This is a genomic window from uncultured Parabacteroides sp., from assembly GCF_947855115.1.
Lineage (GTDB): Bacteria > Bacteroidota > Bacteroidia > Bacteroidales > Tannerellaceae > Parabacteroides.
The window spans coordinates 1-57,671 of record NZ_CANTZW010000015.1; the positions used below are offsets into that span (position 1 = coordinate 1).

At 46.3% G+C, this 57,671-nt stretch carries 46 protein-coding genes and 1 pseudogene (1 of these 47 running past the window's edge); 16 read left to right on the top strand and 31 right to left on the bottom strand.

Annotated elements, in window-relative coordinates:
• Nucleotides 1-1,112, top strand: a 1,112-nt coding sequence (locus Q0110_RS10435) for an alpha-amylase family glycosyl hydrolase (RefSeq protein ID WP_297906089.1), incomplete at its 5' end; no start/stop codon positions are given.
• Between the two features lie 97 nt (nucleotides 1,113-1,209).
• Nucleotides 1,210-1,461 (top strand): GlsB/YeaQ/YmgE family stress response membrane protein, encoded by a 252-nt coding sequence (locus Q0110_RS10440; protein ID WP_297906090.1) that lies wholly within the window; start codon nucleotides 1,210-1,212, stop codon nucleotides 1,459-1,461.
• Nucleotides 1,462-1,609: 148 nt separating this feature from the next.
• On the opposite strand, the gene nhaA is transcribed toward Q0110_RS10440, so the two are convergent.
• From nhaA to Q0110_RS10495, 11 genes are all read right to left on the bottom strand, one after another.
• On the bottom strand, nucleotides 1,610-2,974 hold the full coding sequence (nhaA, locus tag Q0110_RS10445) for a Na+/H+ antiporter NhaA (protein WP_297906091.1): 1,365 nt from the start codon (nucleotides 2,972-2,974) through the stop codon (nucleotides 1,610-1,612).
• A gap of 16 nt (nucleotides 2,975-2,990) precedes the next feature.
• Nucleotides 2,991-4,202: a cation:proton antiporter gene (locus Q0110_RS10450; protein WP_297906092.1), complete on the bottom strand. Its 1,212-nt coding sequence runs from the start codon at nucleotides 4,200-4,202 to the stop codon at nucleotides 2,991-2,993.
• A 105-nt stretch (nucleotides 4,203-4,307) separates the two neighbouring features.
• A complete protein-coding gene (locus tag Q0110_RS10455) occupies nucleotides 4,308-4,907 on the bottom strand; it encodes a YigZ family protein (RefSeq protein ID WP_297906093.1) in 600 nt (199 codons plus the stop codon).
• 3 nt (nucleotides 4,908-4,910) lie between these two features.
• Nucleotides 4,911-5,132 carry a hypothetical protein gene (locus Q0110_RS10460; RefSeq protein ID WP_297906094.1) on the bottom strand — a complete coding sequence of 74 codons (222 nt, stop codon included), beginning with the start codon at nucleotides 5,130-5,132 and terminating at the stop codon, nucleotides 4,911-4,913.
• A 7-nt stretch (nucleotides 5,133-5,139) separates the two neighbouring features.
• Entirely contained in the window at nucleotides 5,140-5,265 is a 126-nt protein-coding gene (locus tag Q0110_RS10465) for a hypothetical protein (protein WP_297906095.1), read from the bottom strand.
• A gap of 62 nt (nucleotides 5,266-5,327) precedes the next feature.
• Entirely contained in the window at nucleotides 5,328-8,171 is a 2,844-nt protein-coding gene (uvrA, locus tag Q0110_RS10470; RefSeq protein WP_297906096.1) for an excinuclease ABC subunit UvrA, read from the bottom strand.
• Between the two features lie 367 nt (nucleotides 8,172-8,538).
• The gene (locus tag Q0110_RS10475) at nucleotides 8,539-9,711 is read right to left on the bottom strand and encodes a fimbrillin family protein (protein ID WP_297906097.1); all 1,173 of its coding nucleotides are present in this window, start codon (nucleotides 9,709-9,711) and stop codon (nucleotides 8,539-8,541) included.
• A 55-nt stretch (nucleotides 9,712-9,766) separates the two neighbouring features.
• On the bottom strand, nucleotides 9,767-10,699 hold the full coding sequence (locus Q0110_RS10480; RefSeq protein ID WP_297906098.1) for a DUF5119 domain-containing protein: 933 nt from the start codon (nucleotides 10,697-10,699) through the stop codon (nucleotides 9,767-9,769).
• Entirely contained in the window at nucleotides 10,696-11,985 is a 1,290-nt protein-coding gene (locus Q0110_RS10485; RefSeq protein ID WP_297906099.1) for a DUF3575 domain-containing protein, read from the bottom strand. The genes Q0110_RS10480 and Q0110_RS10485 overlap by 4 nt, the downstream gene beginning before the upstream one ends.
• A 186-nt stretch (nucleotides 11,986-12,171) precedes the next feature.
• The gene (locus Q0110_RS10490) at nucleotides 12,172-13,053 is read right to left on the bottom strand and encodes an AraC family transcriptional regulator (protein ID WP_297906100.1); all 882 of its coding nucleotides are present in this window, start codon (nucleotides 13,051-13,053) and stop codon (nucleotides 12,172-12,174) included.
• A 371-nt stretch (nucleotides 13,054-13,424) separates the two neighbouring features.
• Nucleotides 13,425-14,171 carry a potassium channel family protein gene (locus tag Q0110_RS10495; protein ID WP_297906101.1) on the bottom strand — a complete coding sequence of 249 codons (747 nt, stop codon included), beginning with the start codon at nucleotides 14,169-14,171 and terminating at the stop codon, nucleotides 13,425-13,427.
• A gap of 198 nt (nucleotides 14,172-14,369) precedes the next feature.
• Here Q0110_RS10495 and gadC point away from each other — a divergent pair, with 198 nt between their 5' ends.
• The 6 genes from gadC to Q0110_RS10525 all read left to right on the top strand — a co-directional run bounded on the left by gadC (nucleotide 14,370) and on the right by Q0110_RS10525 (nucleotide 22,372).
• Entirely contained in the window at nucleotides 14,370-15,857 is a 1,488-nt protein-coding gene (gene gadC, locus Q0110_RS10500; RefSeq protein ID WP_297906102.1) for a putative glutamine/gamma-aminobutyrate antiporter GadC, read from the top strand.
• Between the two features lie 161 nt (nucleotides 15,858-16,018).
• Nucleotides 16,019-16,231 carry a hypothetical protein gene (locus tag Q0110_RS10505; RefSeq protein WP_297906103.1) on the top strand — a complete coding sequence of 71 codons (213 nt, stop codon included), beginning with the start codon at nucleotides 16,019-16,021 and terminating at the stop codon, nucleotides 16,229-16,231.
• 133 nt (nucleotides 16,232-16,364) lie between these two features.
• A complete protein-coding gene (locus Q0110_RS10510) occupies nucleotides 16,365-17,921 on the top strand; it encodes a DUF4435 domain-containing protein (protein WP_297906104.1) in 1,557 nt (518 codons plus the stop codon).
• Nucleotides 17,922-18,019: 98 nt separating this feature from the next.
• Nucleotides 18,020-19,786 carry a dolichyl-phosphate-mannose--protein mannosyltransferase gene (locus tag Q0110_RS10515; protein WP_366139663.1) on the top strand — a complete coding sequence of 589 codons (1,767 nt, stop codon included), beginning with the start codon at nucleotides 18,020-18,022 and terminating at the stop codon, nucleotides 19,784-19,786.
• A gap of 114 nt (nucleotides 19,787-19,900) precedes the next feature.
• Nucleotides 19,901-20,587 carry a response regulator transcription factor gene (locus tag Q0110_RS10520; protein ID WP_297906106.1) on the top strand — a complete coding sequence of 229 codons (687 nt, stop codon included), beginning with the start codon at nucleotides 19,901-19,903 and terminating at the stop codon, nucleotides 20,585-20,587.
• Nucleotides 20,588-20,602: 15 nt separating this feature from the next.
• Entirely contained in the window at nucleotides 20,603-22,372 is a 1,770-nt protein-coding gene (locus tag Q0110_RS10525; protein WP_297906107.1) for an ATP-binding protein, read from the top strand.
• Between the two features lie 150 nt (nucleotides 22,373-22,522).
• Here Q0110_RS10525 and dapA read toward each other — a convergent pair whose 3' ends face one another.
• The 10 genes from dapA to cysQ form a co-directional block, all read right to left on the bottom strand.
• Nucleotides 22,523-23,416, bottom strand: a complete 894-nt coding sequence (dapA, locus tag Q0110_RS10530) for a 4-hydroxy-tetrahydrodipicolinate synthase (protein WP_297906108.1) — start codon at nucleotides 23,414-23,416, stop codon at nucleotides 22,523-22,525.
• 52 nt (nucleotides 23,417-23,468) lie between these two features.
• Nucleotides 23,469-23,990 (bottom strand): hypothetical protein, encoded by a 522-nt coding sequence (locus Q0110_RS10535; protein ID WP_297906109.1) that lies wholly within the window; start codon nucleotides 23,988-23,990, stop codon nucleotides 23,469-23,471.
• Nucleotides 23,991-25,985, bottom strand: coding sequence for an NAD-dependent DNA ligase LigA (gene ligA, locus Q0110_RS10540; protein WP_297906110.1), 1,995 nt, complete (start codon nucleotides 25,983-25,985; stop codon nucleotides 23,991-23,993).
• Nucleotides 25,986-26,085: 100 nt separating this feature from the next.
• Nucleotides 26,086-27,024 (bottom strand): PCMD domain-containing protein, encoded by a 939-nt coding sequence (locus Q0110_RS10545; protein ID WP_297906171.1) that lies wholly within the window; start codon nucleotides 27,022-27,024, stop codon nucleotides 26,086-26,088.
• Between the two features lie 143 nt (nucleotides 27,025-27,167).
• Nucleotides 27,168-28,271: a sulfotransferase gene (locus Q0110_RS10550; RefSeq protein ID WP_297906111.1), complete on the bottom strand. Its 1,104-nt coding sequence runs from the start codon at nucleotides 28,269-28,271 to the stop codon at nucleotides 27,168-27,170.
• Nucleotides 28,272-28,274: 3 nt separating this feature from the next.
• The gene (gene cysN / locus Q0110_RS10555; protein WP_297906112.1) at nucleotides 28,275-29,717 is read right to left on the bottom strand and encodes a sulfate adenylyltransferase subunit CysN; all 1,443 of its coding nucleotides are present in this window, start codon (nucleotides 29,715-29,717) and stop codon (nucleotides 28,275-28,277) included.
• 12 nt (nucleotides 29,718-29,729) lie between these two features.
• Nucleotides 29,730-30,638 (bottom strand): sulfate adenylyltransferase subunit CysD, encoded by a 909-nt coding sequence (gene cysD / locus Q0110_RS10560; protein ID WP_297906113.1) that lies wholly within the window; start codon nucleotides 30,636-30,638, stop codon nucleotides 29,730-29,732.
• A gap of 8 nt (nucleotides 30,639-30,646) precedes the next feature.
• The gene (gene cysC / locus Q0110_RS10565) at nucleotides 30,647-31,258 is read right to left on the bottom strand and encodes an adenylyl-sulfate kinase (protein ID WP_297906114.1); all 612 of its coding nucleotides are present in this window, start codon (nucleotides 31,256-31,258) and stop codon (nucleotides 30,647-30,649) included.
• Entirely contained in the window at nucleotides 31,246-32,799 is a 1,554-nt protein-coding gene (locus tag Q0110_RS10570; protein ID WP_297906115.1) for an SLC13 family permease, read from the bottom strand. The genes cysC and Q0110_RS10570 overlap by 13 nt, the downstream gene beginning before the upstream one ends.
• 1,039 nt (nucleotides 32,800-33,838) lie before the next feature.
• The gene (gene cysQ / locus Q0110_RS10575; RefSeq protein WP_297906116.1) at nucleotides 33,839-34,648 is read right to left on the bottom strand and encodes a 3'(2'),5'-bisphosphate nucleotidase CysQ; all 810 of its coding nucleotides are present in this window, start codon (nucleotides 34,646-34,648) and stop codon (nucleotides 33,839-33,841) included.
• A 220-nt stretch (nucleotides 34,649-34,868) separates the two neighbouring features.
• Here cysQ and Q0110_RS10580 point away from each other — a divergent pair, with 220 nt between their 5' ends.
• Together Q0110_RS10580 and Q0110_RS10585 are read left to right on the top strand one after the other, a co-directional pair.
• The gene (locus Q0110_RS10580; protein WP_297906117.1) at nucleotides 34,869-35,747 is read left to right on the top strand and encodes a helix-turn-helix domain-containing protein; all 879 of its coding nucleotides are present in this window, start codon (nucleotides 34,869-34,871) and stop codon (nucleotides 35,745-35,747) included.
• A 46-nt stretch (nucleotides 35,748-35,793) separates the two neighbouring features.
• Nucleotides 35,794-35,961, top strand: a pseudogene (locus Q0110_RS10585) (nucleotidyltransferase domain-containing protein); the annotation flags it as partial.
• A 270-nt stretch (nucleotides 35,962-36,231) separates the two neighbouring features.
• On the opposite strand, the gene Q0110_RS10590 reads toward Q0110_RS10585, so the two are convergent.
• From Q0110_RS10590 to Q0110_RS10615, 6 genes are all read right to left on the bottom strand, one after another.
• Nucleotides 36,232-37,137, bottom strand: a complete 906-nt coding sequence (locus tag Q0110_RS10590; RefSeq protein ID WP_297906118.1) for a glycyl-radical enzyme activating protein — start codon at nucleotides 37,135-37,137, stop codon at nucleotides 36,232-36,234.
• Between the two features lie 3 nt (nucleotides 37,138-37,140).
• Nucleotides 37,141-39,570, bottom strand: a complete 2,430-nt coding sequence (gene hypD / locus Q0110_RS10595; RefSeq protein WP_297906119.1) for a trans-4-hydroxy-L-proline dehydratase — start codon at nucleotides 39,568-39,570, stop codon at nucleotides 37,141-37,143.
• 528 nt (nucleotides 39,571-40,098) lie between these two features.
• The gene (gene xylE, locus Q0110_RS10600) at nucleotides 40,099-41,646 is read right to left on the bottom strand and encodes a D-xylose transporter XylE (protein ID WP_297906120.1); all 1,548 of its coding nucleotides are present in this window, start codon (nucleotides 41,644-41,646) and stop codon (nucleotides 40,099-40,101) included.
• A 96-nt stretch (nucleotides 41,647-41,742) separates the two neighbouring features.
• On the bottom strand, nucleotides 41,743-43,071 hold the full coding sequence (xylA, locus tag Q0110_RS10605; protein WP_297906121.1) for a xylose isomerase: 1,329 nt from the start codon (nucleotides 43,069-43,071) through the stop codon (nucleotides 41,743-41,745).
• Between the two features lie 29 nt (nucleotides 43,072-43,100).
• Nucleotides 43,101-44,588: an FGGY family carbohydrate kinase gene (locus Q0110_RS10610; protein ID WP_297906122.1), complete on the bottom strand. Its 1,488-nt coding sequence runs from the start codon at nucleotides 44,586-44,588 to the stop codon at nucleotides 43,101-43,103.
• A gap of 12 nt (nucleotides 44,589-44,600) precedes the next feature.
• A complete protein-coding gene (locus Q0110_RS10615; RefSeq protein ID WP_297906123.1) occupies nucleotides 44,601-45,341 on the bottom strand; it encodes an NUDIX domain-containing protein in 741 nt (246 codons plus the stop codon).
• A gap of 240 nt (nucleotides 45,342-45,581) precedes the next feature.
• Between Q0110_RS10615 and Q0110_RS10620 the strand changes: the two genes are divergently transcribed.
• Together Q0110_RS10620 and Q0110_RS10625 are read left to right on the top strand one after the other, a co-directional pair.
• Nucleotides 45,582-47,402 (top strand): potassium transporter TrkG, encoded by a 1,821-nt coding sequence (locus Q0110_RS10620; protein WP_297906124.1) that lies wholly within the window; start codon nucleotides 45,582-45,584, stop codon nucleotides 47,400-47,402.
• A 12-nt stretch (nucleotides 47,403-47,414) separates the two neighbouring features.
• Nucleotides 47,415-48,101 carry a TrkA family potassium uptake protein gene (locus Q0110_RS10625; protein WP_297906125.1) on the top strand — a complete coding sequence of 229 codons (687 nt, stop codon included), beginning with the start codon at nucleotides 47,415-47,417 and terminating at the stop codon, nucleotides 48,099-48,101.
• Nucleotides 48,102-48,238: 137 nt separating this feature from the next.
• On the opposite strand, the gene Q0110_RS10630 is transcribed toward Q0110_RS10625, so the two are convergent.
• Both Q0110_RS10630 and Q0110_RS10635 read right to left on the bottom strand, forming a co-directional pair.
• Entirely contained in the window at nucleotides 48,239-49,120 is an 882-nt protein-coding gene (locus tag Q0110_RS10630; RefSeq protein WP_297906126.1) for an aldose 1-epimerase family protein, read from the bottom strand.
• Between the two features lie 3 nt (nucleotides 49,121-49,123).
• A complete protein-coding gene (locus tag Q0110_RS10635; RefSeq protein ID WP_297906127.1) occupies nucleotides 49,124-49,903 on the bottom strand; it encodes a hypothetical protein in 780 nt (259 codons plus the stop codon).
• A gap of 470 nt (nucleotides 49,904-50,373) precedes the next feature.
• On the opposite strand from Q0110_RS10635, the gene Q0110_RS10640 reads away from it, so the two are divergent.
• Genes Q0110_RS10640 through Q0110_RS10655 form a run of 4 tightly spaced genes read left to right on the top strand, consistent with a single transcriptional unit; the run spans nucleotide 50,374 to nucleotide 55,176 of the window.
• Nucleotides 50,374-51,306: a DUF362 domain-containing protein gene (locus Q0110_RS10640; protein ID WP_297906128.1), complete on the top strand. Its 933-nt coding sequence runs from the start codon at nucleotides 50,374-50,376 to the stop codon at nucleotides 51,304-51,306.
• Nucleotides 51,307-51,312: 6 nt separating this feature from the next.
• Nucleotides 51,313-52,911: a 4Fe-4S dicluster domain-containing protein gene (locus Q0110_RS10645; RefSeq protein WP_297906129.1), complete on the top strand. Its 1,599-nt coding sequence runs from the start codon at nucleotides 51,313-51,315 to the stop codon at nucleotides 52,909-52,911.
• Nucleotides 52,912-52,947: 36 nt separating this feature from the next.
• On the top strand, nucleotides 52,948-54,078 hold the full coding sequence (gene tgt / locus Q0110_RS10650; protein ID WP_297906130.1) for a tRNA guanosine(34) transglycosylase Tgt: 1,131 nt from the start codon (nucleotides 52,948-52,950) through the stop codon (nucleotides 54,076-54,078).
• A gap of 12 nt (nucleotides 54,079-54,090) precedes the next feature.
• Nucleotides 54,091-55,176: an LptF/LptG family permease gene (locus Q0110_RS10655; RefSeq protein WP_297906131.1), complete on the top strand. Its 1,086-nt coding sequence runs from the start codon at nucleotides 54,091-54,093 to the stop codon at nucleotides 55,174-55,176.
• A gap of 157 nt (nucleotides 55,177-55,333) precedes the next feature.
• On the opposite strand, the gene Q0110_RS10660 is transcribed toward Q0110_RS10655, so the two are convergent.
• Together Q0110_RS10660 and Q0110_RS10665 are read right to left on the bottom strand one after the other, a co-directional pair.
• A complete protein-coding gene (locus tag Q0110_RS10660; protein ID WP_297906132.1) occupies nucleotides 55,334-56,329 on the bottom strand; it encodes a DUF4925 domain-containing protein in 996 nt (331 codons plus the stop codon).
• A gap of 786 nt (nucleotides 56,330-57,115) precedes the next feature.
• Nucleotides 57,116-57,671 carry the final stretch of a PhoH family protein gene (locus Q0110_RS10665; RefSeq protein WP_297906133.1) on the bottom strand. 770 nt of this gene lie beyond the right edge of the window, so 556 of the gene's 1,326 nt are visible here — the last part of the coding sequence; the start codon falls outside the window, past its right edge; its stop codon occupies nucleotides 57,116-57,118.

The window sequence follows — 57,671 nt, forward strand, 5'->3', positions numbered from 1 at the left end:
TTATCGCCAAAGATCCCTCATTCCCTCTCATAGATTCCAAGAAATATCCGGATATCTTTTCTTTCTATGCCAAAGAGCCTCGCCTGCACCTCTATCTTCACGAGATGAATCGGCAGGTATTAAGCAAATACGATTGTATGAGTGTCGGAGAAGGTTCGGCCGTGATGGTAGACGATGTCGCTAAATTTGTCGATCCGGCCCGGGAAGAGTTGAATATGCTTTATCATTTCGACGCCGCCCGTATCCGGAACACAACCTTGCCGGACAATCCGGAATCCGGTATAGACTATAGCTTGATCGCCTTAAAGAAGATGTTCACGGAATGGGACAAGGCGGTGGACAAGGGTTGGCCCTCGATCTACTTGGGTAATCATGACCAGCCCCGTATGGTCAGTCGCTTTGGTAGCGATAAGGATGAGTTCAGGGCCTTGTCCGCCAAGATGCTTATTACTTTTCTGCTTACGATGAGAGGTACGCCTTATTGGTTCGCCGGAGACGAGATCGGCATGCGTAACATTCGGTTCGACCGTATCGAGGATTATAACGATATCGATACGATCAACCGCTATAAGAAAGCGAAAGCAGAGGATAAAGATCCGCAGGAGGTATTGGACGAACAGAAAGAGACCGGACGAGACAACGCCCGCACTCCTTTCCAATGGGATCGCTCGCCGGAAGCGGGATTTACGGCAGGAATCCCTTGGTTAAAGGTAAATCCGGATTATACGTGGATAAACGTAGCGGACGAAGAAAAAGATCCGACCTCCATACTTAACTATTTCAAGAAAGTAGTCGGCTTCCGCAAGGAGAACCCGAGTTTGATCTATAGCAGTTATCATTTGCTGGACGCGGAGAATCCCCAATCCTACACCTTCTTGCGCAAGACCGGGGCCGACATCTATCTGGTCATGCTCAATTTCTCCCCCAAGGCGGCGATCTCCACCCCGGGGATAGATATGAGCAACGCACATGTCCTATTGGATAATTATGGGGACCGAAGTCATATGGCTCCTCAAAAAGATATCACGCTCCGTCCTTTCGAAGCGATTGTCTTTCAATTGAACCATCCCGTCTATGAATCTTTCATCGATTCGCTGGATCTTCTGGAATGATTCGTTAAAAAGAGGTATAAAGCGCAACCAAAGACTTTCAGGATGTGTTTGAATACAAAGCATCAGAACTTTTAAATAAAATATAAAACTATTCGTTATGGGATTTATTTGGTCTATTATCATCGGTATCGTAGCCGGCTACTTGGCTGGTAAGATCATGCGTGGAGGAGGTTTCGGGGTCATTGTTAATTTGATCCTAGGCATTATCGGAGGTGTACTGGGTGGCTGGGTATTCAGCTTACTGGGCCTATCGGCCGGCGGTATCCTAGGGAGCCTGATTACCTCTACGGTCGGAGCTATTTTGTTATTATGGATCGGCTCGCTATTCAACAAGTCCAAAGAGGTTTAAGAAGGCTTGTCCTTTTATTAAGATATCCGTATGAATATACCAACAAGAGGTTGAATCAACATAATGATACATCCTCTTGTTGGCTTTCTTTCATCGACAAGGCGAAACGGGCGCAAAACGTTCCGGTTATCACCTCCTTCCCAAAGGCCTATACAGCCGTTTCCACCTTCTCTTTAGGTAAGACCCATTTCAATACCAGATAACCGCAAAGGCCGGATATAAAAGATCCCGTGAATACCCCTAGTTTAGCCTGATTCAAGAAATCCGCACCTTCCACCGAATTGGCATCAAAGGAAAGATTCGCGATAAACAATGCTACCGTAAAACCGATTCCTCCCAACATGGATACTCCCAATAAATTACGTTTGCTCATACCTGTAGGCATGGACGCAAATGGTGTACACGCAAACAAATAAGAGAAAGAGAATATACCCAATGTCTTTCCGGCAAATAAGCCGGCGAACACCGCTAACGGGACATTAACCAATGTCTGGGGCTGGATATCTCCGAACGTCACCCCCGCATTCACGAAAGCGAACAAAGGTAGTATCACATAATTTACCATAGGATGCAATTTATCCGCGATGGTTTGTAACGGACTGATTGTCTTATCGGCCAATGTATGGATATTATTCAATACCTGGATTTGCGTAGGAGTAAGTACCTCCGCTTTCCGGGACTGCCGGACCTCGGTATAATCCAACATACTCAAATATCCGGTCATGTCACACGTGAAATCATCCAGTTTGACAACCGGGCGGGCAGGAACCGTAAAGGCGATCAACACGCCGGCGATTGTCGGATGGATACCGGATTCCAAAAATAGCAACCAGACAATAAAACCTCCAATATAGAAGAAAAACCGATTATGTATCCGGAACTTTCCTCCCACATACAACAAAGCCAAGATTACCAGCGATATCAGCAATGGCTCGAATGCGATATGGCCGCTATAAAACAAGGCGATAATTATAATACCTCCAATATCATCTACCACAGCCAGAGCAGTCAGGAAAATACGCATACTCAACGGTACCCGTTTCCCTAACAGACCTAATACGGCCAAGGCAAAAGCGATATCGGTAGCCATCGGGATCGCGGCTCCGTTTACCTCGGGAGGCATATTACAGACTAACATATAAAATAAGACCGGAACGATCATACCGCCACAAGCGGCTATAATAGGCAACAACGCCTTACGTACCGAACTTAGCTCACCGATCAAGACCTCTTGTTTGATTTCCAAACCGATCACGAAAAAGAAAACCGCCATAAGAGCATCGTTCACGAACGCCAGCATAGGCATAGTCTCCCCGTGATGAGAGAAAAAACTAAACTGCCCGGCTTGCAAATCAACCGGGAAGGCTAATAACAAATGATACCTATCTGCCCAAGGAGAATTGGCCAAGACCATAGCGATGATAGTGGCGGCAAATAGTAAAAGACTGGCGTTCGGCTTTTGTATAGCGAAACGCCGCAACGGTTTAAGGATAACATGAATCGTACGGTCCATAAATAAAGTGTTTTTTCTATGAATTCACAGCCTTGGCTTTTCCTGCCTTTTCCAGGTTATAAGCACTGCGTGTGAGTTTTTTTACCCAAATGACAAATATACCAGTTAAAATTAAATTAAACACAATAGTTAACACGGAAATTACCAACATCGGACCTCCCAATCCATATCCTAAGGCGATGAAAATAACGCCGGCTCCTACTTCTCCACGGGTAAACATTCCGATAGACAACGCTAAACGTTCCCGTTTCATCCGGTCACGATAGAAAAACAAAGGGAATAGTTTGCCGATATTGGATAAGAATGAGACGATTACGACATGTAACGCGATCATCGGCCATGACATCATCGGCTGGGAACCTGTCACCGTAGCTACTTCTGCCGCTTGCTGAGCGAAATCCACGCCCATAAACACCGGCATGCTCACTCCGACAAGGAACATAAAGAGATAAGAGATAAAGTCGGACACTTGACGCTCGATCTTGGTATCGATATGTTTATGGCGCATGATCATACCTACGACAAATGCGGGTAAAAGTACCTCGATATGGATGCTAGCCTCTTCCCCATACATATGTTTCGATACCAGATAAATCATTTGCGTGATACCAAACGTCACGATAGCATAAAACAAGATGGCTTTCCAATCCTGACGTACATTATAATATCCCATTCTCTTCCAACCCAAAATCAAGAGCAATACCACAACCAGGATAATGACTCCCAACTGCCAACGTAAGCCGATCATCATGATTTGCAACGGGATCATCAACAAGATCGTATCCAAATCGTCGAAGATCGCCAACACCTGTACCTTCTTATATACCCAAGAAGCTTTCAACCCGGCAGCGGCCAACATCGTAAACAAGATACCTGCCGAGGTAGGGGCAGCGAACCGGCTCAGCAACAGATTCTCTTTCCAAGCGTCCCAACTTCCCCATAAATCGCCCGGAAGCAGAACAAACATATAATACAAAGCCACGAATATCCACGGAAACGCCGCTGTAGCCATCGCTATGAAATAATCCTCTGTGTAAGACTTCCACCGGGTCTTATCTATCTCAAATTCACGCCCTACATTTATCATGATAAACGCGAGGCAAATAAACAAAAACGTATTAGAGATCGTCTTTACCAGCGAATACTGTTCCCCCACCATAGCGGGAAGCATTTGCGACACGACCAGACCCAACACTAGAAAAAGAGAGAATAAAAGAACTTTTTTCATTCAGATAAAACTATATTAATTTACACAATAAAATGCAGGGGCAGGGTTCCTCATGAGCCTTGTCTCTACAAAAAACAATTAAAAATTGAATTAGTTGATCGCTTGCTAGTCTTTTAGATAAGCGGTCTCAACCTTTAGCAAACGATTTTTAAGGCGCTCGGCCTCTCCTTTACGAATGCGGAGCGTCATCTCGCAATCCATATCAAACTTCTGCGAGATGATAGTGGGGTTATCCTCTTTTACGATACGCATGACCCCGTTCAGATATGGATATTCGAAAACAACCGTGATATCCTCGTCTACCGTACGTTCCTCGATCTCGGCGGCGGCGATAGCCTCGGCAGCAGCCGTGCGGTAAGCGACGATCAGCCCGCTGGTCCCTAACTCGATCCCGCCAAAGTAACGCACTACGACAATCAGCAGATCGGTCAGCTCATTCGAGTTGATCTGTCCGAGGATCGGTTTTCCGGCAGTGGAAGAAGGCTCCCCGTCATCGTTGGCCCTGAACGTCTGCCGCTCGGGACCTAACATATACGCCCAGCATACATGGCGGGCATCATAATATCGCTTACGGTATTTCTCCAGTTGCTCCTTCACCTCTTCCACCGTACGCACAGGGATCGCATACGAGATAAAGCGGCTGCGCTTCTCGGTATAATATCCCTCGGCTACTTGCTTGATGGTCTTATAACTGTCGTCTGCCATATATCAATCCGGTATTTTAGTCTTAGCCACTTCCTCCCGGTACGCCCGGAAATCTTTCATGATCTCCTCGATCTCCTCGATGAAATAAGGATCTTTCACCTTATTCCTCACCTCCTCATAATAAGTCTCTATAGCAGCCAACGCACATACGTCCTGCCCTCTCAGCACGAAGTAAGGTTCCTCCTTCTCCACGCACTGCTTAATCATTTGTATAGGATTCTTCATTTTTTCATTATACTTGATATTTCCTCAAGAAAGCACTCATATCTTCATGACTTACCACATCGCCGTTGGCTATAGGCTCCGATACTTTAAACTCTTCCTTCGAAGAAGGTCCATAAGGCCTTATTTTAGTCATGGTCGTATGATATAATAATTCCAAAGATACTTAAAATAAATCATATACATGATACGAACTCCTTATTTTCCTCCTAACTCTTCTTTCAAGAACGGAGCCGTAAACCCGACACCACTCTCCACCAAAGCCTCCGGGGTACCGGTGAAAAGGACATTACCTCCACGGCGACCGCCCTCAGGGCCCATATCGATCAAGTAATCGGCGCTTTTGATAACATCGAGGTTATGTTCGATAACGATGATCGTGTTACCTTTATCCACCAGCTTGTTCAATACTCCCAACAAGACCCGGATATCCTCAAAGTGCAGGCCGGTGGTAGGCTCATCCAATACATAAAGCGTCTTTCCCGTATCCCGCTTCGCCAACTCGGTTGCCAACTTGACACGTTGACTCTCGCCACCGGATAAGGTCGTAGAAGGTTGCCCTAACTTGATATACCCCAGACCTACATCCTGCAAGACTTTGATCTTAGACAAGATAGTCGGGATATTCTCGAAGAACTCCACGGCCATATTAATCGTCATATCCAAGATATCCGCGATAGACTTCCCACGGAAACGAACCTCTAGGGTTTCCCGGTTATATCGCTTGCCGTGGCAATCCTCGCAAGGCACCAGCACATCCGGAAGGAAATTCATCTCGATCGTCTTATAGCCATTTCCCTTACAGGTCTCGCAGCGTCCACCCGATACGTTGAAAGAGAAACGTCCCGGTTTATAGCCCCTCACCTTCGATTCCGGCAGTTCCACAAACAGGTTCCGGATATCCGAGAATACCCCCGTATAGGTAGCCGGGTTACTCCGGGGCGAACGACCGATCGGAGATTGATCCACGTTCACGATCTTATCAATATGTTCGATGCCCTCGATAACATCATATGCCAAAGGATCTTCCAACGAGCGATAGAAATGCTGGCTCAAGATCGGTTGCAACGTACGGTTTATCAAAGTAGACTTCCCGCTACCTGATACTCCCGTGACACAGATGAGCGTACCCAAGGGGAAAGACACATCCACATGCTTCAAATTATTGCCACTGGCTCCCTTGATCGTAATGAACTGCCCATTACCTTTCCGGCGCTCGGCAGGAACAGCAATCTCGGTGTTACCGTTCAGATAGGAAGAGGTCAAGGTATCCACACGCAGCATCTCCTTTGGGGTTCCCTCAAAAACAACCTCGCCCCCCAAACGACCCGCCTTAGGCCCCATATCCACCACGTAATCGGCACTCAGCATCATATCCTTATCATGCTCCACGACAATTACGGAGTTTCCCGTATCACGCAATTGCTTCAACGAATTAATCAAACGGACGTTGTCCCGCTGGTGCAAGCCGATACTCGGCTCATCCAATATATAAAGTACGTTCACCAATTGACTTCCGATCTGGGTAGCCAGACGGATACGCTGGCTCTCGCCACCGGACAAGGTAGCCGAACCCCGGTTCATGGAAAGATAATCCAACCCCACATCCAACAAGAAACGCAGGCGGGAGCGTATCTCCTTCAATATCTCCGTAGCGATCCGAAGCTGTTTCGGGTCTAGCTTCTCCTCGATCCCCTCCAGCCACTCGTATAATTCCGAGATATCCATGGCCGACAACTCGGCGATATTCTTTCCCGCTATCCGGTAGCTCAGCGCCTCCTTGTTCAACCGCCAGCCGTTACACTCCGGGCAAGTGGCCATCTTGATGAATTGTCCCGCCCATTTCTGTGCCGAGGCAGATGCCTCGCTCTCCTGTTGCATCAGGATATACTTGGCGACTCCCTCATACGACAAGAAATAGTTAGACGATCCCAACGAGTCGTTCTTGATCTGTAACCGCTCGTCCGTACCGTTCATGATCTCGTCCATCGCCTCCTCGGGAATATCCCGTATGGGCGTCTTGATCGTCACGCCATACTTTTGGCAAAGCGCATCAATCTGCCAGAATATCAACGAATTCTTATATTTACCCAAAGCGACGATACCACCGCTATAGATACTTAAGGAAGGATCGGGAACGATCTTGTCCATATCCAACAAATTGACCTGTCCCAGACCTTTACATTTCGGACACGCTCCTTGGGGGGAGTTGAATGAGAAATTATGTGGAGCCGGCTCACTGTAAGACAACCCGGTGACCGGATCCATCAAGCGACGGCTATAATGGCGCACCTCGTTCGTCTCGGCATCCAATATCAGCACAAGGCCATCACCTTGTTTCATCGCGACTTTCAAGCTCTCTTTCAAACGACGCTCGTCCGTCTCGGAGACGATCATCTTATCGATCACCACCTCAATACTGTGCATCTTATAACGATCCAGTTTCATCCCATGGAAGATCTCTTTCAACTCGCCATCCACACGGACGTTCAGATATCCTTTTTTACGTATCTGTTCGAAAAGTTCTTTGTAATGTCCCTTACGATTACGGACCAGTGGAGCTAAGAGATATGTTTTTTTCCCGTTGTATTCATCTAAAATCAACCGTAAGACTTGATCCTCGGTATATTTCACCATTTTCTCCCCACTCAAATAGGAATAGGCCTCTCCCGCCCTGGCGTAAAGCAAACGGAAAAAGTCATAGATCTCGGTAGTCGTACCAACGGTGGAACGAGGATTCTTATTGGTTGTCTTTTGCTCGATGGAGATAACCGGACTCAAACCCGTTATCTTGTCTACATCGGGCCGCTCCATATTCCCCAAGAAATTCCGGGCATAGGCCGAGAATGTCTCCACGTACCGCCTTTGTCCCTCGGCGAAAATCGTATCGAACGCCAATGAGGACTTGCCGCTACCACTCATGCCGGTAATTACCGTCAATTTATTCCTCGGAATCTCTACATCTATATTCTTCAGATTATGAACACGTGCGCCAAGTACGGATATGCGCCCGCCTTCTAATGCCTGCTTATCTTTTACCATCTTTTACCTATCTGATTTTAGGGGCGGTAAAGATACGAAAAAAACAGAAGCCCATCAAATTTTCCGGCAAATCATAGCGTAAATCACAGCCTGTTTCGTTATCATTTCGGAAGTATTATTGTCGCTGTTGCCCAACGTTATATTTGTTGGCATTCTAGATTCTAGCAAGCAGAATTTTCTTATTTGTAACCCTATATTATCTAAAACTTAACAGAGATACAACTTATGATTATTAACGAATGAGAGTACTAAAAAACAGACAGGGAGAGACTCTTCTCCCCCTGCCCTAGACATGAGATAGCGCCCGTCCAATTCTTTCAGACGGGAATAGTTTATATTAATTGACAATGAAACAAAATGACCTAAATTACATGGTAATATCATTTCCTTCTCCATCCGGTTCTCCCCACTTATCAACTGTTACAGTAAATGTGATAGGATTACCCATGATCGAACCTCCACCATTACCTCCTGGAATAGGATCCGGATCAATGCTTGGATCAGTGGGATTAGTAGGATCGGTAGGATTCGGATCAAGCTTGCCTGCTCCACCTCCATTATCACAGAAATTCAACGTATAAGTATATTTTTTACCCGGTTCCCAATTCGTTCCGATACCAACAGCGGAAAATGCATATCGACCCTTCTTGTCGTTATCCGCAGTCGGCTGGGGATACACTAAGATCTCCTTATTAGAGTCATTCAAGCTGGAAATACGACAAAGAACCGACAAATAAGCACCTTTTTGAGCATCAATAGAATCGTTCCATTTCGTCAGTCGCTGAGGGATAAGCATAAAATTATTCTCACCGAACATGATAGATTGGGCCGTTGCATTCAAGGTTACGGGGTTAGTTCCCCTAATCATATAAGCATTTAAGTGACTGTTTTCCCCACTTCTATTAGACCATCGATCTTGGCTTAGGATATAAGAAGCATTCGTTTCCACACTCGGGAATGTAAAATCAGCCTTTGTTGCCATATTCACTAATTTAACTCCTAAGATTTCGATCTTTACCTTGCTATTAGAACATTTAGCCTTCACTTCTATTTGGGAAAGGGCATGCTTAAAGTTCATGGCAACGCCAGTTTTTTCATTATCAGCCTTGGTTCCCTCGTTGTAAGAGATAACAAGGTCTTTTTGCTTTGAGACTTTCTGTGCGGGAGAAAAACCGGAGATTTTCTTTTCTGGACTAGTCATATCCACAATACCAGCAAGAGTTTGAGGAGAGTAAGCAAAAAAAGCTAACTTACAACTGGGCCAAAAATAAACAGAATCGGTTGTCCATGTACTATTACCAGTGAGAATAGTGCTCACATTGGTAAAAAAATTCTCATTATTGCTATCTACTGCCGTTACATTAAAAGATTTCAGGTTTTCCTGTTTTATCACGTTACCAGTACGAGTAATAGCCTTATCCAAAGAAACACGGAAAGAGATACCTGTACTATTATTATTGTTCACATCAACGACATCATCGTTGGAACAAGAAGTTAAGGCTGCTACAGCCATAACCACCAATAAAAGCTTCTTTTTCATAATAAATTAATTAAAAAACATTGTTTATCTATATCACAAACGCACTCTTTTCAAATTACATGGGAATATTCACTTCAATGTTCTGCCATTCATCAACCGAAGGATGAAAACCACTACCATTGACTAGGGGTTTAGGTAAGGAAAGACCATCTAGTATGATATGAACATCATAGGGATTAGCCGCTTCATGCACTTGCCTACTTACGTCAAATATGTAGTAATTTTTACTACCGTCAAACATAATTGCGTAAATCACCAATTTATGAGGAAACTGACCGGAGTTAACTTGACCAAAAGTCAGAAAATCGGCTGTTAGAACAGAACCTCCAACAGAAACAACCTCGAATGGTACGGTCACAAGGTCGGTCGTAAGCTTATTTCGGCCTACCAACAGGCCACCGGACATACCAGAAAGAGAACCGGAGATACCATCGGAAGATACATATTTGAGATTAGACACGTTTTTGATCTCAACCCGATAACGGCATACCGATAGTTTCGGGAAAAAAGTCACCACCTGGTTCTCCTTTGAAAACTCAATCGTAACATCATCAAGACTGGCGCTGTAAAGACAGTCCGGAGACTTGGCGATACGTTCATCCGCAGTACCCTCTGCACGAGGAACAAAAAATGACTTGACATTCAGAATACCATCAGGAGCATAGGCTTCAAAAGTATCGAACGCATCTATATTACGGTAAAGGACAGACTCCGTGTCTGAGTTGACACACAAGGCTTTATAATGACCGGCAGGTATACTGATATCTCCTCCATGACCATTATTAAATTCATATAGCAATGCTTTGCCTCCATCTAGAGGAAACAAGTATAAGCGCATCGTTTCAGGAGAAGCCTCGGGAACATTTTTCCAATCGAAAACAACTCGAACGTCAGATGTGTAAGAATGATCGTAGTACAGTTCTTTATGCTCACACGAAATGAGAAACAGGACACTAACCATGATCAAAACATATGATAACTTGTTCATTTTATACCTCCTTTCCTATCGCAGTTATTACCACGTCCTAAAAACCATACCAGCGAGATCTCCGCTTTCGTGGGACCAAACCAATGACGCTGCCTGGTCTCTTTCCACACATAATGTTCACCTACAGGAAGGTATTCGTAATAGGTCCCTCCCAAATAACCAAGGCCAAGAGAAAAATCCAGATTCAACCTTTTACCCACAGGTAAGGAATAGCCATATTCAATACCTACACCGTAATTCGCCTTTTCCCAGAGCGAACCGCCAGGACGTCCCCCGATATAGCCATGCCCTCCCATCTCAAAGTCATAAGTCAATACTTGCCCATAAAAACCGATATGATGACCCGTCAGAGGTTTGCAAGCCACACTCCGACCGAGATACTTACGAATGTCAACCTCACCTCCATACACACGCCAGTAACGATGCCGCCTATCATTATCCCACCAAGCGTACATCCAGTTACCACCGACAGACCAACCTTTGCCGAGATAAAATTCAAGGCCGATGTTCGGTACGAGGATAACATCATAGAGCAAGTTTGTTTTAAGGGCCATACAGAAAGGCCTGGAAGTATTGGAAGCAGAAACGGATGGTACCGACACTGTATCACGCAAGATGATTACCATCCCGATCGTATCACGCACGATAACCGTATCTGCCTTTTGTCTCTCTACTGATTCTCCTGTGGAAATATCTTTCATGATAATGGGAGCGAACTTACATTCGATCACAGAACTGTTACGCAGTTCGGGAAAGAAAAGTTCCTGCATATAATGCCATGCCCGTCCACCACAAAGATCCATTAGTTGCCGTTTGTAAAAATCGCTATCCGTTCTTTCGTATATGATCCTGCGCAGGATATGGAGAACCTCTTCACGGTACGGCATGTCAGATTTCTCGACAAGCGAGTAAAGTCCTTCCCAATTCTGCCCCAAGGAAGAGAGAACAAACATCGAGTCCGGCAAAAAAAGGTGTTCTTGGATATAAAAACGCAGGGCAGCTCCCCGCTGGTCGGACAAGATTCGGTTCAAACTTGTATTTCCCTCGGGAGACGAGCTAGAACACAAACTAATACGACGAAGTTCCGCATTTTCTCGCAAGGAACGAATCACACACAACAAGGAATCCAGACGTGGGCCATTATTCCGATAAGAAAGATCCAGAGTAGAACGGTTCACAGGGAAATAAATCCGGCAACAGAGAGTGTCATTCCCTTGAAATCCGTAACAAACTCCCCAAAAAGAACAAAGGAGAAACAGAGAAATAAAATACTTTTTCGCATTCATACTATTAACCATTTGCATAAATACTTTATCACGGGCCAAGAACAGTAAAACAAAAATAATTGGTCACTTATCTTGAATATAATACCCGAATTATCATTAGCATGCGACAAAGCTACATGGTTATCAATTACCGTCAATTACCATTTCGTATCTATTATTTATCGTTTTCGTTCACTTGCGATTGTTTTAGTTATCATTCGGCTTTTTGTTATTTCTTTTTAATAAGTTTCTCCACTCTCCAGGGGAATATCCACAAATCTTTTTACAATATCTGCAAAATTGCGGTAGAGAAGAAAAATTCAATTCATCCGCAATCTCTCCTATCGGTTTGTCTCCGTCAGCTAGTTGGAACTTGATTATACTATTTGTTTGTTTTTGTAACCATTGTCCAGCCGGTTCTCCAAATTCTTTAATAAAATGTCTTTTAAAAGAAGAGAGAGAAAATCCACATATTCCGGCCAATTCCTTTATCGTTCTAGTTTTCCTGTAATTTTCCAGTACCAATCTTTTAAATTCATAATCATGTCCTAACAGGGCATGGAAAAAAGTAGCCTGTTCCTTTTTCGTGTAATAAAACCGTAGAATCCAGAATAATTCTTTTAGTTTTATTTCATGAAAATGGACACAATTAGCCCCATCCTCCAAATAAATAACTAAAAGTTCAAGGAATAACCGTAAACTATACTTGATCTCCAGCGTATATATGTTATTTATACCACAGACATCCACACAGCTATATAATTGGGCTAAAGCCATTTTCTCACAACTCTGTATTGTATTCTCAAATAGAGCAACGACAATACTACTTTTTTCCGGCGAATGTATTTTGTACATACTGCCTTTTTGAAAGAAAATCATATTTCCGGCAGAAAGTGGCAAACTATCTCCGTTACAAAAAACCTCTAGGTTTCCTTCCATCACGAACAAGATTGAGTTTTTCTCAGCCTCTCCTTCCGCAACTTCCCCTACCTGAAATTTATGGTATAAAAAACCTTCCAGAATACATTTCGAATAATGATAACAAGAAGTGTGTTCTTTCAAATATAATAATCCTCCTGTTTCTGTCATATAATTAAAAATTCAAGTTAATCACCTATATATTAATTCTCTCTCATTTCTAAATATATTCTTTGCTTTGTTCTATTCATCCACTCTTCATCCTATCGACCATTCTCCACCACTGCTTTATTCTATAAGCAAGACAAGTATGTCTTGCTCCTTTATGAGATACAAAGATGCAAACAAATTATTTATATATTAAATATATTTATTAAAAATACAATACAAATTCTTTTAGAATTCGTACTGCGAAGTTATATAATAGTTAATCAAAGTTAATTATCTTTCCGGCTCTATTATTTATCTTTTCTATCCACACATGACTTGTCTCGATACACCACACACATACATATCATCTTCAGAGACGAACAATCTCAACTCTATTTATCCTTTACCTCTGGCCGAGAAGAAGGGTGCTGCATATCCTCGTAAAACTTCTTTTTCTCCTCATTACTTTTTTGGACAAGACTTGTCACATATACCGTAAATATAGGAAACATCATCATACCCAGAGCTGCCAATACAACCGAAAGGACTCGTCCCGTAACCGTAACGGCAGATATATCAGAACCAACCGTTGTCACATCCATAAACGCCCACCATAGAGCGTCTCCGTAATCAGTCACCAACGGATTCACCTTACGCTCCAAGACAAAAAAGATGAGACTCGAGAAATACACCGTGGCCAACAACATCGTCAAATAAGAGACCAACAAACCAGAAGCCTTATTATAGGACAACCATCCTACCACGATCGCCAACGCATATCCACCCCGTACCAAAGGCACAAACCGTAAGAAATAATTGAGTTCGGGTGAGGTAATAATATGATAATATTCTATTATATTTTGGTAAGGAATCGCTACAAGCAAAAAAATGAAATGCGTTCGTAAATAACGAAACTTATCTTTCGACAGGAAAAATTCCAAAATAAAATCGAAAAGAAAGAACAAACAAATCCATAACTGAATTTTTTTATAAGATGTTTGCGTGTAAAAAGGAATATTCTTAAACGTATCAATGGAAATACTGATGACCAAGAACAATGACAACAATAGTATAATGATATGTAACACACCATATACCCCCTTTTTTCTTAATGCAAAATCAAATACGGCCATTTTCATAAGCGTTACTATATTATTTAATAGAATCCTTATTATTTCGATTTATGAAAACAAGTCTTACATAGCGTTTGTTTAAACGGGAAAAATGTGTTAATTAACCAAGTTTTACGTAGTGAAAATAAAACATCTTCTTTGATTCGCTGTTATAAACACAAACTTAAACGAGAGAGATAATTCTCATTTTTAAAACATAAATCTATGGCAAATATCAACAAGACAGTGAAGCTAGGAGTATTTACCCTGGCAATCATGAATGTAACGGCAGTAGTATCTTTACGCGGACTGCCAGCAGAAGCCGTATACGGATTAAGTTCGGCTTTCTATTACTTATTCGCGGCAATCGTATTTTTAATCCCGACCTCTTTAGTGGCAGCCGAACTAGCGGCAATGTTTCAAGACAAGCAAGGTGGTGTATTCCGCTGGGTAGGTGAAGCTTATGGAAAACGACTAGGTTTCTTGGCTATTTGGGTCCAATGGGTCGAGAGCACGATATGGTATCCAACGGTACTGACTTTCGGAGCGGTATCCATTGCTTTCATCGGTATGGATCATCCCGAGGATATGTTATTGGCAAATAACAAATATTACACGCTAGCGATCGTACTAGTTATTTATTGGCTAGCTACATTTATATCGTTAAAAGGCTTAAGCTGGGTTGGGAAAGTAGCAAAAATCGGAGGTATGGTTGGGACGATCATCCCGGCTGCGCTACTGATTATTTTAGGTATCGTATACCTCGCTACCGGTGGACACTCCAATATGGATTTCCACAGTAACTTTTTCCCCGACTTCAGTAAATTCGATAACTTGGTTTTAGCGGCAAGTATCTTCCTTTTTTATGCAGGTATGGAAATGGGCGGTATTCACGTGAAAGATGTTGAAAACCCTTCCAAAAACTATCCGAAAGCCGTATTTATCGGTGCATTAATCACTGTCGTAATTTTTGTGTTAGGAACATTCTCTCTGGGTATTATTATCCCGGGAAAAGACATCAGCCTTACACAAAGTTTGTTAGTAGGATTCGACAATTACTTCAAGTACATTCATGCGTCGTGGTTATCTCCGATTATCGCTATCGCTTTAGCGTTTGGCGTATTAGCGGGAGTATTGACGTGGGTCGCAGGTCCGTCCAAAGGTATATTCGCCGTGGGTAAAGCAGGTTATCTACCTCCCTTCTTCCAGAAAACTAACAAAATCGGCGTACAAAAAAATATCCTTTATATCCAAGGAGCAGCCGTCACACTTCTTAGCCTATTATTCGTGGTAATGCCATCCGTACAAAGTTTCTATCAAATCCTATCACAACTCACAGTGATCTTGTATTTAATAATGTATATGTTAATGTTCTCCGGAGCAATCGCATTACGTTATAAAATGAAAAAGGCAGGTCGTCCGTTCCGTATCGGAAAAAGAGGAAACGGTTTGATGTGGCTCATCGGAGGTTTAGGCTTCTGTGGTTCCTTATTAGCGTTCGTATTAAGCTTTATTCCTCCCAGCCAAATTTCCACAGGAAATAACACGGTTTGGTTCGCTGTTCTTTTCATTGGCGTAATAGTTGTCGTAGCGGCACCATTCATTATCTATGCGTCTAAAAAAGCATCTTGGGTAGATCCGAATACTGAATTTGAACCGTTCCATTGGGAAGTAAAAAATGACGTATCCGATACGAATACACCCAAAGCATAACACACATTCATCTCAATAATTATCAAGTCCGGGCCAAAGATATATTATGGCTCGGACTTTTTTAGTAAAAATAGCACAGAATATTTACGTTTTATTATGTGTATTATAAAATTGTACTTATCTTTGCGATAGTATTCATAAAATAAAACATCAAAAAAACTATGGCACGTACAGTAGATTATTCAAAAAAGGCTGAGAAAATCAAAGAACAAGTAGATGAATTAGTACAAGAATTAATGGCAGTTAAATCAACCCCGGTAGTATCCAAAAGAAGTTTAAAAATAGCAGACATCAATTTCGAGAATGAAGATGTTAATACGTTAATGCAAATACAAGCACGCCTTGCTCGCGTTATCTTAGACAAGAGCAAATAAGAAAAATCCCACGAAATTTAAAAAGCGCCTTTCCCATCTTTTAAAGACATTTTGGGAAAGGCGTTTTATTTTTCATCCCTCCTTCAACTTTCAAAGAAAAAGCTTATCTTTGAGAACCTAATCAATAACATGTATGGAACTAACACTCCCAACGAAAGTTAACGTGGCATATCCCATCACGCTAGACACGAAAATATTAGTCGTGATCGGAGCGAACGGTGCGGGAAAAAGCTCTTTTGGCAGAGATTTATTGGAGAGATACTCAGGTCTAGCGAAAAGGATATCCGGCATACATGCCTTATTCATCAGTGATGACGAATCTAAATCTCCTGCCTCCAACGAATTCACACGTTTACAGTCGATGATCAAAGAACGATTGTTCATGCCGCGTATTTCCGAGTACGAGAAACTGATCCTACAGCTCCAAAGCGAGGAGTTCGAGGCAGCGGTTAATTTCAAGGAAGCATGCAAAACCGATAATGAAGTAAATCCCCCTGTCACTAAAATCGATACCATACAAGCTATCTGGGAAAAAATGTTCCCGCATAATCGCTTGATACGAAAATCAGGTTTTATCGAACTTGTATCCACTGGGCGTGACTCAAACTCCTATACGGCTGGACGCATGAGTGATAGCGAGAAATTGGTATTCTATTTGATCGGTGCGGCATTGTGCGCATGCCCGGGTGCCTTGCTCGTAATAGAAGAACCAGAGACCCTTCTCCACAACTCCATAAAAAACCAACTTTGGGATGAGATTGAGGCGATACGTCCAGACTGCACGTTCGTGTACCTCACGCACGATATTGATTTTGCCACCTCCAGATCCGATAGCAAACGACTTTGGATCCGCTCCTATGATGCAGACCATTCCGTATGGGATTACGAGCTGATCGAGAGCAATGAAAGCCTCCCGGAAGAAGTGTATATGGAAATACTCGGCAGTCGAAAACCGATCTTATTCATCGAGGGGACCGACACGAACAGTATTGACAGCAAGCTTTATCCCTTCATATTCCCCGATTATTTGGTAAAGCCAATGGGAGGATGCCAAAAAGTAATCGAGACCACCAAGGCATTCGGCCAACTAAAAGATTTCCATACGTTAGATAGCAAGGGTATCGTAGATCGCGACAGGCGGACACAAGGAGAAATCGACTATCTGCGAGAACAACACATCTATGTACCCGACGTAGCGGAAGTAGAGAACCTGTTGATGATAGAAGATGTGATCAAGACAGTAGCCAAACGGTTGATGAAAGACCCGGACGATGTTTTCAAACAAGTAAAAGAAAACGTGATGCGTCTTTTCCGGAAGGAGCTGGACTCGCAAGTGATTCTCCACGCTAAACACCAAGTCCGTAAAAAGCTGGAGACAACAGTCGACCGTAAAATAACAACGGTAGAACAATTAACCGAGCATGTAGAGAATATCCGTTTAAACATCCATGTAGAAGAAATTTACAAGAATATAAAGAACGAGTTCGAGTCTTATATAGAAACGGAGAACTACAAGAGTATCCTTCGTGTCTATAACCAAAAAGGCATGTTACCTCAGAGCCGCCTGTGCGCAATTTGCGGTATCAGTAACAAAGAGAGTTATTTAAACCTGATCCTTTCCATATTAAAGGAAAATAAGGAGGATGCGGAAGCGATACGAAAAGCGATTAAACATTCATTGGGCACATAAAAAATTCCCGAAAACGCGGAAAAAGTCCATAAAAAATTGTTCTTTTGCAAACTGTTTTATAACATCAATGGGGCAAAGCCCTCTATATTAATTATCATATGCGTACACCTACACTTCAATATCTTTACTTGCAAAAGCCAGTTACTATGATGGTAGTAATCTGTATTATATCCGTGCTACCTTGGATTGGCTTAGGAGATTTCTCCACGAAAGGAGAACCGCGGGAAGCGGCAGTAGCAATCTCCATGCTTGAGACTGGAAATTGGGTCTTGCCACAATCATATGCAAACGAGTTCGCATTCAAGCCCCCAATGGCACATTGGCTAATGGCGGTTTTCTCTTATCCGCAAGGATACGTTTCCGAGTTTACCTCTCGCCTGCCTTCCGCATTAGCTTTCATTACTTTGATCGGGTTCGTATTGGTCTTTTTCGGTAAACGGATCGTAAAGTTCCAGGAGGCGTTTATAGCGACCCTCTTACTAGTCACTTGTGTAGAAATACACCGGGCAGCCATGACGACCCGGGTAGACATGTTGCTCACGACTTTTATTGTCATAGGGCTTTTCCAGTTATACCGATGGGAAGAAAAACTGGAGTTGAAAGGCCTTCCCATATTCATTCCTTTATTATTAGGATGCGCCGTACTTACAAAAGGCCCGGTGGGTATCGTGTTGCCATTGTTCGTATTCGGCATTTATTTACTAATGCTAGGCCAATATAATTACCTTACAATATTCAAGGCTTTATTATATGCGGGAGTTTCTTCTTTATTCTTACCAATGTTATGGTATATCGCCGCATGGAAACAGGGAGGAGACGCATTCCTCAATGTCGTATTAGCGGAAAATTTCGCCCGTTTTTTACACCTAAGTACTCCAGAGATTTCCTATGACCTAGGACACGAGAACGGTGTCTGGTATAATTTCATGACATTGGCGGCAGGCTTTATCCCTTGGACGATTTTCTTTTTCTTCTCTTTATTCGGGCTAAAGCTTAGCCAGCCGAGGCAACCTCTTAAAGAGACTTTAAAGAATACGTGGAAACGCATTCGTTCCATGGAAAAAGTTCGTTTATTTAGCTTGGTTGCCTTGGTAGGTATCCTCTTCTTTTATTCAATCCCTTCGAGTAAACGAAGTGTATATTTAATGCCGGCCTATCCGTTCATCGCCTTATTCTTGGCCCAGTATGCCTTATATATCACGGAATATCGGATGAAAGTGACACGAGTATTCGCTGCCTTTCTAGTCTCGGTGGTAAGCGTTGTCATGATAGCGATCTTACTCACAATGTTCGGAGCCATTAACCCCGTATCTATTGTCTGCCAATATACGCAAGACACATTAACCATAGATACGGTACAAATGGTATCAAAAGTATTGGTTCGCCCCAATACGCTCACGATCTGTATTATCGGCATAAATCTGTTGATGCTGGGAACAGTCTATTACCAGATGTTTAAGAAAATAAACATCAAGATTCTCTATGCCACGATCGCCTTGACATTTACGGTCAATTTATTAATCGACGGTGTCATTATGAGGGGTATTCGTGAAGGAGACTCTTGCCGTAATTTCGCAGAGCGTATCCTAAAAGAGTATCCGCTAAATAAGGAGAACGTATATGTCGTAAATAACCTTCGGATTTATAGAAATCTTTATGGCTTAAATTTCTATATGGGAAATATATTCCATGACTTCGACAAGGAAATACCCGCTAAAGGTTATTTCCTGATCGGAGAAAAAGAGATGGAAAAAGTGCTTTCTACCTATGGGGATAAATATACATTCCGTATATTGACCAAATCCGTTCAAACGTTCAGCGAGTTAAAACAGAAAATTGTACTTAGCGAGTTTGAGCTGAAATAGAAATGTAACACATATTTCATTTCGCCGAAATAAGAATATCCGTTCTTTGCCCTCAAATAAATATATTTGCGCATGGAGAGTCTAAGAATTCTCCTCAAAAAAACAGAACATATTATGGCAACAACTCGTATTCTTGTAGTGGATGACGAAGAGGATTTGTGTGAGATCCTTAAGTTTAATCTGGAAATAGAAGGTTATGAAGTAGATACCGCTTATAGTGCGGAAGAGGCATTGAAAAAGGATCTGGCTGTTTACAATTTATTATTGCTAGATGTCATGATGGGAGAAATCTCCGGTTTCAAGATGGCACGTATCTTGAGACAAGATGAGAAAACAGCCAATATCCCTATCATCTTCCTGACGGCCAAAGATACGGAGAACGACATGCTCACGGGCTTTAATCTCGGGGCAGACGACTATATCTCCAAGCCGTTTTCCATTCGCCAAGTAATGGCACGTGTCAAGGCTGTACTAAGAAGGACTTCCGAGAAATCAAAGGAAAAAGAGGTCGAGAAGCTCGAATACGAGACATTGGCCTTAGACACGAAGCGCATCAAAGCCACAGTAGACGGAGCGGAAGTCCCATTAACAAAAAAAGAGTTTGAGATACTAAAGCTTCTATTAGAAAATAAAGGAAACGTATTCTCCAGAGAAGAAATACTATCACGTATCTGGAAAGATGAGGTATATGTCCTAGACCGTACGATCGATGTCAACATCACCCGGTTACGTAAGAAAATAGGTCCTTATGGAAAGAACATCGTAACTCGTTTAGGTTTCGGTTATTGTTTCGAATGCTAATATTGTCATTGAATCATGGTAAAAATAGAGGGTGAAAAAAGACATCGGATACCGTTTAGCCAACGGCTTTTCTGGTCGATCTTCTTCATGTTTTTGGGCTTTACGGTCTGTTTCCTGCTCTTCCAATATCAGCGGGAAAGAGAGTTCGCACAAGAGAAGTTGAATCATGTGTTGAGTAACTATAATTACCAATTATTCCGTAAATGCCAACAAAACACTGACATCTATAAGACTGTAACAAGCTTTATGGATGACATCCCTCAAAAAGATTTGCGGGTAACCATTATAGATCCATCCGGCGACGTATTGTTCGACAATAGCGGAACGGACGGATTCGATAATCATAATGACCGAAGTGAAGTCCGCAAAGCACGGCTATATAACGAAGGATTCGCCATCCGTTCCTCTGAATCCACGGGAAAAAGATATTTTTACTCCGCGTCAAATATAGGAGGCTATATCTATCGCTCGGCTCTACCCTATGACCCGTATGTAAAAGGGATATTGACCGTAAACAAGGATTTCATCTATTTCATGGCGCTGATGACTTTGATCTTTTTCTTCGTCCTCTCCCGTTTTACTTTCAGTATAGGAAAAACGATATCTAAATTAAGGGATTTCGCCTTAAATGTTGAGAAGGATCAAATGCCTGTGGTCGACTATGTATTCCCGAACGATGAGTTAGGAGATATCTCACAAAATATCGTAACCTTGTACCACCGGCAACAAAAAGCGAAAAATGAACTATCCATGGAACGGGAAAAATTAATCAAACATTTCCAGTATTCCAAGGAAGGTTTTGCTATGTTCACAAACGAGGGACGGGAGATTCTATCCAATATCTTATTTATTCAATTCATAAATGTCATATCTGATACACAAATCCACCAAATAGAAGATGTCATCAATATAGCCGAGCTAGACCCTATCCGTACTTTCTTAAATAAAAACATACGAAACCTAAACAGGAAAAAGAAAGTAATGAGAGAGTCCGTGACCATCGATAAGAACGGTAAGATATTTTTGATCGAATGTATTTTATTCCTCGATAATAGTTACGAGATCTCCATTAACGATATATCCCGCCAAGAACAAGAAAGCCGGATGAAACGCCAACTTACACAAAATGTCTCTCATGAGCTAAAAACGCCTGTCAGCAGTATCCAAGGATATCTGGAGACAATCTTATCCAACCCAGACCTAAGTCCGGACAAACGCCAGTTTTTCTTAGAGCGTTGCTACTCGCAAAGCACCCGCCTTACGGGATTATTACGGGACATTTCCGTATTAAACAGACTAGACGAGGCATCCGAGATGTTCGATCTCACGGAAGTTAATATCACGAGACTCATCGCCGAGATACAAAAGGAATGTTCTAAGGATATGGAAGAAAAACATATCACATCAGAAATTATCCTTCCCGGAGACCCGACCGTGATCGGAAATAGCTCCCTGCTCTATTCCATATTCCGGAACCTATATGACAATGCTATCGCTTATGCGGGAGAAAATATAAGGATCACTGTCAACTGTTACAAAGAGGATCCTAAATATTATTATTTCAGTTTCTCCGACAATGGGATTGGTATCCCGGAAGAACATATCAATCGTATATTCGAACGTTTCTATCGAGTAGATAAAGGCCGCAGTCGTAAGATCGGGGGAACCGGGTTGGGATTATCCATCGTTAAAAACGGGGTCAATTTCCATAAAGGACAAATATCGGTGAAAAGCAGTCCGGGAAAAGGGGTTACTTTCTTCTTTACCTTGAAAAAGAAGTTATAAAGGAATCCTCTCCTTCGTTATTCTAAATATTCAATCAAGGGTCTGATCGCATTATAAATAAAATAAGGACTTCACTTCTCATAGAGATATATGAAGTCCTTATTTTATTTACCGAATAAGGGAATGTGTATGATTCTTGTTAGAAAAACTTCAACATTTAATGCTCAACTGTCTCAATACCTCGCGAATCTTCTCATATGTAACAATACGCGTAGGAACCAAAGGCAAACGAAGCTTGTTCTCGATAAAGCCCATCATATTCAACATACTCTTCACCCCGGCAGGATTTCCATCCACGAACAGCAAACTGAACAACTCCGTGAAGCTATGATGAATCGTACGTGCGCTATCATAATCACCGGCTAAGGCCAGACGTACCATACGGCTGAACTCACGAGGGAAAGCATTACCAATCACGGAAATCACTCCCACCGCTCCTAGTGTCATCAACGGGAAAGTAATACCATCGTCACCGGAGATCACGTTGAAACGGGCCGGTTTATTCTTGATGATATCATCCATCTGGGTAATATTGCCGGAAGCCTCTTTCACGGCGATCACGTTATCGAACTCACGAGCGATACGAAGCGTAGTCTCGGCTGTCATATTCACGCCTGTACGTCCCGGAACATTATAGAGTACGATCGGTAAGTGAGTGGCGTTGGCGATCGCCTTATAATGCTGGTAAATTCCTTCTTGGGAAGGTTTATTATAATAAGGTACGACCGAAAGGATAGCGTCGATACCCTCGAAATTATCGGTCTTCAATTTCTCGACAACAGAACGTGTACAATTTCCTCCCACACCTAATACGATAGGGATACGACCACGTACCCGAGTCACCACCAAGTTTATAATGTTTTTCTTTTCTTCTTCCGTAAGTGTAGGAGTTTCCGCTGTAGTTCCCAGCACTACCAAATAATCCGTACCGTTCTGCACCTGATAATCCACCAACTTGCCTAACGCCTCGTAGTCTACACTCTCATCTTCCTTGAATGGCGTGATCAGCGCCACGCCCATTCCTTTTAAATTTATGTCTGCCATGGGGAAAATATTCCTTTTTGTTATTTAGCACTGCAAAAATAAGGAAATTATATCATTTAGCACGGATGGAACGCAAATAAAATAATATCTGTCCGAATAAATACTGAATATCGTCCTTATCTGTTACAGTCAAGCCTAAGTCATACCATTCCTGGCCCGGATACTTAATCCCGACCTTGAAGGTGGATGGATGCCGGAGAGCGACATATTGCAAGGCATAACAACCCGGCCTAGTGATATCGATCAAGATATCTGCCCTGAGAGCGTTCACCTTCTCCAAGACACTATCGGAAGGGAATCCCCATGCGTTGAGATCGTTCTTTGAGTGTACAGGAATATTGGAATCGTCAAAAGGGATATTTACCCCGCCGGACGGTACGTATACACAAGTCTTGACATCCTTCCTCGCCTTACGCAAAGGTTCCAAGGCACTCATGACATCCTCGTGATCCTCCATATTATACAATACCAAAACCGAACGTGCCTCATCCAATGAGAGAGAACGATGCGGACGATTGGTAGCATCCGACGCTAAAGCTTGTATCTTCTTCTTTATAAAATAATTCGTAAACATTTATTCCAGCATATTTAAGAACTCATCCTCATTGATAATCTTCACACCCAGCTTCGCCGCCTTCTCCAGCTTCGCCGGTCCCATATTCTCGCCGGCAAGGATATAATCGGTCTTCCCAGAAACGGAACCGCTATTCTTGCCACCATGTTGCTCAATCATCGCTTTATACTCGTCACGCGAGTGCTTGGAAAATGTCCCGCTGATCACGATCGTCAATCCTTTCAACTTCTCGGAACGGTTTGCCAATTGTTCCTCGGAAACCGCCATCCGCAAACCGTGTTCCTTTAATCGGTTCACCAGCATACGATTCTTCTCGTCCGAGAAATAACTCAATACACTTTGGGCGATCCGCTCACCGATCTCATCCACGGCAACCAAATCCTCTAAAGATGCCTGCTCCAATGCCTCAATCGAGTGGAAAGCCGAGGCCAAACGCTTAGCTACCGTCTCTCCCACGAAACGAATCCCCAGCCCGAACAAGACTCTCTCAAAGGGAACTTGCTTGGATTCTTCCAGACTTAACATCAGATTCTGGGCGCTTTTCTCTGCCCAGCGTTCCAAACGTAATAAATCCGCTACCGTCAACGTATATAAGTCTGCCGAGTTCTTCACATAACCGGCGTTGTACAAATCCTCCACCGTCTCCGGGCCTATATTGATATTCATCGCCTTCCGGGTCACGAAATGTTCTATACGTCCCTTGATCTGAGGGGGACAGCCCGACTCATTCGGACAGTAATGCGCCGCCTCTCCTTCCGGACGTACCAAAGGAGTACCACACTCCGGACAAACACGGATAAAACGAACTTTATCCCCCATCAGCATCGAACGAGCCTCCACATTCACTCCCACGATCTTTGGGATGATCTCCCCGCCTTTCTCCACATACACTTGGTCTCCGATATGCAAGTCAAGCCCCTCGATAATATCGGCGTTATGTAGGGAAGCCCGTTTCACCACCGTCCCGGCCAATAATACAGGCTCAAGGTTCGCCACAGGAGTAACCGTCCCCGTCCGTCCCACTTGAAAAGAGACCGAGTTCAAACGGGTCTCGGCACGCTCTGCCTGAAACTTATAAGCGATCGCCCAGCGAGGGCTTTTCGACGTAAAACCTAAATTCCTCTGCTGACGGAGCGAGTTTACCTTCAATACGATTCCATCCGTCGCCACGGGCAAGTTCTTACGTTCCACATCCCAATAAGCGATATAATCGAATATATCCTGCAAACTCTGGCATTTACGGATCACATCCGGAATCTTAAAGCCCCATGTACGGGCCGCTTGCAAATTCTCATAATGTCCTTCGGCCGGCAGGTTCTCTCCTAATAAATAATAGAAATAAGCATCCAGCTTACGGGAGGCCACGATAGCCGGATTCTGCTGTTTCAACGTACCGGAAGCGGCGTTGCGAGGATTGGCGAACAAGGATTCCTCCTGTTCCTCCCGCTCCTTATTCAAGCGATCGAACTCTGCCCAAGGCAGCAATACCTCGCCACGAATCTCGAACTCCTCGGGGAAATCAGTGCCCCGGAGTCTTAATGGAACCGAACGGATGGTCTTGATATTCGCCGTCACATCATCACCGCGAGTACCATCACCACGGGTCACGGCACGTACCAAACGTCCTTTCTCATAGGTCAAAGAAATAGAAGTACCATCATATTTAAGCTCTGCCACAATCTCGAAAGGCTCATTCAAGGAGCGGGTCGTACGATCGTAAAAATCACGGATCTCATCCTCGGAATACGTATTACCCAATGAAAGCATCGGATATTTATGTACCACTTGCTCAAACTCTTTCGATAGGTCGCTCCCCACTCGCCGTGTCGGGGAATCCGGATCGGCGAACTCGGGATGCGCCTCCTCCAATTCCTGCAACTCTTTCATCATCTTATCAAACTCAAAGTCTGATATCGTCGGTGCCGAAAGCACATAATAATTATAATTATGTTGTTCCAGCTCATCACGCAGGGCTTTTATCTTTGCCTTTAACATATTTGTTGACAGTTGATAGTAGGCAGTTGGCAAATGACAGTCTACTATTTATTTACCGCTACGCAAACTATCAACTATCACTTGCCAACCGCCTACTAAGTTAGTATATTAATTCCACGTTGTCTATCCAAAACGTATTTCCCGGAGAGCCGATATAGGCCCCTCCATGGCTGGAAGTGAACTGCAACACCATATGTGTAGGTGTCTCGTCCGGATCTGCCCAGCCCACCTCTTGGATAGGAACACTTTTACCTTTACTATTTAACGTATAACGTTCCTCCACCTGTATACGCATATACGATTTATACTCGGGCCTGGATGTTATATTCCCATAAAGGATCGGATAAGTAGCTTTATTCACCCAATCAGAGGTAGATTCCGTATAACGTTGCACCATCGTGCCGACCCGCTTGGAATAAACATTTCCTTCCTTATCTTCCCATCGCTTCTGCAGCAACAAGATCACCGCCAAGGAATCCTGCCCCGGCACCATCGTCTTACGGCTGAACCCCGTACTACGTATCCGATTCTTCTCGGGAGCGGCTTTCACCTTATAATCAAACCGCAACGCTTTCGGCTTCTTGGTGAAAGGTACCCCAGATTGTAACATCGCTTGGGGGTTTCTTGTTCCAGAGATAGGCTCGTGTACCATCCCCAAAAAGATAGAACCGGCAGCGATCACCTCTATATCTAATGCCAAGAACCTCACTTTCACGCTCTCGAAACGAGTCTCTAAGCGGGCACACATTCCATCTCCCCGTTTCTCCGGGAAAACCGACGTATTGGTTTTCACCACTCCCAGCACCTTCGCCATCACATTTGAAGTAGCCCAAGGAGAACCACCCATATTGTGAAACGCCGTATTACCGACAATCGTATCCGAAGGGCCCAGCTCATAAAGTAATTTCGTATTGCCCCCGATAATGCCAGACTCATGGATCTCACGAACAACCCAATTATCCATGTCTCCATAAGCGAAGGGCACCACATTCTCCGATACCACTCCTTCCCCGTCCGCGAAAACCACGGATAAAGGCATACAAGCGATTGCCAAAAATAACACTTTCTTTCTTAAACTCAAACCCATACCTATTTAGTTGACAGTTGATAGTTGACAATTGACAGTGAACTGTTATTTACCGCTCGCGGCGACTGCGTCCACTGTCAACTGCCCACCGTCAACTATAATTCATAATTCCATTCCTTCAAGGCCATGCCCCAATTTTCCTCCACAAGCCGAACCGTACGATCCTCGTACTTATATTGGTTCTTCTTGTAGCCCTTCTTTTTGCCCAGATACTTCTCTATATCTGCCTTAGACTCCTCAAAACCGGATAAGTTTAACGACTTGTAGATATTTTCCGTCATAGCGAAAGCGTCTTTCTCGAAATCCTCGAACTTCACTTCCACCAGATTGCCTTCCGGTATCAGGTGCTTCTCCTCCTCGTACTTATAGAAAAGACGGCGATATACCTCGATGAAGTTCGCCTCGATCTGCTCATTCGTGATATCCTGCAAACGCAATGGCTGGATCGTATTCGTGAAGAAACTACGGGTACTCTCGAATACCGTATACGGGTTTCGCTTCAAGTAGATAAACTTCGCGTTCGGGAACATCTCCAACAATGTCTTCACACGTCCCGTATGCGGTGGGTTCTTGCTCAAGTACTGCGTACCGTTCGTATTCCAGAGAGAGACCTTTACCAGACGCATGAAAGTATCCATGAAAACCTTTCGCTCCTCCTCCGTGATATCATTGAATAATAAGTAACGATCGCAATACTCCATCCAGCGTTTCGGGAAGAACCAGAAATTATAATACGTATAAGGCATCATGTTCGACAAGGCGAACTCCTCCTCTTGCGGAAGATCCACTTTCAATTCCATATTATCGGTCGGACGTTTATCCGGCATCAAGAAAGCCATATTTTTCTTGAAGAAAGGCTGTCCCCAAAGCATCAAGTGCGGGAATACCGTCTGGTACGTCGTGGTATAACCGAAATGCTTGTCGCAGGCGAAGATATTATGCACAAAGGTCGTACCGCTCCGCCAATGCCCCAAGATAAACAAGGGATCCATCTCCAGCGGCTTATCGGCCAATTTCTTGAATCGGCTATCCTCAATCGGCTTCAAGGCGCTCAACAGGCGGCAAACACCGGTCGTAAGGCGATATTTACCCTTAAAGCCCTTATCTATCTGCTGCCGGGCCGTCACCTTCTTGAACGTATCCCAATCCGCCCCGACCAACGTATTGATCGGTAACTTATCAAATTCCAACAATCCCATATCTTATCGTTTTTCCGTTATACATTTCACGGGCACGCCCTGCCGACTCAACTCCTCACAAACCTTACGGATCGCCTCGTAGTGCTCCTCTCCGATTCCCATCTCCGGGAGGTTCAAGGTAGCCAAGGCATCCTCCGTCACCATATCTTTAACATCTACACGGTCGATGATCATACCTACGGCAGACGTATTATTCGTAATCGGATCGATCAAGATAAACGAGCCGGTTTGCTTATTCTTCCTATACGGATCGAAGAACAACTCCTTGCCGGTAGTAAATACCACACGGCCGATCTCGTTCAGTTCCAGATGATCCACGGAAGATCGCTCCATCGTGTTCACGTTCACCTTATAGCGGATACTATCCACACGGGCACGTGTCGTATGAGTGGTCTGCTTGATGTAGAACTGCTTGTTCACGTCCATCGCCTCCTCATCCATCCACACCAGCATGGCCTCGAAATTACGGTCGCGGATCGGCAAGTTATCCGGGTGCACCAGCATCTCCCCACGGGAGATATCGATCTCGTCCTCCAAGGTGATCGTGATACATTGAGGCGGGAAAGCCTGCTCCAACTCACCCTCGTAGGTAACGATGCTCTTTATCTTCGAGGTCTTCCCTGAAGGCAACGCCATCACCGTATCTCCCTTACGCACGATACCGCTGGCCACCTTGCCGCTAAACCCGCGGAAATCCAGATTCGGGCGCAACACGTATTGCACCGGATAACGGAAGTCCTCGTAGTTACGATCCAAGTCGATAGGCACGTTCTCCAGATAATCCAATAAAGACGTACCCTCGTACCAAGGCGTGCGATCACTCTTCTCCACCACGTTATCGCCATCCAAGGCCGACAAGGGGATATACGTGATATCCGGGATATCCAGCGGCTCCACGAAACGTTTATAATCCGCCACGATCCGGTCGAACGTATCCTTGTCGAAGTTCACCAAGTCCATCTTATTCACGGCCAGTACCACATGCTTGATACCCAGCAAAGATACCAGATAGGTATGACGGCGGGTCTGCGTGATCACGCCCGTGCGGGCATCCACCAAGATGATCGCCAGATTCGCCGTGGAACCACCCGTGATCATATTCCGGGTGTACTGCTCGTGTCCCGGAGTATCGGCGATGATGAACTTACGGTTGTTCGTGCTGAAATAACGGTAAGCCACATCGATCGTGATACCTTGCTCACGCTCGGCCTTCAAGCCGTCCAGCAACAAGGCGTAGTCGATATGCTCGCCGGCGTTGCCCATACGCTTGCTGTCACGCTCCAAGGCATCCAGCTGATCCTCGTATATTTTCTTACTATCAAACAGCAATCGGCCTATCAAGGTCGATTTACCATCATCCACCGAGCCGGCGGTCAAGAATCTCAGCAGGTCCTTCTGCTCATCCTTATCAAGGAATTCCTTTATATTTAATTTTGTATCTGCCATGTCTCTTCTGTGTTAAAAATACCCTTCCCGTTTCTTCTGCTCCATACTAGCGTCTTGATCGAAGTCGATCACACGGGTCGTACGCTCGCTCTTCGTCGTGGTCATCATCTCCTCCACGATTTTCTCGATCGTATCCGCATCGCTCTCCACGGCGCCAGTCAGCGGCCAGCAGCCCAACGTACGGAAACGGACCATACGCATACGGATCTGGTCCCGGTATTGCTCCGGCAGGCGGTCATCGTCCGCCATGATCAGATTACCGTCGATCTCCACGCACGGACGCTCCTTAGCGAAATACAAGGGAACGATCGGGATATTCTCCAGACGGATATATTGCCAGATATCCAGTTCCGTCCAGTTCGATAGCGGGAATACACGGATGCTCTCGCCCTTATGCACACGGGCGTTATAGATATCCCACAACTCCGGGCGCTGGTTCTTCGGGTCCCATTGATGGAACTTATCGCGGAACGAGAAGATACGCTCCTTCGCACGGCTCTTCTCCTCGTCACGACGGGCACCGCCAAAAGCGGCGTCGAACTTATATTTATCCAGGGCATGAAGCAAGGCCTGCGTCTTCATCAAATCCGTATGTACTTTACTACCGTGCGTAAACGGCCCCACACCGGCCCGGAAAGCCTCCATATTAGACTCCACGATCAGGTTCCAGCCGAATTTCTTCGCATAAGAATCACGGAACTCTATCATCTCCTTAAACTTCCATTTCGAATCGATGTGCATCAACGGGAAAGGGACCTTGCCCGGAGCGAAAGCCTTCTCGGCCAGACGGACCATCACGGAAGAGTCCTTCCCGATGGAATAAAGCATAACAGGATTCTCGAACTCGGCGGCTACCTCACGAATGATGTGGATAGACTCGGCCTCCAACTCCTGTAAATGACTTAACTTGTAATCAGACATATTTTTTTTCAGTGTTTAATTTCTATTTTCGGTATGATCAATTCCAGTAACCGGCTCACGGATTGTTCCACGCTCAACACGGAGGTATCCAAGGACAGGTCCGGACGCTCCGGTGCCTCGAACGGGGCGGAAATCCCGGTAAACTCCTTGATCTCGCCTTTCCGTGCCTTGGCATACAGGCCTTTCACGTCACGGCGTTCGCACTCGGCGAGCGGCGTACTTACGTAAACCTCCAAGAAATCCGCTTTTCCGATAATAGAGGATGCCATCTCCCTCAACTCGTTGTTCGGGCTGATAAAAGCCGCCAAGGTTATGACACCCGTATCGACAAACAGTTTTCCCACCTCGGCGATACGGCGTATATTTTCCACCCGGTCCTCGGGCGAGAACCCCAGGTTGTTATTGATACCGCTACGGATATTATCTCCGTCGAGGATGCGGCAAAGCAGTCCCCGTTTATGCAACTCACGTTCCAAGGCGATAGCGATCGTGCTTTTTCCCGAGCCGCTCAAGCCCGTGAACCACACCATCACGCCCCTTTGCCCCAGAAGCGCCTCTTTATCCTCACGACCCAGCATGCGGTCGAAAATCGGATAGATATTATTTTCTAAAACTTCCATATCATAGGTATTACAAACACGGAGATCAAGAACGTGATCAGGTTCAAGGGCAGGCCTATCTTCACGAAATCCGTGAACTTATAGCCTCCTACACCCTGTACGATCAGGTTGGTCTGGTAGCCGATCGGCGTACTGAAACTAGCCGATGCCGCCATACAGATCACGACGAAAAAAGGGGTCGGATCCACCCCCAGTTGCGTGGCGACCGACAAGGCGATCGGGAAGCTCAAGGCCGCCGCAGCGTTGTTCGTGATCAACTCCGTAAATATATTGGTAATAATAAATATAATCGCCAGCAATGCATACGGCCCCAAATCGTCGGCCATACTGATTATATGGCGGGCTATCATGGAGGCAAAGCCGGAATTCTCCATGGCCTTGCTGATAGCGAAGGCGCAAGCGATCGTTATCAAGATATCCCAAGAGATGTATTTCGTGTATTTCTTTGGCGGGAAGATCTTGGTCCATGCCATGATGATCGTCGTGATGCTGACGAAGAAGAACATGTCCAAGCGCATGCTTGGAACAGCCTCTTTCACGGCGGGCAACTCTCCTATCGTAGCCCCCACGATCATAAAGATCAACAATCCCAAGGCCAACCAGCGTTTCTTCCTCGATACCGGTTCCATAGCCTCATTGCCATTCGCCAACATCAAGAAGACGCTAGACTCGCCCCATGTCGGGATGAAGGAATCGTCTGCCCACAACACCAAGGTGTCGCCCTCATGCAATACCACCGTATCCAGATTACGGGTAAAACGCTGACCGCCGCTTTTCACCTCTTTCACGATCGCCCCGTAATGGCGGGTAAAGTTAAACTCTCCCAAGGTCTTGTTGATACCCGGGAAACGTGCGCCCAGCACGGCTTCCACCCGGTGGAAGTTTCCGGGATTCTCGTCCTCCCCATCCTCGGATATCGTATCCGTCCTTGAGTCAGGAAGCAGTTTATTCGAGAAAGCGAACAAATATAGAATACCGGCGATAGCGATAAAAACACCGACCTTCCCCAGCTCAAACATCGTAAAGCCCTCGTACCCCGCCTCCAGTATCATACCATGCACTACCAGATTCGTAGACGTACCGATCAAGGTACATATACCACCCAATATCGTGACATACGAGAGAGGTATCAAGAACTTCGTGGCCGGAAGCTTCACCGCCTCTGCCCATCGCTTGATGATCGGGGCGAAGATAACCACCACCGGCGTATTATTCAAGAATGCCGATACGAAAGCCACGGGCGGGAGCATCCTCGCCTGCGCCTTGAAAACGGTAGTCTTCCCCTCCGGAAGCAGTTTCTTGATCAATTGGCCTAAAGCCCCGCTCTGCCGCACTCCCTCGCTGACGAGGAACAGCATGGCTACGGTTATCATCCCTTTGTTGCTAAAGCCCTCCAGCATCTCCTTGGGTGAGAGGATGCCAACGCAGAGGAAAAACACGACCACCGTCAGGAGTACCATCCCGGGCCGCATCTTATCCCATATCAAGGCAGCGATCATTCCAACCAGGGCCAGCAACACAAACGCTATATCAAAATTCATGTATTTACTTTTAAGAACGCAAAAATAATAAGAATACTCAAGTGTGCGCCCCTTTCACCAGCCTATTTTTAGGTTTATTGGGATATAGACCAATAATGGTTGATTATAGGCCAACCGATATTCCAACAAGGCGGCTCTCAACATCTCGCTCATAACCAGATAAACAAAAATACATCGTACGGCTTGTTGTAGAGACGGGGCGTGCCCCGTCTCATCCCCTCAAAATAGTAATTTGTCTTCTTGATTTAAAATACTACCAGTCGGTGGGAGACGGGGCACGCCCCGTCTCTACAGAAATAACGGGATTTATCATTATTTATAAGATTTCTTTATTCGGGCTAGAAAAGCGATTGTCGGCAAACAAGCCATATCCACGACAGTTTGATCAAAATATGCCGTTTGTACTGACACACTCTCTTTTCAGAAAGCTTCAAATAGAGAGATCGTAAAGGTAAAAAGCTTGGATTAGGTCTGTTTTTAGGAACAAAACGACCAATTCTGTCACACATATATAGGCATTGGCTGTTACTTACGGTTGGATCGTTAGCTACATACGGTAGGATTGGCCCTTACTTACGGTAGCGATCCGTGTCGCATACGGATAAAACGCCTGTCGCTTCCCAATAAAACCGTGATTATTCAACTTCAAAGAAGAAAAAGAGGCCCGATTATATCTAGAACAAAAGCCCTAAAAAGGATATTCCTTTGGTATATAAGCTATTGTGGATTTTTATTTTCAAATTTGGAAGCTCGCTGTACTTAGGGCCAGAATATTTGATCTTCCGGGGCTTAAAGAAACAAAATGTCAATCTGTCAAAGTAAACAACCTCCTACATCCCACAAAGCTATCTCCCAGAATAACATCATCTTTATAGAGACGGGGCATGCCCCGTCTCCCCCTCTAAACAATAATAAAAAACACCATCAATCAATAAAAACGCAGCCTACCACATCTCTACAATCGTACAACGCAATATCATCCTCCGTGAAAAGGAGTATTTCCGCGATCGCAAAACACATGCTCTTCTCCCTTCTTCCCTCACTTCACGATAAACCACGGATTATGCAAATCCTCCTTATTATAGCGCAGCGGAGTCTTGCCATCAATATGATATACGTCGCAACCGGCAGACTTGGCGATAGCGTGACCAGCGGCGGTATCCCACTCCATCGTCGGGGCGAAACGGGGATAGATATCGGCCGAACCCTCCGCTACCAGACAAATTTTCAAGCTGCTACCGCTACTGATCAACGTAACGGGCTTTCCCTGCTTGCGAAGATTATCGATGAAAGCGGTAGTATCCTCCGTTTGGTGAGACCGGGATGCCACTACCACGACTCCCTGATGTGCCAACGCCATCGGCAAATGTATCGCCCGCTGCTTCATCTCGTCCATCGAAGGCTGGCTACTGCTATCGATTCCCGTAAATTTATAAGCCCCCACCGACGAGGAGGCGAAATACAACTCCTTCCGGACAGGCACATAGATAACGCCCAACACAGGCACGCCTTTCTCCACCAAGGCGATATTCACGGTAAACTCTCCGTTTTTCTTAATAAACTCCTTGGTTCCGTCCAGCGGGTCTACGATCCACAACGTCTCCCACTTAGAGCGTTCCTTGAACGGGATCTCCCTTCCTTCCTCGCTCAAGATAGGGAACGGGGTAACGGACAAAGCGTTTGTTATCAATTGATGGGCCGCCTTATCAGCCTTCGTCAACGGCGAATTGTCTGCTTTTCTCTCTATCCCGAAATCTGATTCGGGATCGTTATAAATATCCATGATCGACTTGCCTGCGTCTACCGCGGCACGGATCGCTATGTAAAGATAATTGGCGTAGCTCATCATCACTTCTCGTTTTAATTTGTTAATAAGCAAATATATGGAAAAAAAACAAATCAACGCCCAGTCGCCTGCAAATATTCCGTACGTTCGATTAAATAAACCGTAAATCACCCGTATACTGTCGCTATGGACTCCCCCAAGAGCTTGACTTGCTTATAAGACCTTTCCGGCTTTTGGATTATTCTATTATTTCACTAATTTTATCACCCAAACAAGAATAAATATGAACGCAACAGATCTGCCTCAAGCCTGTATCTCTCTTATCGAGAACGTACCCGGCATAGACTTTATCGACGAGGATTTCGCTATATTCGATAATATCGACGATATCCCTCAGCTTGATCACCCCATGCGAATAGACGCTGCCGTATTTGCGCTTTGTACGAAAGGCTTCATTCGTATACGGATCAATATGGAGGAATATGTTGTAGGAGAAAACCATCTCGTACTGTCTTTGCCCGATCAGATCATCCAGCACGTGGAACGTAGCGAGGATGTATCCGGTATCTTCATCGTCATCTCCAAGGATTTCATGGAGGAGATCATTCCCCACATACAGAACACCTTGCCGGCGTTCTTCTACATCAAGGAACATCCGGTCACGGAGTTGAATACCGAGGAGATGGATTGTATCAAGGAATACCACTCTTTCCTCTGGAAGAAAGTGAAAGCGAAAGGGCATCCCTACCGGAAAGAGATCGCCCAAAGCTTATTGCTGGCAGTATTCCACGAGGTTTATGGCATGTTTAAGAATCATATGCCGATCGAGGTGAAGAAAAGCCGGCAAGAAGAATTATTCGCGGCGTTCATACATACGCTCACCTTACATTATAAGCAGGAACGGTCGGTAGCTTTCTACGCCGGAAAGCTATGTATCACTCCCAAATATTTATCTCTTTTGGTAAAGAACGTCAGCAACCGTACCGCCGGGGAATGGATCGACAATTATGTTGTCTTGGAGGCGAAGGCTTTATTATCCTCTTCCACCCTTTCCATCCAAGAGATATCAGACCGGCTAAACTTCGCCAACCAATCCTTCTTCGGCAAATACTTCAAGCAACACGCCGGGATATCGCCTACGGAGTATCGGAAGAAGTGGTAATGATCAGAAAAATAATTATCTTTGTCTCGCTCCAAAGTCATTTAATGAAATAACTTTGGAGCGAGAGGAAGAAATTACTTTACCCTTGTATGAGCTGGAACTAAAGACAGGCGTAAATATCAGCCCTATCGTCATGTTAAGAAAACTATGAGAAAACCATCCCTTTAAAACTCCTTTCTATATTAATGTAGTAAACGAAAGTATTGTATTATGAAAGAGATCCCAGATGAAGAAAATAGGAACGCATTGATTAACTATCGAATCCAACGAGCTTATGAGACATAGAAAGGATCACCAACCACAAACACATAATGGTGTTAAGACTATGCCTGGACTACATTATTATCTCTACATTATCTCTACCGGAAAGCTTCCTATAAAAATCGGGAAAATATTCTCGACCTTATAACTTATATCCGCAAGCCGAATTATTCATTCCATACAATCAACCAATTATTGAAAGAAGAATAGTTCCCTAAGAGAACTATCCTCCGATCAATGCGGTTATTCCACAAGAGGCGAATTGATCGATACACCTTTGTATGACAGTCTCGGAAGGGGTGGATAGCGGAAGGTGACCGGGATTGTAGAGGGTTCCTCGTTTATCGTGCTTGCCTTTTCCGATGTCGTGGTATGGGAGGAGGTTGACGACTTTCCGTTCCCACGGCAAGGAGGCTAAGAAGGCGGCGGAACGGGATATATTCTCCTCGTCCGCATTGACTCCCTCGATCAAAGGGATACGGATGAAGAAGTCTATGCCGGCCTCGGCGATCATCCGGAGGTTGGAGAGGATGCGCTCGTTCGGTACACCCGTGAAACGACAATGGCTCCCGGAATCCATATGCTTTAAATCCACCAGAAAAAGATCCGTGCGCTCCATTACCCTCCGGACGGTATCCGGCGAGGCGAACAAGGTCGTATCCACCGCACGATGGATTCCCAATTCTCCGCAACGATCCAATAGGGCGATCAAGTCCGAAGGATGCGATAACGGCTCTCCCCCACAGAAGGTAACGCCTCCCTCGGAGCGATCCATGAATACCGTCTCTTTCTCGATCTCACGCATGACCTCGTCGATAGAATACTCACGGCCGGACATCTCCATCGCCAAGGTGGGGCAAACCTCAGTACATTTACCGCACGTCCGGCACAGAGACCGATCCGTGACGATGCCCGCTTCCGTCAAGGTCAATGCCCCGGCGGGACAGGCATTCACGCAGGCCCCGCAGCCTATGCACTTCTTCCTCGTATACAGCTTTTCCACCCGGGGCGAGATACCTTCCGGATTATGGCACCATACGCAGGCAAGCGGGCATCCTTTCATGAAGATCGTGATACGGATGCCCGGCCCGTCGTTTATGGCGTATCGCTTGATATCAAATAACAGCATGGCTCAGAAAGTCTCTTGCTCCGTACGTGCGATCACGTCCGCTTGCAAATCGGCGTTCATATCGTTGAAATAATCGCTATAACCCGCTACACGGACCAACAGATCCCGGTAGTCCTCCGGGCACTTCTGGGCGGCGTAAAGCGTTTCCGTATCCACGATATTGAATTGGATATGATGACCGCCCAAGGCGAAATAGCTACGGATCAAGGAGGCCAGCTTCGAGATATCCTCCTCCCGTTTCAACAGGCTGGGCAGGAAGCGTTGGTTCAGCAGCGTGCCGCCGCTCTTCACTTGATCCAGTTTGCCGAGAGACTTGACAACAGCGGAAGGTCCGTGGGTATCGGCTCCGTGCGAAGGCGAGGTTCCGTCGGAGATGGCACGCCCGGCCAAGCGGCCGTTCGGGGTGGCTCCCATCACCTTGCCGAAGTAGACGTGGCAAGTGGTGGAGAGCATGTTCAGGTGGAAACACTCGCCCTTGGTATTCGGTTTACCCTCGATGGCATCGTAGAGGTCGTCGAAGACACGGACGGCGATCCGGTCGGCATATTCATCGTCGTTGCCGAAGAAAGGCGTACGGTTTAAGATCATCTGACGCATGGCCTCGTGACCCTCGAAATTATCTGCCATGGCACCAAGCAGGGCATCCATGGTGAAAGTCTTATTCTCGAATACGTGTTTCTTCAAAGTGGAAAGGCTATCGGTTATCGTTCCTAAGCCGGTACATTGTATATAGGTCGTATTATAGCGGGGGCCGCAGTTATAGTAGTCTTTTCCTTTGGCGATGCAATCGTCGATAAACAAGGAAAGGAAGGTGGCCGGGGCGTACTTGGCGAACATCCGGTCGATGTAATTGCTTACCCGCACTTTCATATCGACGAAATACCGGACCTGACGGAGGAAAGCGGCGTAAAGCTCCTCATATGTCTTGAAACCACGGGGATCGCCGGTCTCTAGGCCAACCTTACGGCCGCTTACCGGATCCACGCCGTTATGCAGTGTCACCTCCAATATCTTCGGCACGTTCAGATAACCGGTCAGCACGTACGCCTCCTTCCCGAAAGCGCCTACCTCGATGCAACCGCTACAACCTCCCTCACGGGCATCACGCAGCGACTTACCTTGCCGCATCAACTCCTGCACGTACACATCCGGGTTGAATACCGACGGGTAACCGTGGCCTTGGCGTATCACCTTGCATCCGGCACGGAGGAAACGCTCCGGTGTACGGGCGCTGACGTGGATGGCACTACCAGGCTGGAGGATATGCAACTCCTCGATCGTCTCCAACATGATATAGGAGACCTCGCTTACGCCATCGCTACCGTCTGCCTTGATACCACCAATATTCAAGTTGGTGAAATCGTTATAGGTTCCGCTTTCCTTCGCCGTGATACCTACTTTGGGCGGGGCGGTATGATTATTTACCTTGATGAAGAAGCAAGACATCAACTCTTTCGCCTCATCGCGGGTCAAGGTTCCGGCGGCGATCTCTTTCTCGTAGAAAGGCGCCAGATGCTGGTCGAAATGGCCGGGGTTCATGGCATCCCAACCATTCAGTTCCGTGATCGTACCGAGGTGGACAAACCAATACATCTGGATCGCCTCCCAATAGGTACGGGGAGCGTGGGCGGGAACCCAGCGGCATATCTCGGCGATCTTCCTCAGCTCGGCGGCACGACGGGGATCTTTCTCAGTGAGAGACATCTCGTCGGCTAAGTCCGCATGTCGCTCGGCCAGCAGGATAGCGGCATCGCAGGAGATAGACATGGCTGTCAGTTCCTCTTGCTTGTCCGTCGCCTCGGGATCGTTCATGAAATCCAAGGCGCTCAGTTCTCTCTCGATACGCTCTTTCAAATCCAGCAGACCGTATTGGTAGACCTTGCCGTCCAGGGCCGTATGGCCGGGGGCACGTTGCTCCATGAACTCGGTGAACATACCCACCTCATACGCCTCTTTCCATTCCTTGGGGACGTGACTGAAGATGCGTTCCCGTTGGGTTCGGCCTTTCCAGTACGGGATCACTTCCCGTTCGTAGGTATCGATATCTTCTTGGCTGATGGTGTAACGTTGCAGTTCACGGGTATTCAATATATGCAGGTCCTCCACGCTATGGCAGGTAAGTTCCGGGAAGGTAGGCACAGCCTTGGGACGGGGCCCCCGCTCGCCAACGATCAACTCGTCCTCGCCGATATAGATCGTCTTCCGCTTGCATATCTCCAAGAAGTTCAGGGCACGCAAGATAGGAATCGGGTACTTTCCATAATTCTCCTGATAGAAACGGGTCTCGATCAAGGCCCGCTCAATCGAAAGGGAAGGCTGTGCCTCGAAGGTCTGCCGACGCAGACGCTTGATTCGGTCGTTCATTCCAAAATTGTTCGCTTTCCCGGAAGGGATCTCGTTTATCTGTGAAAGTGTTTGACTGGTTGTATTCATATGATTCATTTTTACCGCAGGGGCAGACTCTGTCCCTGCTAGATTTTAAGCGATAACATGATGTATATATAATGTATAATAAAACCTCTATCTCCCCGGAAAGAGGAAGAGTTTATGTCCGTTAGAGATAGAACATCAAGCAGTTGAAAAGCATCCGGTAGCCTTTGTGTAACATAACGCTTGTTTGTTTTAGATGTGTGGGAACAAAAATAGCGAAATATTTGCAAATCATATAAAAAGATGAAAATTATATTAGCCCTCGGATAAGTCGGCACCAATAATTATGGCTAAGACATAAACGAGGCCAAACTATCTCATATGCCTATGAGATGAATCGGGGATGGAACGGACAAACCAAGGGGAAGTTGTCGCAAGACACCCTCCCCCTTCATTCTCTTATCAATTCAGTCGAGCGATATATCTAGAAGATATTGCCGGATAGCTCGTCCTTCCACTTACGTTCGCGGTTGGTATGCTTGATGTAACTCTCACCGAACTTACTCCCCAAACAAATGAAACGATTCATGATTAACGCCGCCAGTAACCTTCCATCTCCTCCAGCGTCTTCCCTTTCGTCTCGGGAACAAATCTCCAGATGAACAACGCCGCCAATATACCCATTACGCCATAGATCCAATAGGCCATACCGTGGTTGAACGTATCAGTCAGGTATTGATTTTTATCCAGCATCGGGAATGTCCATGACACCAAGAAGTTGGCGATCCATTGAGCGGCCACGGCTATACTCATCACCGTGGAGCGGATCGAATTCGGGAAAATCTCGGCCAGAAGCACCCAGCAAACCGGGCCCCACGACATCGCAAACCCTGCCGTATACACCAACATGCAAACCAGCGATCCCATACCCACCGAATGCGTATAGAAAGTAGTTCCCAAGATCAACATAGATACCGCCATGATCAATGCCCCGATAATCATCAACGGACGACGTCCGAACCTATCCACCGTGAAAATAGCCAATACTGTAAACGACAGGTTCACCGCCCCTACCACGATCTGTTGCAAAAGGGCGGCATCCGTAGCCGCTCCCATCGTCTTGAATATCTCCGGGGCATAGTAAAGCACCACGTTGATTCCCACGAACTGCTGGAAACCGGAAAGTAACACGCCCACCAAGATGATCAGCACGCCAAACGACCGGATCGGGAATAACAAAGCGATACAGAAACTAACCAGCAAAGCGATCTCCAACGCACTCGTATTGCCTACCCACGACAACAATCCGTAACCGGCCAGAAACAGCACCAGCCAAGTCCCCATAAACTGGAAATAAGGTTTCATTGACGGGGCCTTCTCCTTGAAGCTATCCCGTATATCCTCTAGTTCACGGTCTGCCGCCGCCTTATCCATCAAATGGCTCAAGACTCCCAACGCCTTCTCCGTACGCCCACGCATCACCAGGTAACGAGGTGTCTCGGGAACGAACATCAAGAAAACGAGGAACAATACCGCCGGAATAATCTCGGAAGCGAACATCCAACGCCATCCGATCGTATGCAGCCAAGCGGCATCTCCTTGAAGGGCGATCGTATAATTCACGAAATACACCACCAGCATACCAAAGATAATGGCAAACTGATTCCATGCCACCAGGTTTCCCCGGCGATCGGCCGGAGCTACCTCAGCGATATACATCGGCGATACCATAGAGGCCAGCCCTACGCCGACACCTCCCAAAATACGATAAGCTACGAACGCATACATAAACGTGTGGTCGCCACTTCCGGGCATGCCGACAAACAACTCCGGCCAGGCCGAACCGATCGCGGACAGCAAGAATAGGATAGCAGCCAGTACCAACGTCGGTTTCCTGCCGTAACGCTGGCTGATCCACCCGGCAAACGAGGCTCCGAGGATACATCCGATCAACGCACTACTTACCACGAACCCCTCCAAGGCGTTCGCCTGGTCTAACGGAAGTCCTTGCGGCTCAATAAAAAACTTGCGCAAAGATTCCACCGTTCCGGAAATCACCGCCGTGTCATACCCGAACAGTAAACCGCCCAAGGTCGCGACCAAGGTAAGGGCGAAAATATACATATTGTTATTTTTCATGGAACAGACTTATTAATTAAAAATTGAGAATTGAGAGTTGAAAATTAGGGCTTACGCATGATAATTTTCAACTCTCAATTCTCAATTTTCAATTATTTAGATATATTGATTTACAATCATCTCATAAAGCTCTTGCTTACCGCTGATTTGCTTCGGCTCGCCATCACGCAAGGCGATTGTACGAAGATCTTCTAATGTAAGCTTGCCATCCTCGAAAGCCTTACCCTCGCCGGCATCGAAGCTAGCGTAACGCTCGGCACGCATCTTGCGGTAGTCTGAGTTCTCAAGGATGTCGGCGGCGATCATCAAGGCACGGGCAAAAGCGTCCATACCGCCGATATGAGCGATAAAGATATCATCCAAATCCGTAGAATTACGACGGGTCTTAGCGTCGAAGTTCGTACCGCCGGTAGTCAAACCGCCTCCCTCAAGGATCACCAGCCAAGCCTGTGCCAACTCATAGATATCCATCGGGAATTGATCTGTATCCCAGCCATTCTGGTAATCACCACGGTTTGCGTCGATACTGCACAACATACCGGCATCGGCGGCGGCTTGCAACTCATGCTCGAAAGTATGCCCGGCCAAGGTGGCGTGGTTCACCTCGATATTCAGAGCGAAATCCTTATCCAATCCATAATGGCGAAGGAAGCCGATCACGGTCTCCGAATCCACGTCATATTGATGTTTGGTCGGTTCCATCGGTTTCGGCTCGATCAGGAACGTACCCTTGAAACCATTCTTACGGCCATAATCACGGGCCATCGTCAGCATCATGGCCAAATGATCTTTCTCACGTTTCATGTTCGTGTTCAACAGGCTCATATAACCTTCGCGGCCACCCCAGAACACATAATTCTCGCCACCTAAGGCGATACAAGCGTCGATAGCGTTCTTGATCTGCGTGCCGGCACATGCCACGGTCGGGAAATAAGGATTCGTAGCGGCACCATTCATATAGCGCTTATGTCCGAACACGTTGGCGGTAGACCATAGAAGCTTCTTCCCGGTAGCGGCCTGATGCTCCTTGGCGTGTTCTACCATGATCTGCAAACGTTTCTCGAACTCGGCCAACGTAGGTCCCTCATCCACCACATCCACATCGTGGAAGCAATAGTAAGGAATATTACATTTGGTCATGAACTCGAAAGCAGCATCCATCTTGTATTTCGCACGAGTGATAGCATCCGTGCTGTCGTTCCAAGGGAATGACTTCGTTCCACCGCCAAACTGATCACCTCCCTCGGCACACAGCGTATGCCAATAAGCCATAGCGAAGCGTAAATGATCCTTTAGCGTCTTACCCATAACTACCTTATCCGCATCATAATAATGAAATGCCAACGGATTTTTCGACTCACGTCCCTCAAACTGAATCTGTCCGATTCCCGGGAAAAATTCTTTCTCTCCTTTAAAGTAACTCATAACAATACAAATTAAAATATAACTATTTTTTAGTTGACAGTTGCCTCAATTCGTTCTTTCCAAATATCGAACGCCCCGCAATAAGCATTCGCCTTGAGACCATCCGGTTCGATCACATTGATCTTCTTCAGGGAAGCGAACGCTTCCTCCGCGTTCTTGTAGATACCGGCGCCAATACCGGCTCCCTTGGCCGCTCCTACCGCGCCATTCGTATCATATAGCTCGATCACCGTGCCCGTCACGCCCGCCAAGGCATCCCGGAAGATCGGGCTCAAGAATAAGTTCGCGTTCCCAGCCCGGATTACCTGAATATCGATCCCCATCTCATTCATGATATCCATACCATATTTAAAGGCGAACACGATACCCTCTTGCGCCGCCCTAGCTATATGAGCCTTGGTATGTATATTGAAATTCAATCCATGAATCGAGCAGTCGACCTGCTTATTCTGCAACATACGCTCCGCTCCGTTGCCGAACGGCAAGATCGAGAGGCCCTCGCTACCGATAGGAACCGTAGCCGCCAAATCATTCAATTCATTATAGTTAATACCTTCCGGCGCTATATTCCGTTTGATCCAAGAATTAAGGATACCGACCCCGTTGATACACAGCAAAACACCCAGACGAGTCTGTTCCATCGTATGGTTCACGTGGGCAAACGTATTCACACGGGAAAGCGTATCGTAATTCACCTTGCCGTTCACGCCATACACGACTCCGGAAGTCCCGCCGGTAGCCGCTATCTCACCCGGATTCAGCACATTCAACGATAAAGCGTTATTCGGCTGGTCGCCCGCACGATAGGTAACCGGCGTACCTTTCTTCAAGCCCAACTCGGCGGCAACCGAGGCGGTAACCTCGCCCTGCAAGCCGAATGTCGGACGGATATCGGCGATCAGATCCTTCCGGAATCCATAATAACTCATCAAATCCTCCGACAAGGAATTATTCTTGAAATCCCAGAAAATACCTTCCGACAAACCGGAAACCGTAGTCACGATATCCCCCGTTAGGCGCATCGCTATGAAATCTCCCGGCAACATGATCTTATGGATACGGTCGTAAACAGCCGGCTCGTACTCCTTGATCCAAGCCAGTTTGGAAGCGGTGAAATTACCCGGCGAATTCAATAGGTGGGAAAGACATCGCTTCTCGCCTATATTCTTAAACGCACGCTCGCCATAAGGAACGGCACGGCTATCACACCAGATTATAGATGGACGGAGTACCTCCTTCTTCTTGTCTACCACCACCAAACCATGCATCTGGTACGAGATACCGATCGCCTTGATATCCTCTCCTCTCACCTTCGCCTTGCTCATCGCACCTTTTATGGCGATTTTCACGTACGACCACCAATCCTCCGGGTCTTGTTCCGCCCAACCCGGACGCAACGCCTTGATCGGGGCCTCTTCTTTGGGATAAAAATCCGCACCTATCGTTAACCCGGTCCCCTCGTCCACGATAGAGACCTTGATGGAAGAACTTCCAATGTCACATCCTAGCAAACACATAATCGTATGGTATTATATCTTATTAAATTTCGAACGTTGTTGATTATATTTCACCTTATCAAACCGATAATACCGGGCGGCACGATGAGCGACCCCGTCTTGCATATCGTCCGTAGGTACCACATAATCCAGAGAATTCATCTTCTTATGAAAATTACGCACGTCCATCTCGCGATTATAGATCACCTCATACGTTCGCCGGAGCTGGAATGCGGTGAACTTCATCGGCAGATAGTCGAAGACGATGGCAGGTTCCTTCTCCACCCAATTACGGATCTCTTGTATAGCGGCCTCGATGATCTCCTTATGGTCGAACGGCAAACGGGGAAGCTGGTCGATCGGGCACCAACGGATCGAGTCGGACTTATCGACCGGGCACGTTTTCCTGCTGTTCTTACACAAGGCGAGGTAAGCGACCGTGATCAACCGCCCGATCTTCACCTTGGAGGTCGCCTCCAGCCACATCACGTCAAGCCGGTTCGAAGTACGGGTAGGAGAACCGAAACAACGGAATTGCTTCAATTGGACACGTTTCAAGCCTGTCGAATCATTCAATATCCGATAGGCGGCATCATCTAAATCCTCGTTCTCATAGATCAGGCTACCGGGTAGTTTATAGCCGATCAACTCGCCCTCCTCGCTTTTTCGCTTCGCTAACAGCACGGTGAGTTTGTCATCATTGATGCCGAGAAGAACGCAGTCTACGGAAACATAGGGGGAAAGCATTTCTTTATTCTCGTTTTGTGTATCCATGATATCAGTAATTAGATTTGCGCAAATATAGGTATTTTTCTAAATAATGCAATTACAAAAGATCTTTTTTGCACCTCATAACCAATTATTTTTCTGATATTTCAGTATCGTACATCGTACAATATGCTATACAACACATAATGTAGGTAAAACAATTAGTTCGAGGACGAATAATAAGAGTGATCTAACAGACCTCTAACTTTTATTTCCTACATTTGTTATATTTATAAAACATCGGACATGAATCTAAAAAATATATATTTCTCCTGGTTGATCTATTGGGGTAAGATGAAGGGGATACTGAACGGGATAGCGGAAGCGATTATCCTACTCGCCTCCTTAGCCTCTTTCTTCGTGCTAGCCTACCAATTCGGATTTGTCCAGACCGCCGATTCCATCCATATCCTAGAGCATTCCCGTCCTTTCATCCTGCTGGCTTTTTTCACGGGTATAACGCTCCGATACGCGGTAAGGTTCCATGAGATCATACAAGAGAAAATGTTGTATCTCGACATCAGCATCTATTTCCTCTTATTCGCCGTATTATCCGGTAAGATATTTTTCAAGGATATCATCGCACATTCCCTGCCCTATTTATCTTTCCTCACAGAACCTCTCTTCGTATACGTCTTATTACTGTCACTGAGTACGATCCACTTATCCCGGCAGATGTTCACGCTGATGCAGACACGGATCAAGCCCTCGTTGCTTTTCTTGCTCAGTTTCGTGTTCGTGATATTGGTCGGGGCCGGGTTGTTGTCGTTGCCGAACGCTACCACGCACCGGATATCGTTTATCGACGCATTGTTTATCTCCACCACCTCGGTATGCGTAACCGGGCTGACTACCGTCGACGTAGCTACCACTTTCACGCATATCGGGCATATCATCATCATGATATTGATACAGATCGGCGGTATCGGGGTAATGACGTTTACCTCTTTCTTCGCCCTTTCCTTTATGGGGAAATCCTCTTTCACAAGCAAGATGATGCTGAAAGACATGTTGAATGAAGACCGTACCGGGGGATTGTTTCGGGTCATCCTAAACATCCTCTTCGTGACCTTGTTCATCGAAGGGGTCGGCGCATACTTCATTTACATGGACGTGCGGGGAAGCTTACCGGGAGGTACACGGCAGGAATTATTCTACGCCCTGTTTCACGCCGTATCCGCTTTTTGCAACGCGGGGATCTCTACCTTGAGCGGCAATATGTACGACCCGCTGGTGGCAGATAAATATAACCTTCATTTCTGGATAGCCGTGTTGATCATATCCGGAGGCTTGGGATTCCCGATCGTCTTCAATTACTTGAAATTGCTGCACCACTTATTGATGAACGGCGTCAAGATCTTGATCGGAAAACAAAAGCATTATATCCATACGCCCCGTATCATCAACGTACATACGTATATCGTTGTTATATCCACCTTGATCCTGTTAGTTACCGGAACGGCTTTCTACCTCTTCTTCGAGTACGACAATACCTTGGCCGGGCTGCCCCTGCGGGGGAAATTGGCCAATGCGTTCTTAGGCGCCGTCACGCCCAGGACTGCGGGTTTCAACGTGGCAGACATGGCAACCTTGGCCCCTCCTACCTTGATGCTGACATTGATCCTTATGGTAATCGGGGCCGCTCCCATGTCTACCGGTGGCGGATTGAAGGTGACCACCGTGTTCGTGGCTTTGGCCACGACCCTAAACGCCGCACGAGAGAAAGATAAAGTGGAAGTGAGAAAACGGGAGATCGCCCCATCCGCCATCCGCAGGGCATTCGCTATCATCATGTTGTATTTCATGTGGGTAGCGATCGCTACATGGATATTATCCTATACCGAGAAGGGAGCGCCGCCGTTTTCCTTACTGTTCGAGGTCGTCTCTGCCCTGAGTACCGTAGGTTTGAGCATCGATTATACCCCTCACCTCACTCCTATCGGGAAGATCATCATTATCAGCACGATGTTGATCGGACGTATCGGGGTATTGACTTTCCTCGTGGGCTTCTGCAAGGAGTACGCAAAAAAGAATTATACATATCCACAAGAGAATATATTAATGTAAAAGCAAGATAACATGAAATACTTAGTAATCGGACTCGGGAATCTAGGACGTGCGATAGCGAAAGACCTGACACGTGTCGGCAATGAGGTGATCGGCGTAGACAAGGATCTGCATCGGGTAGACATGCTGAAGAACGACATCGCAGGCACGATCGCCTTGGATTCTACGGATAAAGAGGCCTTGAACACATTACCCTTGAGCGAGATGGACGCTATCATCGTTACATTCGGCAAGGATTTCGGGGCCTCCGTTCAGACCGTCGCTTTATTGAAAAGCCTGGATGCGGGCAAGCTGATCGTGCGTGCGATCTCCTCGATCCATGAGACGGTGATCCGTGCGATCGGGGTAAGCGAGATCATCACGCCGGAAGAGGATTTCTCCACGATGTATACCTCCCAAGCTTCTTTAGGCGGCTTACTCCGGCATTGGTATAAAGTTACCGACACGGAGCATCTCTATAAGATCAAGACACCGGCTACCCTCGCTGGGCAGACGATCCGGAATATCGATTTCGAGGAGAATTTCGGCATCCACCTGGTAGCGATCGAACGGCCTTACCTAAAAAAGAACCTGATCGGCCTCACGCAAACAGAATATAAGGTAATCAGCCACATCACCGAGGAGCTGGTAGTAGAGGCAGATGACTTACTGATCCTGTTCGGGAAGATGGAGCTATTGAATAAAATAGCCGACATCTAAAGATCAACACCGGCACTCTCACCAAACGCAAACGATACAAAAGACACGGAACAAACAGGCGTACATGGATCTGTTCTTATCAAGAACCGAATAAATCCGCACTCGCCAGCCTGTCCCGTGTCTCAGATATCCTGCGGTCAGGCCCCCGCTATCTCTATCGTATAGGAGGCATCGAAAACCTCTCCCGATTCCAAATGCCATACCCAATCCCGGTCTTTATACTCACCCGTATAATCCACCCGGTCACAACGCCCGTACCAAGGCTCGATACAGACAAACGGAGCGTTTTTCGTAGGTGGAGACCATAACCCCACTACCGGAGCGGTAAAGGTCAGCGACAGATACGGGCGTTTCTCCACATCCAATAAATCCACTCGCTTAACCTGGCTATTCTCCAAGATAAACGTATCGATATCGAACGTATGGATATTCAACGGCAACAATCCATCCGCATCCAAAGGAACCGGACGAACCACGTCTCCCACACACCCTTTCTCTACCAGCGCACGGTATTCGAGATCTTTTTTCACGTCGAAAGCGAAATACCCCCGATCCGGTTGATCCGCCTCGTAATTCGGATACAGAAAAGCCGGATGAGCGCCGATCTGGAAATGCATCGTCTGGTCTCCCGTATTCTTCACGTGCCAAAGCACCTCTACCTTATTGCCTTCCAGACGATACCCGATCTCTAAAAGGAAGGGGAACGGATAGACTCTCAGTGTGTCCGGCGTACTTTCCAAGGCGAAGCACAGCTCGCTCTCGGTCTCATGGATCAACGAAAAATCCATATCCCGGGCAAAACCGTGCTGCGACAAGTGATACACGTTTCCCTCGTTTCGATACTCGGCGTTCCATACACTCCCTACGATCGGGAACAACACCGGGGAATGACGTTTCCAGAAAGCGGGGTCCGCTTGCCAGAGATACTCCTTTCCCGTAGCGTTCGCCACGATACTACTCAATTCCGCTCCATGTCCGGCAACACGGATCGTCAGTTCTTGATTTGATAATGTCTTCATTCTTTATGATAAGTTTAGTAATTGTTCGGCGGGAAGCCCTTTGCTTTTCAAGAAACCATTCAAGGTTCCAAATAATAATGGTTGTCGCTGGAACTCTTCCAGGTAGACTCGTCTCAGGCATTCTACCGGCAACGTTACCGGAAGGTATGGGATCAAGTTTCCACACTCGTAACGGTAGCTAGCCTCTTCCGGAGACCGAAGCAGGGCCAGCCGCCATTCCTTATCCTCGATCGATGAAGGATGCTTCACCTCCAGGCAAGCGTTACATAACATCGAGAAAAAACGGGAACCTGGGGTAAAACCCGTATGTTCCTCATCGAAAAAGAAGGTATCGTATTCCTTTTCCAACTGCGCCATAAAATGATTCAAGACAGGTTCTTTCTCATATTTACACGACAACAGGGAATAATTCTCGAACAGGCAAAGCTCACCCAGCGACTGATAATCCAGCTCAAGGACCAAAGAAGGCTCGGCAGAGTGCCTCGGGTTACCCCGTCTCTCATACAAGGGAATCACGTACATACCTATTTCCGGGCCTACCAGCATCCGGCTATCCTGCCTGAAAAAGGGCATCGCTTGCTTACTTTTTTCTACGGGTATCCCCTTACGTTCCTCATACAAGCCAATGGATTCACGGAGCAAGGAAAGTCCATACTCTACCTCCTCCGGTGGTACGAGATGCATCAACCCAACCGCCGGGATCGTGAAAGAGGAACCCGGCCCCGAAGTTTTCTCCATACTCTCGACAAAAGAGTTCAACGAGACTCTACAATATAAAACCATACGATCTATTTTTGCCTCGCAAGGTAAAAAATATTATCCTAACCGATATGCCATCCGGCAAGAAATATATACTCTTGATTATTTTTGCCGGTAAATAATTAGAGAGTAAACCTCTTTCAGAAATAAACGACAAAAAGGACAACCCTTTATTAACTATAAACCGAGTCAACCTTTTTTATAGATTGGACGGAAAGTAGTCAACTAAAATCGTTAAACTACATATTGTACAAACTTACTTGAAAAGTCTCCCCCCTGTTTATCCAAGTGTAATTTCAGTTTCTTCTAAACGAAACTTTAGTTTCACGTACGGGAAACTTTAGTTTCTTCATAATGAAACTATCGTTACCTACGAATGAAACTGTTGGTACTTGCCTTACATATCAAAATAATCATTACCTTTGTTCAGCGTAACAAACGAGCCCAAAAAGACCGTGCCGTAAATCAAATACAAACCAATATAGCATACAATTATGAAACGTCGTGATTTTTTAAAGACCAGCGTCATCGCGAGCGCAGCTCTATCCTTGAACTTCGAGGGGTTGCAAGCGGCCCTTTCCACGAACACCGTAGCCGTAGAGAAAGCCCCCGATATGGTGGCCGTCATGGGAGGCGAGCCGGAAGTGATGCTAGATAAAGCCCTAGAAGCCTTCGGTGGTATCGGGAACTTTGTAAAGAGAGGGCAAAAGATCGTGATCAAGCCAAATATCGGCTGGGACCGTTCCCCGGAATTGGCCGGTAACACAAATCCCAAACTAGTGAAAGCCCTGGTCAAGAAATGCCTGGAGGCCGGAGCCTCTAAAGTGACCGTATTCGACCACACTTGCGATAACTGGCAGAAATGCTACGAGACGAGCGGGATCGCCGAGGCCGTGAAAGAGGCCGGAGGTATCATCATGCCCGCCAACGACGAGAAATATTTCAAGGAGGTATCCATCCCGGGAGGCGTGAACTTAAAAAGCGCCAAGATACACGAGGCCTTGATCGAGGCAGACGCATGGATCAACGTTCCTGTATTGAAGAACCACGGTGGGGCGAAGATGACTTGCGCCATGAAGAATTACATGGGGATCGTGTGGGACCGCCGTTTCTTCCACCAAAACGACTTGCAACAATGTATCGCTGATATCTGCACTTGGCAGAAGAGACCGGTATTGAATATCGTAGACGCTTATCGCATCGTGCACCAGAACGGCCCGCAGGGTAAGAGCGCCGCCGATGTAGCTATCTTGAAATCCTTGATCGCTTCCCCGAACATCGTCGCTATCGATACCGCCGCCCTCCGCTTGTTCAACCAGGTGAAGAAGCTGGACATGGCCGCCGTGGGGCATATCGGTAAAGGAGAGGCCTTAAAACTGGGTACGACGAACCTAGATAATGTCACGATCAAACGTATTAAGATATAATCGAGGATGAAGAAGCCCAACTACTTAAAAGGATTGCGGGTCGTACTCGCGATCCTCATTTTCGTACCCATACTTCTATTCTTCGTCGATTTCGCCGATGTATTGCCAGACAGCTTGCACGTATTGTTGCATCTCCAAGTCATGCCCGCTATCTTAGGGGGAATAGCGGGGGTGCTAGCCTTTCAATTCATACTGGCTTTATTGTTTGGCCGGATCTATTGCTCGGTGATTTGCCCGGCGGGAGTATTGCAAGATATTATCAACCGGGTTTTCTGTATCGGGAAGAAGAAAAAGAAGGGGGCACGCAGGTTCAGCTATCATAAGCCCATGAACATCTTACGGTATTCGATCCTCGGGCTGACTTTCGTGCCGGCTGTTTTCGGGATTATCGAATTGTGCACGTTACTAGATCCGTACAGCAACTTCGGCCGTATAGCGAACAACCTGTTCCGTCCGGTCGTCATGTGGATAAACAATCTGCTGGCCGACGGGTTGGCGCGGATGGATAACTATACGCTTTACCACGTCACGATCAGTAACGTGACAGCGTTCGGCGTGATATCCGCTTCGGTAGCGTTGCTCGTATTTATCGTCATGGTCGTTTTCCGGGGAAGACTGTTCTGCAACACGCTTTGTCCGGTAGGAACCTTGTTGAGCCTCATCTCCCGGTACTCGCTCTTCCGGATCTCCTTCGACAAGGAGGCCTGTACGCATTGCGGCAATTGCGAGCATACCTGCAAGGCAGAAGCGATCGACAGCAAGGACCTCACCGTAGATACTTCCCGTTGCGTGGATTGCTTCAACTGCGTGTCATCGTGTGCCAAAGGAGGATTGCGATATCGTTTCAATCCTTCTTTCAAGAAAGAGACCGAAGCAGCGTGTGGACAAGCAGGCGCAGCACAACAGGCTACCACCCCGAACAGCCGCCGCACATTCCTTACGGCAGGAGCGACCGTAGCGGCCTCCCTGCCGATCGTATCCGCTATCGCCGAGGGTATGGAGAAACAGCATGGCGAGGGGAAACGTCAGCGTAAGAGACACGGCAAGAGATGGCCTCCCATCGTACCGCCGGGAGCGATCAGCATAGAGCGTTTCAAGGACGTATGTACCGGATGCCAGATTTGCGTGACCCAATGCCCGAGCCACGTGCTTCGCCCCACGGGATTGGAGTATGGCCTCGATTATATGTTGAAACCCCGTGTCGCGTACATCGACAGTTATTGCAATTACGAATGCACGGTCTGCTCGGAGGTTTGCCCCACGCATGCGATAATGCCGCTTACCAAGGAGGAGAAAGCGACCACGCAAGTAGGTATCGCCACCTTCTTCATCAACCGTTGCATCGTGAAGACGGAGGGGACGGATTGCGGGGCTTGCTCGGAGCATTGCCCAACCCAAGCCGTACATATGGTTCCTTACGAGGGTACGCTGACCATCCCGCAGGTAAACCCCGATCTATGCATCGGTTGCGGCGGTTGCGAATCGATCTGTCCCGTACGCCCGATGAGAGCGATCATCATCAAGGCGAACGAGGTTCACAAGTTCGTGGAGAAGCCTAAAGAGGAAGAGGTGAAAAAGGTAGAAATAGATGACTTCGGATTCTAAGAGAAAAATGCTACCTTTGTCACAAATTTTTGATACATGACATTTGAACTACAGTATAACGATACGAAATCGAACGCTAGGGCGGGCTTGATTACCACCGACCACGGGGTAATCGAGACGCCTATTTTTATGCCCGTAGGTACGCAGGGCACGGTGAAGGGAGTACACATGACCGAGCTGAAAGAAGACACAAAAGCGCAGATCATCTTGGGTAACACCTACCACCTGTATCTCCGTCCCGGCATACAGATCTTGGAACAGGCCGGGGGCTTGCATAAGTTTAATACCTGGGACCGCCCGATATTGACCGATAGCGGAGGATTTCAAGTATTCTCACTCTCCGACAACCGCAAACTGCACGAGCAGGGTGCCGAGTTCCGTTCACATATCGATGGTTCCAAGCATATGTTCACACCGGAGAAGGTGATGGATATCGAACGCTCCATCGGCGCGGATATCATCATGGCCTTCGACGAGTGTTGCCCGGGAGACGCCGATTACGATTACGCCAAGCAGTCGCTGGGGCTGACGGAACGTTGGCTGGATCGTTGCTTCGCCCGCTTCAACAGCACGGAGCCGAAATACGGATACCGGCAAAGCCTCTTCCCGATCGTACAGGGGTGTGTCTATACGGAATTACGGCAGAGAGCGGCGGAGAACGTAGCCAAGAAAGGTGCCGACGGCAACGCCATCGGAGGATTGGCCGTAGGCGAGCCTACCGATAAGATGTACGAGATGATCGAGGTCGTGAACGAGATCTTGCCGAAAGACAAGCCTCGATACTTGATGGGCGTAGGTACCCCGATCAATCTGCTGGAAGGGATCGAGCGGGGCATCGACATGTTCGACTGCATCATGCCTACCCGCAACGGGCGCAACGGACAGCTTTTCACCCGCTTCGGCACCATCAATATGCGCAACAAGAAATGGGAGAACGATTTCTCGCCGGTCGATCCGGACGGGCATTCTTACGTGGATACCTTATACAGCAAGGCTTACCTGCACCACTTGATCAAGGCGAAAGAGATGTTGGGCTTGCAGATCGCCTCCATCCATAACCTCGCCTTCTACCTCTGGCTGGTGAAAGAAGCGAGGGCGCATATCATCGCCGGCGATTTTACGACGTGGAAAAGCGGTATGGTCCGTCAATTAGCGAACCGGTTATAAAAAACGAGACAGATGAAATTCAAACTAAAACGGATCGATTGGTATATCATCAGGCAGTTCCTAGGCACGTATGTGTTCGCCATCGCCTTGATTATCTCTATCTCCGTCGTTTTCGACATAAACGAGAAGATCGATAAGTTCTTGAACCCGGATGTCCCCCTGAAGGCGATCATCGTGGATTATTACTTGAACTTTATCCCCTATTTCGCCAATTTGTTCAGTCCGTTGTTCACGTTTATCGCCGTGATCTTCTTCACGTCTAAACTGGCAGACCGTTCGGAGATCATAGCGATGCTCGCCAGCGGCATGAGTTTCCGCAGGCTGATGCTTCCTTATGCGATCTCGGCGGCGATTATCGCTATCGTGACGTTTATCCTAAACGCTTATATCATTCCCCCGGCGAACGAGACTCGTATTGATTTCCAGAATAAGTATATCCGCAACAAAAAGGTGGATTACGTGAAGAACGCCCAATTGGAGATAGAGCCGGGCGTTATCGCTTATTTCGATAGCTACGACGCTCGCTCGAACATGGGATACCGTTTCTCCCTGGAGCATTTCGAGGAAAAGAAACTGATCTCCCGCCTGACCGCCAAGTCGATCAAGTACGACTCGCTTTATCAATGGACTGTTATCGATTATATGATCCGTGATTTCGACGGTATGCGGGAACATATCTCCGAAGGTTCCCGCAAGGATACGACCTTGACCATCGTACCTTCGGATTTCCTGATTTCCGTGAATGATTGCGAGACGATGACAACACCCGAGCTGAATACGTATATCAACCGGCAGAAGAAAAGAGGCATCGGGAATATACAGACCTTCCAGATCGAGTATCACAAACGTTTCGCCACGATCATGGCGGCGTTCATCCTGACTTCTATCGGAGCGTCGTTGTCTTCCCGGAAAATAAAGGGGGGTATGGGTATGAACATCGGTATCGGATTGGCGTTGAGTTTCTCGTATATCCTGTTCATGACGGTTACTTCCACTTTCGCCATCAATGGTTATGTAAGTCCCGCCGTGGCAGCTTGGATACCAAATATAGTATATACGTTTATAGCGATATTCTTATATCAAAAAGCCCCAAGGTAAAAGTAATTAATCCCCCAACATTGGTATACCCCAGCCAAATTTCATCCAGTTGTAGAGACGGGGCGTGCCCCGTCTCATCCAACAATATGGTAACATCAAATAGTATCAGTCCGTAGGAGACGGGGCACGCCCCGTCTCTACAACCTAGGATTTTTAATTATTTCGTGAAATTAAGGCCAAACTCTAATGTCTGCGCATTCGGAAGTAACTGTAAAGCCATCTCAACGATTGTCTTTATATTTTGATCCGTAATGACTTGTTGAAGAATCGGAGCAGCCAAGGTAGCGACAGAAACGATCAATTCTTTATCGGCATAGAATGTAATTTCGTTTCCGTTTTGATTCATACTCAAGGGTAATCCATAATAACCGCCCAGATCAACCAAAAGTGCCATAAGGTCCTCTACGGAGACACCATACTCTTTCAATTTATCGCCCAACAATGTGGTCACAACTGTCACATAATTTTTATCGATAGCCAACATAAACTTACCGTCTACCACACAATATTGGATACTCGCTATCTTAGTAATCTCACCGATTCCTTTATCCTCGGAAGCCCCTATAGGTCTCCAAGAAACATCAAAGATTCCATCTTCCGGTAAGTTAACATTTACAGCGCTAACCTTTTTCCAAATTAGACCACTAACAGTAGGAGCAATTATTCCAACCATTCCGTCAATCTGAGCATTCCCGGTAACTATATTCGCATAAACAGCCCCCGCATCCGCTTTCAAGCTCCAATTACCTACGATAGAAGAAGTTAATTTACGAGTATACACAACAGAGGCTACACCGTCCTTCACCGTACCGTTTACCGATACCACGCAATCGCCAACCGTACTCTCGCCGGTAAACGTATAAGTGCCGTCCGCTTCCTTCAAAGCGGCATCGATAGCGACCGACTTATCTTCGGGGATGATATTGTTCAAGGTTACAGATGCCTTCTCCGCGGAAGAAGCGGCGATCACGACCGACTTACCGTCAACAGGGATTGTCACCTCACCCATTACCAGTTTTACGCTCTCGCCCTCATACGTTTTCGACAAATCCTGCCAGTTGCCGGAAGAATTTGAATCGTCATCATCACCACATGCCGTAAAGAAAACCATCGTGCAAATCACGGCAAATACATACAACAAACTCTTTTTCATGACTCTTGTTTTAAATTAAACATAAATAACTATTAATATTATCACAAAAATTAATCACAAATATATCCATTCACCCACTCACAGACAACAAGAATTTAATAGCGGATGTTCGATTCCTGTGTTTAGACCAAAATTTATATGTAGAACTACAATGCAGGACTCGAAATCTCCACAAACATTTGATTTTAAAATAGATACAAGCCTCTCCAATGATACGATGTAGCACCCGAATGTAGCACCCCATCTTTAAATAATAATATTTATATAATACATTCTTTTTTCTTTCAAAATCAGATCGCAAAAACGCCTTTGACGAACTACAAAGATACGCATAGACCTCGTAGATCCAATTACCCAATTTTGCGTTCCCAAAAACCGACAAACAACTATAAAACAGATATTTACTCATTTTTCTTGTCGCATTCGCCCATACCACCGGTAAAAAACACAGCTTGTACCGACACAACCCGTAGCGTAGCCCGACGCAACCCGTAGCGCAAGGCCTCACTACCCACGACACAAGGCTATACTACGTGTAACGTAAAACCACGCAACAGGTAACGCAAGGCTACGCAACAGGTCGCGTTCCTTCCAATAGAATGTGCACATTTCATACACCAATTTATAATATGGGATAATATCTAGGACACGGGCGAAACTCCTATAAAGATAGTTTCCGGAAGATTTAGTCAGCCAAGACGCAAACGATTAACAGTTAAGAATTGAGGATTGAAAATCAATCCCCATGATAGCATTCCTTTTCAATCCTCAATTCTCGATTTTTGATTACAAAAGATCGGAAGCCAACTCGGATAATTCGCTTCGCTCACCTTTTATCAAGTTGATATGGGCGAACAGCTCCTGCCCTTTCATCTTGTCGATCATATAGGCCAAGCCATTGCTCTGCGCGTCCAGATACGGGGAATCGATCTGCTGGATGTCTCCCGTGAATACCATCTTCGTTCCCTCGCCCGCACGGGTGATGATCGTCTTGATCTCATGCGGCGTAAGGTTCTGGGCCTCATCGATGATACAATACGTCTCGGACAAGCTACGGCCGCGGATAAAGGCCAACGCCTCGATCACCAACTGGTTGTTCTTCTGCATATCGTCGATCTTACGGACATCAGGGTTACCCGGGGCAAACTGCCCCTTGATCACGTTCAAGTTGTCGAATAGAGGCTGCATATAAGGAGCGACCTTCTGCTTCTCGTCTCCCGGAAGGAAACCGAGATCTTTATTCGCCAAAGCAACGATCGGACGAGCCAAAAGTATCTGTTTATACGTGCCGGCCTGTTTCAAGGCAGAGGCCAAGGCCAACAGCGTCTTTCCTGTACCGGCC

Bases quoted from the DNA above. Each gene is read 5' to 3' on its own strand.
- Q0110_RS10440 (WP_297906090.1), top strand. From the start codon at position 1,210: ATGGGATTTATTTGGTCTATTATCATCGGTATCGTAGCCGGCTACTTG.
- nhaA (WP_297906091.1), bottom strand. From the start codon at position 2,974: ATGGACCGTACGATTCATGTTATCCTTAAACCGTTGCGGCGTTTCGCT.
- Q0110_RS10450 (WP_297906092.1), bottom strand. From the start codon at position 4,202: ATGAAAAAAGTTCTTTTATTCTCTCTTTTTCTAGTGTTGGGTCTGGTC.
- Q0110_RS10455 (WP_297906093.1), bottom strand. From the start codon at position 4,907: ATGGCAGACGACAGTTATAAGACCATCAAGCAAGTAGCCGAGGGATAT.
- Q0110_RS10460 (WP_297906094.1), bottom strand. From the start codon at position 5,132: ATGAAGAATCCTATACAAATGATTAAGCAGTGCGTGGAGAAGGAGGAA.
- Q0110_RS10465 (WP_297906095.1), bottom strand. From the start codon at position 5,265: ATGACTAAAATAAGGCCTTATGGACCTTCTTCGAAGGAAGAGTTTAAA.
- uvrA (WP_297906096.1), bottom strand. From the start codon at position 8,171: ATGGTAAAAGATAAGCAGGCATTAGAAGGCGGGCGCATATCCGTACTT.
- Q0110_RS10475 (WP_297906097.1), bottom strand. From the start codon at position 9,711: ATGAAAAAGAAGCTTTTATTGGTGGTTATGGCTGTAGCAGCCTTAACT.
- Q0110_RS10480 (WP_297906098.1), bottom strand. From the start codon at position 10,699: ATGAACAAGTTATCATATGTTTTGATCATGGTTAGTGTCCTGTTTCTC.
- Q0110_RS10485 (WP_297906099.1), bottom strand. From the start codon at position 11,985: ATGAATGCGAAAAAGTATTTTATTTCTCTGTTTCTCCTTTGTTCTTTT.
- Q0110_RS10490 (WP_297906100.1), bottom strand. From the start codon at position 13,053: ATGACAGAAACAGGAGGATTATTATATTTGAAAGAACACACTTCTTGT.
- Q0110_RS10495 (WP_297906101.1), bottom strand. From the start codon at position 14,171: ATGAAAATGGCCGTATTTGATTTTGCATTAAGAAAAAAGGGGGTATAT.
- gadC (WP_297906102.1), top strand. From the start codon at position 14,370: ATGGCAAATATCAACAAGACAGTGAAGCTAGGAGTATTTACCCTGGCA.
- Q0110_RS10505 (WP_297906103.1), top strand. From the start codon at position 16,019: ATGGCACGTACAGTAGATTATTCAAAAAAGGCTGAGAAAATCAAAGAA.
- Q0110_RS10510 (WP_297906104.1), top strand. From the start codon at position 16,365: ATGGAACTAACACTCCCAACGAAAGTTAACGTGGCATATCCCATCACG.
- Q0110_RS10515 (WP_366139663.1), top strand. From the start codon at position 18,020: ATGCGTACACCTACACTTCAATATCTTTACTTGCAAAAGCCAGTTACT.
- Q0110_RS10520 (WP_297906106.1), top strand. From the start codon at position 19,901: ATGGCAACAACTCGTATTCTTGTAGTGGATGACGAAGAGGATTTGTGT.
- Q0110_RS10525 (WP_297906107.1), top strand. From the start codon at position 20,603: ATGGTAAAAATAGAGGGTGAAAAAAGACATCGGATACCGTTTAGCCAA.
- dapA (WP_297906108.1), bottom strand. From the start codon at position 23,416: ATGGCAGACATAAATTTAAAAGGAATGGGCGTGGCGCTGATCACGCCA.
- Q0110_RS10535 (WP_297906109.1), bottom strand. From the start codon at position 23,990: ATGTTTACGAATTATTTTATAAAGAAGAAGATACAAGCTTTAGCGTCG.
- ligA (WP_297906110.1), bottom strand. From the start codon at position 25,985: ATGTTAAAGGCAAAGATAAAAGCCCTGCGTGATGAGCTGGAACAACAT.
- Q0110_RS10545 (WP_297906171.1), bottom strand. From the start codon at position 27,024: ATGCCTTTATCCGTGGTTTTCGCGGACGGGGAAGGAGTGGTATCGGAG.
- Q0110_RS10550 (WP_297906111.1), bottom strand. From the start codon at position 28,271: ATGGGATTGTTGGAATTTGATAAGTTACCGATCAATACGTTGGTCGGG.
- cysN (WP_297906112.1), bottom strand. From the start codon at position 29,717: ATGGCAGATACAAAATTAAATATAAAGGAATTCCTTGATAAGGATGAG.
- cysD (WP_297906113.1), bottom strand. From the start codon at position 30,638: ATGTCTGATTACAAGTTAAGTCATTTACAGGAGTTGGAGGCCGAGTCT.
- cysC (WP_297906114.1), bottom strand. From the start codon at position 31,258: ATGGAAGTTTTAGAAAATAATATCTATCCGATTTTCGACCGCATGCTG.
- Q0110_RS10570 (WP_297906115.1), bottom strand. From the start codon at position 32,799: ATGAATTTTGATATAGCGTTTGTGTTGCTGGCCCTGGTTGGAATGATC.
- cysQ (WP_297906116.1), bottom strand. From the start codon at position 34,648: ATGATGAGCTACGCCAATTATCTTTACATAGCGATCCGTGCCGCGGTA.
- Q0110_RS10580 (WP_297906117.1), top strand. From the start codon at position 34,869: ATGAACGCAACAGATCTGCCTCAAGCCTGTATCTCTCTTATCGAGAAC.
- Q0110_RS10590 (WP_297906118.1), bottom strand. From the start codon at position 37,137: ATGCTGTTATTTGATATCAAGCGATACGCCATAAACGACGGGCCGGGC.
- hypD (WP_297906119.1), bottom strand. From the start codon at position 39,570: ATGAATACAACCAGTCAAACACTTTCACAGATAAACGAGATCCCTTCC.
- xylE (WP_297906120.1), bottom strand. From the start codon at position 41,646: ATGAAAAATAACAATATGTATATTTTCGCCCTTACCTTGGTCGCGACC.
- xylA (WP_297906121.1), bottom strand. From the start codon at position 43,071: ATGAGTTACTTTAAAGGAGAGAAAGAATTTTTCCCGGGAATCGGACAG.
- Q0110_RS10610 (WP_297906122.1), bottom strand. From the start codon at position 44,588: ATGTGTTTGCTAGGATGTGACATTGGAAGTTCTTCCATCAAGGTCTCT.
- Q0110_RS10615 (WP_297906123.1), bottom strand. From the start codon at position 45,341: ATGGATACACAAAACGAGAATAAAGAAATGCTTTCCCCCTATGTTTCC.
- Q0110_RS10620 (WP_297906124.1), top strand. From the start codon at position 45,582: ATGAATCTAAAAAATATATATTTCTCCTGGTTGATCTATTGGGGTAAG.
- Q0110_RS10625 (WP_297906125.1), top strand. From the start codon at position 47,415: ATGAAATACTTAGTAATCGGACTCGGGAATCTAGGACGTGCGATAGCG.
- Q0110_RS10630 (WP_297906126.1), bottom strand. From the start codon at position 49,120: ATGAAGACATTATCAAATCAAGAACTGACGATCCGTGTTGCCGGACAT.
- Q0110_RS10635 (WP_297906127.1), bottom strand. From the start codon at position 49,903: ATGGTTTTATATTGTAGAGTCTCGTTGAACTCTTTTGTCGAGAGTATG.
- Q0110_RS10640 (WP_297906128.1), top strand. From the start codon at position 50,374: ATGAAACGTCGTGATTTTTTAAAGACCAGCGTCATCGCGAGCGCAGCT.
- Q0110_RS10645 (WP_297906129.1), top strand. From the start codon at position 51,313: ATGAAGAAGCCCAACTACTTAAAAGGATTGCGGGTCGTACTCGCGATC.
- tgt (WP_297906130.1), top strand. From the start codon at position 52,948: ATGACATTTGAACTACAGTATAACGATACGAAATCGAACGCTAGGGCG.
- Q0110_RS10655 (WP_297906131.1), top strand. From the start codon at position 54,091: ATGAAATTCAAACTAAAACGGATCGATTGGTATATCATCAGGCAGTTC.
- Q0110_RS10660 (WP_297906132.1), bottom strand. From the start codon at position 56,329: ATGAAAAAGAGTTTGTTGTATGTATTTGCCGTGATTTGCACGATGGTT.